50 protein-coding genes and 2 riboswitches are annotated in these 56,984 nt (G+C 71.3%); of the genes, 29 read left to right on the top strand and 21 right to left on the bottom strand.

Going from position 1 to position 56,984, the window contains the following annotated elements; all coding sequences use genetic code 11:
- Nucleotides 1-5: 5 nt before the first annotated feature.
- The 3 genes from ACFV9H_RS17925 to ACFV9H_RS17915 all read left to right on the top strand — a co-directional run bounded on the left by ACFV9H_RS17925 (nt 6) and on the right by ACFV9H_RS17915 (nt 2,868).
- Nucleotides 6-518 (top strand): ATP-binding protein, encoded by a 513-nt coding sequence (locus ACFV9H_RS17925; protein WP_385398905.1) that lies wholly within the window; start codon nt 6-8, stop codon nt 516-518.
- Between the two features lie 416 nt (nt 519-934).
- Nucleotides 935-1,684 (top strand): polysaccharide deacetylase family protein, encoded by a 750-nt coding sequence (locus ACFV9H_RS17920; protein WP_385398959.1) that lies wholly within the window; start codon nt 935-937, stop codon nt 1,682-1,684.
- Entirely contained in the window at nt 1,681-2,868 is a 1,188-nt protein-coding gene (locus tag ACFV9H_RS17915) for a YncE family protein (RefSeq protein ID WP_385398903.1), read from the top strand. Before ACFV9H_RS17920 ends, ACFV9H_RS17915 begins: the two co-directional genes overlap by 4 nt.
- Nucleotides 2,869-2,926: 58 nt before the next feature.
- Here the strand turns inward: ACFV9H_RS17915 and ACFV9H_RS17910 are convergent, their stop codons facing one another.
- The gene (locus tag ACFV9H_RS17910; RefSeq protein WP_385398900.1) at nt 2,927-4,186 is read right to left on the bottom strand and encodes a cytochrome P450; all 1,260 of its coding nucleotides are present in this window, start codon (nt 4,184-4,186) and stop codon (nt 2,927-2,929) included.
- Nucleotides 4,167-4,922 (bottom strand): tRNA-dependent cyclodipeptide synthase, encoded by a 756-nt coding sequence (locus ACFV9H_RS17905; RefSeq protein ID WP_385398897.1) that lies wholly within the window; start codon nt 4,920-4,922, stop codon nt 4,167-4,169. The genes ACFV9H_RS17910 and ACFV9H_RS17905 overlap by 20 nt, the downstream gene beginning before the upstream one ends.
- Nucleotides 4,923-5,170: 248 nt before the next feature.
- Here ACFV9H_RS17905 and ACFV9H_RS17900 point away from each other — a divergent pair, with 248 nt between their 5' ends.
- The gene (locus ACFV9H_RS17900) at nt 5,171-5,383 is read left to right on the top strand and encodes an EF-hand domain-containing protein (protein ID WP_365166016.1); all 213 of its coding nucleotides are present in this window, start codon (nt 5,171-5,173) and stop codon (nt 5,381-5,383) included.
- 17 nt (nt 5,384-5,400) lie between these two features.
- Here ACFV9H_RS17900 and ACFV9H_RS17895 read toward each other — a convergent pair whose 3' ends face one another.
- From ACFV9H_RS17895 to ACFV9H_RS17875, 5 genes are read right to left on the bottom strand one after another with little or no spacing between them, the layout of a single operon-like run.
- On the bottom strand, nt 5,401-5,958 hold the full coding sequence (locus tag ACFV9H_RS17895; protein ID WP_385398894.1) for a PadR family transcriptional regulator: 558 nt from the start codon (nt 5,956-5,958) through the stop codon (nt 5,401-5,403).
- Between the two features lie 59 nt (nt 5,959-6,017).
- Nucleotides 6,018-6,848: an ATP-binding cassette domain-containing protein gene (locus tag ACFV9H_RS17890; protein ID WP_385398892.1), complete on the bottom strand. Its 831-nt coding sequence runs from the start codon at nt 6,846-6,848 to the stop codon at nt 6,018-6,020.
- Nucleotides 6,845-7,594: a cobalt ECF transporter T component CbiQ gene (gene cbiQ / locus ACFV9H_RS17885; protein ID WP_385398889.1), complete on the bottom strand. Its 750-nt coding sequence runs from the start codon at nt 7,592-7,594 to the stop codon at nt 6,845-6,847. The genes ACFV9H_RS17890 and cbiQ overlap by 4 nt, the downstream gene beginning before the upstream one ends.
- Before the next feature lie 3 nt (nt 7,595-7,597).
- Entirely contained in the window at nt 7,598-7,933 is a 336-nt protein-coding gene (locus ACFV9H_RS17880; protein WP_385398886.1) for an energy-coupling factor ABC transporter substrate-binding protein, read from the bottom strand.
- Nucleotides 7,933-8,628, bottom strand: a complete 696-nt coding sequence (locus ACFV9H_RS17875) for an energy-coupling factor ABC transporter permease (protein WP_385398884.1) — start codon at nt 8,626-8,628, stop codon at nt 7,933-7,935. Before ACFV9H_RS17875 ends, ACFV9H_RS17880 begins: the two co-directional genes overlap by 1 nt.
- Nucleotides 8,629-8,657: 29 nt before the next feature.
- A riboswitch (cobalamin riboswitch) is annotated at nt 8,658-8,910 on the bottom strand.
- Between the two features lie 55 nt (nt 8,911-8,965).
- Here ACFV9H_RS17875 and ACFV9H_RS17870 point away from each other — a divergent pair.
- A complete protein-coding gene (locus tag ACFV9H_RS17870; protein WP_385398882.1) occupies nt 8,966-9,697 on the top strand; it encodes a flavodoxin family protein in 732 nt (243 codons plus the stop codon).
- Between the two features lie 19 nt (nt 9,698-9,716).
- Here ACFV9H_RS17870 and ACFV9H_RS17865 read toward each other — a convergent pair whose 3' ends face one another.
- From ACFV9H_RS17865 to gcvT, 6 genes are all read right to left on the bottom strand, one after another.
- Nucleotides 9,717-10,226 (bottom strand): hypothetical protein, encoded by a 510-nt coding sequence (locus ACFV9H_RS17865; protein WP_385398880.1) that lies wholly within the window; start codon nt 10,224-10,226, stop codon nt 9,717-9,719.
- Nucleotides 10,227-10,387: 161 nt separating this feature from the next.
- Complete coding sequence (locus ACFV9H_RS17860; RefSeq protein ID WP_385398877.1) at nt 10,388-11,770, bottom strand: L-serine ammonia-lyase; 1,383 nt, start codon at nt 11,768-11,770, stop codon at nt 10,388-10,390.
- A 138-nt stretch (nt 11,771-11,908) separates the two neighbouring features.
- Nucleotides 11,909-13,579 (bottom strand): APC family permease, encoded by a 1,671-nt coding sequence (locus tag ACFV9H_RS17855; protein WP_385398874.1) that lies wholly within the window; start codon nt 13,577-13,579, stop codon nt 11,909-11,911.
- 166 nt (nt 13,580-13,745) lie between these two features.
- Nucleotides 13,746-15,002 (bottom strand): serine hydroxymethyltransferase, encoded by a 1,257-nt coding sequence (gene glyA / locus ACFV9H_RS17850; RefSeq protein WP_385398872.1) that lies wholly within the window; start codon nt 15,000-15,002, stop codon nt 13,746-13,748.
- Between the two features lie 15 nt (nt 15,003-15,017).
- On the bottom strand, nt 15,018-15,398 hold the full coding sequence (gcvH, locus tag ACFV9H_RS17845; protein ID WP_385398869.1) for a glycine cleavage system protein GcvH: 381 nt from the start codon (nt 15,396-15,398) through the stop codon (nt 15,018-15,020).
- Between the two features lie 102 nt (nt 15,399-15,500).
- On the bottom strand, nt 15,501-16,616 hold the full coding sequence (gene gcvT, locus ACFV9H_RS17840) for a glycine cleavage system aminomethyltransferase GcvT (RefSeq protein WP_328927773.1): 1,116 nt from the start codon (nt 16,614-16,616) through the stop codon (nt 15,501-15,503).
- Nucleotides 16,617-16,774: 158 nt separating this feature from the next.
- Nucleotides 16,775-16,878, bottom strand: a riboswitch (glycine riboswitch).
- Between the two features lie 209 nt (nt 16,879-17,087).
- Between gcvT and ACFV9H_RS17835 the strand changes: the two genes are divergently transcribed.
- The 11 genes from ACFV9H_RS17835 to ACFV9H_RS17785 all read left to right on the top strand — a co-directional run bounded on the left by ACFV9H_RS17835 (nt 17,088) and on the right by ACFV9H_RS17785 (nt 29,553).
- Nucleotides 17,088-17,765, top strand: a complete 678-nt coding sequence (locus tag ACFV9H_RS17835; protein WP_385398866.1) for an AAA family ATPase — start codon at nt 17,088-17,090, stop codon at nt 17,763-17,765.
- 358 nt (nt 17,766-18,123) lie between these two features.
- Nucleotides 18,124-18,870 carry an enhanced serine sensitivity protein SseB gene (locus ACFV9H_RS17830; RefSeq protein WP_385398864.1) on the top strand — a complete coding sequence of 249 codons (747 nt, stop codon included), beginning with the start codon at nt 18,124-18,126 and terminating at the stop codon, nt 18,868-18,870.
- Between the two features lie 61 nt (nt 18,871-18,931).
- Nucleotides 18,932-19,672, top strand: a complete 741-nt coding sequence (locus ACFV9H_RS17825) for an enhanced serine sensitivity protein SseB C-terminal domain-containing protein (RefSeq protein ID WP_385398861.1) — start codon at nt 18,932-18,934, stop codon at nt 19,670-19,672.
- Between the two features lie 492 nt (nt 19,673-20,164).
- Entirely contained in the window at nt 20,165-21,157 is a 993-nt protein-coding gene (locus ACFV9H_RS17820) for an ABC transporter permease (protein WP_385398859.1), read from the top strand.
- 40 nt (nt 21,158-21,197) lie between these two features.
- Nucleotides 21,198-22,961 (top strand): ABC transporter substrate-binding protein, encoded by a 1,764-nt coding sequence (locus ACFV9H_RS17815; protein ID WP_385398857.1) that lies wholly within the window; start codon nt 21,198-21,200, stop codon nt 22,959-22,961.
- A gap of 136 nt (nt 22,962-23,097) precedes the next feature.
- On the top strand, nt 23,098-24,099 hold the full coding sequence (locus tag ACFV9H_RS17810) for an ABC transporter permease (protein WP_385398855.1): 1,002 nt from the start codon (nt 23,098-23,100) through the stop codon (nt 24,097-24,099).
- Nucleotides 24,096-25,208, top strand: a complete 1,113-nt coding sequence (locus tag ACFV9H_RS17805; protein ID WP_385398853.1) for an ABC transporter ATP-binding protein — start codon at nt 24,096-24,098, stop codon at nt 25,206-25,208. The genes ACFV9H_RS17810 and ACFV9H_RS17805 overlap by 4 nt, the downstream gene beginning before the upstream one ends.
- Entirely contained in the window at nt 25,205-26,332 is a 1,128-nt protein-coding gene (locus tag ACFV9H_RS17800; RefSeq protein WP_385398850.1) for an ABC transporter ATP-binding protein, read from the top strand. Before ACFV9H_RS17805 ends, ACFV9H_RS17800 begins: the two co-directional genes overlap by 4 nt.
- Nucleotides 26,333-26,650: 318 nt before the next feature.
- Nucleotides 26,651-27,307 carry a trimeric intracellular cation channel family protein gene (locus ACFV9H_RS17795; RefSeq protein ID WP_385398849.1) on the top strand — a complete coding sequence of 219 codons (657 nt, stop codon included), beginning with the start codon at nt 26,651-26,653 and terminating at the stop codon, nt 27,305-27,307.
- Between the two features lie 47 nt (nt 27,308-27,354).
- Nucleotides 27,355-28,212, top strand: a complete 858-nt coding sequence (locus tag ACFV9H_RS17790; protein ID WP_385398848.1) for a thioesterase family protein — start codon at nt 27,355-27,357, stop codon at nt 28,210-28,212.
- 177 nt (nt 28,213-28,389) lie between these two features.
- The gene (locus ACFV9H_RS17785; protein ID WP_385398845.1) at nt 28,390-29,553 is read left to right on the top strand and encodes a cysteine desulfurase family protein; all 1,164 of its coding nucleotides are present in this window, start codon (nt 28,390-28,392) and stop codon (nt 29,551-29,553) included.
- A gap of 26 nt (nt 29,554-29,579) precedes the next feature.
- Here the strand turns inward: ACFV9H_RS17785 and ACFV9H_RS17780 are convergent, their stop codons facing one another.
- A complete protein-coding gene (locus tag ACFV9H_RS17780) occupies nt 29,580-30,239 on the bottom strand; it encodes an N-acetylmuramoyl-L-alanine amidase (protein ID WP_385398842.1) in 660 nt (219 codons plus the stop codon).
- A 68-nt stretch (nt 30,240-30,307) separates the two neighbouring features.
- Between ACFV9H_RS17780 and mnmA the strand changes: the two genes are divergently transcribed.
- On the top strand, nt 30,308-31,444 hold the full coding sequence (mnmA, locus tag ACFV9H_RS17775) for a tRNA 2-thiouridine(34) synthase MnmA (RefSeq protein ID WP_385398840.1): 1,137 nt from the start codon (nt 30,308-30,310) through the stop codon (nt 31,442-31,444).
- A gap of 7 nt (nt 31,445-31,451) precedes the next feature.
- On the opposite strand, the gene ACFV9H_RS17770 is transcribed toward mnmA, so the two are convergent.
- Nucleotides 31,452-32,375 (bottom strand): NADP-dependent oxidoreductase, encoded by a 924-nt coding sequence (locus ACFV9H_RS17770; RefSeq protein WP_385398837.1) that lies wholly within the window; start codon nt 32,373-32,375, stop codon nt 31,452-31,454.
- Between the two features lie 126 nt (nt 32,376-32,501).
- Here ACFV9H_RS17770 and ACFV9H_RS17765 point away from each other — a divergent pair, with 126 nt between their 5' ends.
- The 10 genes from ACFV9H_RS17765 to gatB all read left to right on the top strand — a co-directional run bounded on the left by ACFV9H_RS17765 (nt 32,502) and on the right by gatB (nt 47,455).
- Nucleotides 32,502-33,533, top strand: coding sequence for a GlxA family transcriptional regulator (locus ACFV9H_RS17765; protein ID WP_385398834.1), 1,032 nt, complete (start codon nt 32,502-32,504; stop codon nt 33,531-33,533).
- Nucleotides 33,534-33,620: 87 nt separating this feature from the next.
- Nucleotides 33,621-36,998 (top strand): S8 family serine peptidase, encoded by a 3,378-nt coding sequence (locus tag ACFV9H_RS17760; protein WP_385398831.1) that lies wholly within the window; start codon nt 33,621-33,623, stop codon nt 36,996-36,998.
- Between the two features lie 93 nt (nt 36,999-37,091).
- On the top strand, nt 37,092-37,781 hold the full coding sequence (locus ACFV9H_RS17755; RefSeq protein WP_385398828.1) for an SDR family oxidoreductase: 690 nt from the start codon (nt 37,092-37,094) through the stop codon (nt 37,779-37,781).
- Nucleotides 37,778-38,761 (top strand): methionine synthase, encoded by a 984-nt coding sequence (locus ACFV9H_RS17750; protein WP_385398825.1) that lies wholly within the window; start codon nt 37,778-37,780, stop codon nt 38,759-38,761. The genes ACFV9H_RS17755 and ACFV9H_RS17750 overlap by 4 nt, the downstream gene beginning before the upstream one ends.
- Before the next feature lie 30 nt (nt 38,762-38,791).
- Nucleotides 38,792-40,993 carry an NAD-dependent DNA ligase LigA gene (gene ligA, locus ACFV9H_RS17745; protein ID WP_385398823.1) on the top strand — a complete coding sequence of 734 codons (2,202 nt, stop codon included), beginning with the start codon at nt 38,792-38,794 and terminating at the stop codon, nt 40,991-40,993.
- 379 nt (nt 40,994-41,372) lie between these two features.
- Entirely contained in the window at nt 41,373-43,553 is a 2,181-nt protein-coding gene (locus ACFV9H_RS17740) for a putative bifunctional diguanylate cyclase/phosphodiesterase (RefSeq protein WP_385398821.1), read from the top strand.
- Between the two features lie 333 nt (nt 43,554-43,886).
- Nucleotides 43,887-44,183 carry an Asp-tRNA(Asn)/Glu-tRNA(Gln) amidotransferase subunit GatC gene (gene gatC, locus ACFV9H_RS17735; RefSeq protein ID WP_376662368.1) on the top strand — a complete coding sequence of 99 codons (297 nt, stop codon included), beginning with the start codon at nt 43,887-43,889 and terminating at the stop codon, nt 44,181-44,183.
- Nucleotides 44,184-44,188: 5 nt separating this feature from the next.
- A complete protein-coding gene (gene gatA / locus ACFV9H_RS17730) occupies nt 44,189-45,685 on the top strand; it encodes an Asp-tRNA(Asn)/Glu-tRNA(Gln) amidotransferase subunit GatA (protein WP_385398818.1) in 1,497 nt (498 codons plus the stop codon).
- Nucleotides 45,686-45,747: 62 nt separating this feature from the next.
- On the top strand, nt 45,748-45,927 hold the full coding sequence (locus ACFV9H_RS17725) for a hypothetical protein (RefSeq protein WP_385398957.1): 180 nt from the start codon (nt 45,748-45,750) through the stop codon (nt 45,925-45,927).
- A gap of 16 nt (nt 45,928-45,943) precedes the next feature.
- Entirely contained in the window at nt 45,944-47,455 is a 1,512-nt protein-coding gene (gatB, locus tag ACFV9H_RS17720; protein WP_385398816.1) for an Asp-tRNA(Asn)/Glu-tRNA(Gln) amidotransferase subunit GatB, read from the top strand.
- Nucleotides 47,456-47,540: 85 nt separating this feature from the next.
- Here gatB and ACFV9H_RS17715 read toward each other — a convergent pair whose 3' ends face one another.
- From ACFV9H_RS17715 to ACFV9H_RS17705, 3 genes are all read right to left on the bottom strand, one after another.
- On the bottom strand, nt 47,541-49,367 hold the full coding sequence (locus ACFV9H_RS17715; RefSeq protein ID WP_385398814.1) for a protein kinase: 1,827 nt from the start codon (nt 49,365-49,367) through the stop codon (nt 47,541-47,543).
- A 93-nt stretch (nt 49,368-49,460) separates the two neighbouring features.
- Nucleotides 49,461-50,954 carry a protein kinase gene (locus ACFV9H_RS17710; RefSeq protein ID WP_385398811.1) on the bottom strand — a complete coding sequence of 498 codons (1,494 nt, stop codon included), beginning with the start codon at nt 50,952-50,954 and terminating at the stop codon, nt 49,461-49,463.
- A 117-nt stretch (nt 50,955-51,071) separates the two neighbouring features.
- Nucleotides 51,072-51,830 (bottom strand): Scr1 family TA system antitoxin-like transcriptional regulator, encoded by a 759-nt coding sequence (locus ACFV9H_RS17705; protein WP_385398808.1) that lies wholly within the window; start codon nt 51,828-51,830, stop codon nt 51,072-51,074.
- Between the two features lie 156 nt (nt 51,831-51,986).
- Between ACFV9H_RS17705 and ACFV9H_RS17700 the strand changes: the two genes are divergently transcribed.
- Complete coding sequence (locus tag ACFV9H_RS17700) at nt 51,987-52,781, top strand: alpha/beta fold hydrolase (RefSeq protein ID WP_385398806.1); 795 nt, start codon at nt 51,987-51,989, stop codon at nt 52,779-52,781.
- On the opposite strand, the gene ACFV9H_RS17695 is transcribed toward ACFV9H_RS17700, so the two are convergent.
- On the bottom strand, nt 52,759-53,349 hold the full coding sequence (locus ACFV9H_RS17695; RefSeq protein WP_385398804.1) for a GNAT family N-acetyltransferase: 591 nt from the start codon (nt 53,347-53,349) through the stop codon (nt 52,759-52,761). The genes ACFV9H_RS17700 and ACFV9H_RS17695 overlap by 23 nt on opposite strands.
- Nucleotides 53,346-55,502 (bottom strand): penicillin acylase family protein, encoded by a 2,157-nt coding sequence (locus ACFV9H_RS17690; RefSeq protein ID WP_385398802.1) that lies wholly within the window; start codon nt 55,500-55,502, stop codon nt 53,346-53,348. The genes ACFV9H_RS17695 and ACFV9H_RS17690 overlap by 4 nt, the downstream gene beginning before the upstream one ends.
- Before the next feature lie 75 nt (nt 55,503-55,577).
- On the opposite strand from ACFV9H_RS17690, the gene ACFV9H_RS17685 reads away from it, so the two are divergent.
- Nucleotides 55,578-56,306 (top strand): siderophore-interacting protein, encoded by a 729-nt coding sequence (locus tag ACFV9H_RS17685; protein WP_385398800.1) that lies wholly within the window; start codon nt 55,578-55,580, stop codon nt 56,304-56,306.
- Here the strand turns inward: ACFV9H_RS17685 and ACFV9H_RS17680 are convergent.
- Complete coding sequence (locus tag ACFV9H_RS17680) at nt 56,303-56,803, bottom strand: DinB family protein (RefSeq protein WP_385398797.1); 501 nt, start codon at nt 56,801-56,803, stop codon at nt 56,303-56,305. The two genes, ACFV9H_RS17685 and ACFV9H_RS17680, sit on opposite strands and share 4 nt — an antisense overlap.
- Nucleotides 56,804-56,984: the final 181 nt, after the last annotated feature.

Here is a 56,984-nt window from a genome sequence, read left to right as displayed (position 1 = left end):
GGTCCATGGCGGGCCTGGAGGGTGTGGAACAGCCGCGGCAGCGCAGTGGCGCTTCGGCCGTGCGGCTCACGGCGGCTCTTGAGGACGAACAGGGCCTCAAGGCGCTGGAGTCGTACGGGAATCCGGCCGAGGCCGAAGTGACGCTGCCGTCCATGCCGGAGTCGGCGAGCACGGCTCGCCGACTCACCCAGTGCGTGGTGATCCGCCTCTGGGGACTCTCGCCGCAGACCGCCGAGCACGCCGTCCTGCTGGTCTCGGAGCTCGTCGGCAACGCGGTCCGGCACACCGGAGCCCGCTCCTTCGGCTTACGCATGCTGCGCCGGCGCGGCTGGATCCGCGTGGAGGTGCGCGATCCCTCGCGAGGGCTGCCCTGTCTGATGCCGGTCCACGAGTTGGACACCACCGGCCGGGGGCTCTTCCTCGTCGACAAGCTCTCCGACCGCTGGGGCGCCGACCTGTTGCCCCGCGGCAAGATCACCTGGTTCGAGATGCGGGTCGCCGACCGCCAGAACGCCTGAAGCCCCCGGGGCGCCGTGGTGGGGCGGTGCGGGGGCTTCATGAAGGTGCCGAGGATCGAAGGGGGTGTGATCCTCGGCGTGGCGACTTCGCTCGGGTCAATGGGAAGTCGTGGCTCCGACTATGGCAGACGAGGGCTCAAACGCCAAAAGTCCTTACTCGGACATAAGTGTGCAAATCAGAAGACTTTCAGGTTAAATCCTAGGTGAGGTGGGCCACTCGCCTGTCATTCGATGAATAAATATCGAACGGTACGTGTGAATCGTTGCCCGGATAGCGGACGGGACCCCTTCGGGAGCCCTTCCGGCGAACGTCCCGAATTGGGTCAATCATTACCTTCCGGGTCATCCACCCCTTAAATGGGCAGGTGCTCTCACATCCAGGCCGTCGCGCGGCCCTGCGCGCGGCCACTCTCGGCATGGCCGGCGCGGCGGCGGCCGGCCTCACCGCCGGCTGCGGATCGGGCCGCTCCGCCACAGCTCCCTCCGCCCCGCCCCCGGGGCAGCCGGCCAGACCGGCCCTGCCGGCTCGGGTCGCCGCGGCCTCCCCGCGCCGGTTCGCCGGGCAGCCCGTCGAGATCGGGCACGGTCCGCGCGACCGCCCCCGCGTCGCCCTCACCTTCCACGGCAACGGGGACCCCGCCATCGCCCGGGCGGTCCTGGCCGAGGCCGAGAAGGCGGGCGCGCGGGTGACCGTACTGGCGATCGGGAGCTGGCTCGACGCCCACCCGGACATGGCCCGCCGGGTCCTCGACGGCGGCCACGAGCTCGGCAACCACACCCAGCGCCACCTCGCGATCAACGAGCTGCCGGAGGCGGAGGCCTACGCCGAGATCACCGGCTGCGCCCAGCGGCTCAAGCGCCTCACGGGCTCCATCGGCACCTGGTTCAGGCCCTCGCAGACGCAGTACGCGACCCCGCTCGTCCGCAAACTGGCCCAGCGGGCCGGGTACCCGCACGTCCTCTCGTACGACGTGGACTCCCTCGACTTCACCTCGCCCGGCGCCGCGGCCGTCATCCGCACCGTCACCGGGACGATCCACGGCGGATCGGTGGTGAGCCTGCACTTCGGCTACGCGGACACGGTCGACGCGATGCCTCCCCTCCTCGAAGAACTCGCGCGCCGCAAGCTGCGCGCGGTGACCACCACGGAGCTGCTGACCCCATGACGACCATCCGCCTTCCCCGGAAGGCCACCGTGCTGCTCGCCGGTCTGGTCCTCGCCGCCCTGGCCGGCTGCGGATCAGCCGACAAGGGGCCCGCCGAGGCCATGGGCACGAAGGGCCCGGCCAAGCCCGTCAAGGCCGTACCCGCCGCCCCGCCCGGCCTCGCCGGCATGCCGCCCGTCCTCGACCCCAACGACGTCTACGCGGCGGACCGGCCGAACAAGCTCTCCCCGGTGGTCAAGGACTTCCCGTCCCGCGTCTACGTGCCGAACACCAACTCCAACACGGTGTCCGTCATCGACCCGGCGACCTACCAGGTCATCGACACCATCCCGGTCGGCGTCCAGCCCCAGCACGTGGTCCCGTCCTGGGACATGAAGACCCTGTGGGTCAACAACAACCGGGGCCACACGCTCACTCCGATCAACCCGGCCACCGGCGAGGCCGGCAAGCCGGTCGAGGTGCACGACCCGTACAACCTGTACTTCACGCCCAACGGCAAGTACGCGATCGTCATGGCCTCGATGGACAAGGAACTGGTCTTCCGCGACCCGCACACGATGGACCGCGTGAAGACCGTCCCGGTGAGCTGCTACGGCGTCAACCACGCCGACTTCTCCGCCGACGGCCGCTACTTCATCGTGAGCTGCGAGTTCTCCGGCGAGCTCCTCAAGGTCGACACCGAGAAGATGGAGGTCATCGGGCAGCAGAAACTGCCCTTCGAGGGCGCCATGCCGCAGGACGTCAAGGTCTCGCCGGACGGCAAGACCTTCTACGTCGCCGACATGATGGCGCACGGCATGTGGGTGCTCAGCGGCGACAAGTTCGAGACCCCCAAGCTGCTGCCCACGGGCCAGGGCTGCCACGGCCTGTACGTGAGCCGCGACTCCAAGGAGATGTACGTCTCCAACCGGGGTGAAGGCACCATCTCGGTCTTCAACTTCCCGCAGAACAAGCTCACCAAGAAGTGGACGCTGCCCGACGGCGGCAGCCCCGACATGGGCGGGGTCTCCGCCGACGGTCAGGTGCTGTGGCTGTCGGGCCGCTACAACTCCGAGGTCTACGCCATCGACACCGTGACCGGGAAGCAGCTCGCCCGGATCCCGGTGGGCGGCGGCCCGCACGGCCTGGCCGTGTACCCGCAGCCCGGCCGCTACTCGCTCGGCCACACCGGCATCTTCCGGTAGCCGACGCGGAAAACGATGGGGCCCGGGAGCTCGCACGGCTCCCGGGACCCAGTCCGTGCTACCAGGCGACGGGCAGTCGCTCCGGTAGACGCTTGATGAAACCGGTACGCCAGACGAGGTTCTCCACCGGGACCGCCAGCCGAAGCGCGGGCAGCCGCTCGACGAGCACCTCCAGCGCGATCTCGGCGTGCGCCCGGCCCAGCGCGGAGGCCGGGCAGAAGTGCCGGCCGGCGCCGAAGGCGAGGTTCGCGTTCTTGCTCTCGCGCTCCAGGTCCAGCTCGTTCGGGTTCTCGAAGGCCGCGGGGTCGAAGTTCGCCCCCTCCAGGAGGACGAGCACCAGCTCGCCCTCCTTCACCAACACGTCGCCGACCCGGACGTCGGCCAGCGCGATGCGCGGCAGGCCGTCGCCGACCGACAGGTTCCAGCGCAGCAGCTCCTCGACGGCCCGGCCCATGCGCTCGGGATGCCGGCGCAGGTACCCGATGAGTTCGGGCTGCTGGAGCAGCGCGAGGACCGCGAGGGTCAGGAAGGCGGAGGTGGACACCGCGCCCGCCCCGAAGAGCGAGACGGCGACGGTGGCGAACATGTCGTCGGTCAGGTGCGCCGACTCCGGGTCCGCCTCCTTCAGCCCGGCGAACCTTCCGAGGAGCCCCGTACGCTCCTCGGCGGGCAGCGCGAGCTGTACGTTCAGCTGCTCGGCGAAGTAGCCGACGTCCTTGTACCAGTTGAGGGCCGAGTCGGGGAACGGCTCGCGTGCGGTCATGAACGCGATGTCCAGGCCCGACATCAGCCGGCGCCAGTCCTCGAAGGGCACCCCGAGCACCTGGCAGTGCATGGCCGCCGAGAAGGGGTCGGCGAAGCGGGCCCTGAGGTCGGCCGGGCCTCCCTCGGCGACGATCCGGTCGACGAGCTCGCCGGCCGTGGCGCGCAGCCGCTCCTGGAGCCCCTTCCGGCGCGGGTTGAGGGCCTTCATCACGGCGTCGCGCAGGCCCGCGCTGTTGATGTTGCCCATGTTGTTGACGACCTCGGGCGGGATCGTCAGTGCGTACTGGCGCGGGACCCCGGCGTTCGCCGTGTCCTTGAGGCTGAAGCGATCGTCCTCCAGTACCTGCTTGGCCAGCGCGTAACTGCTCACCAGCCAGGCCGGGTCCCCGGTGAGGGTGCGCACCTTGGCGACCGGAGCCTTCTCGCGCAGCCAGGCGCACTCCTCCGGCAGGACGTCCCCGCGCCGCGAGAGCGGGAAGTCGAGGAGCGGCCGCCCCTCCGGGGCATCCGGGCCGCCCGGCCCCGCCGGGCCGTCAAGCTGCTCGACGCTCATCGGCGTCCCCTTCCGGCGCTGCGTGCTGGTGGACGGTGGCGTTCTCGGGCCGGACGACGGCGTACGCCTGGTTGCGGGTCGCGCGCAGTCCCCCGCCGCGCGCGAAGAGGACGTCCGTCAGCGGCATCCTGACGTGGTACGCGGCCACGGAGGACGGCACGTCGAGGATGCTCGGGGTGTCCACGAAGAACGGCAGCTCGGCTGCCATGTAATCGAAACAGATCCGCAACTGCTCGTCGGTGATGGATTCACCTTCCGGCAACTTCGATCCGACAAAATGCAAGGCCATCTGCTCGCAGCCCTTGCGGAATTCGTCGTCGGTCTCCAGGAAATGCAGAACGCGGCGGTGCAGTAGCTGGTAAATAGGGTTCGACTGGAACTCGGAAAGCGCCCTCACGCGGATTTCGGCCTGCGGAGAAGTCAACTCCGCCACGCCTTTGAGGATCCTGCGACGGACCGCTTTGATCTCCTTCGTCGCGCGCTTCTCCGCATGCTCCCGGGTGTAGCCGAAGGCGGCGAACATCCGGTCCACGTGGAGGTCCGCGTAGACGAAGTCGACTTGCGCGAAGCGGTTGGCGGCCCACTGGGCGAGGCCGGCGATGCGCTCGGAGCTGAAGTAGCTGTTTCCCGGGCTCACTCCTATGAGCACATGGTCGCCGTCGTCCCAGATATGTCGGCAGGTGCGGGTGAAGGGCAGAACTTCGAATGATGCGTCGCTTGTGATCGCCATCGGCATGATCGCCCTTTATGCCACTAGTCCCTGGGAGCCCTGCGCTCCTGGTGTGGCGGCAATGCCGTTACGTTATGCGCTGATCCCGGAGCGTGACAAGAGGGTGCCGGATTTGTTGGGTGGAATTATAGATTCCGCATCATGCGGAGGAAATGGAATTTCTGTCTGCCGCTCGAACGGGACCCGAGGCGGGTGGGGATCCGGGCGGCCGCTACCCTGAGCCGGTCAACAAGCACCAAGAAGGGGTGGACCCAGTGGCGGACATCGAGAGCGCACGGACGACGTTCGGCAAGTTCGACGTGAACGGTGACGGCTTCGTCACGGCGGACGAGTTCAAGGCGGCCATGGCGGCCATGGGCGACCCGTTCGTCACCGGCCCGATAGCGGACGCCGTGATCGCGTCGAAGGACGCGAACGGCGACGGCCTGCTCAGCTTCGACGAGTTCTGGGCCTCCCTGAACAAGTAGGCGTCACGAGCGGCCGGTCACCCCTCGGGGGTGACCGGCCCCGTCATGTCCTCGACCTCGGCCAGCGCCTCCTCCAGCCAGTGCAGCCAGAAGGTCTCCAAGGCGATCCCGCCGTGCAGGACGAGCCGGCGCAGCCGGTCCTCCACGGCGTCGCGCCCGGGCGGGAAGTCCTTGTCCTCGATGGCCTCGTACTGGGCCAACTGCCGCTGGTGCAGCTCCAGATGGCGCCGCAGCTCGGTCCCGAGCCCCTGTGGCCCCACGACGCCCGCCGCGCGGATGCGCAGCAGCAGCGGATCGCGCATGGGCTTGGGGTCCTGGCTCTCGCCGACCCACCGCGCGAGCTCCGCGCTGCCGGCCGGCAGGACCTCGTACTCCTTCTTCTGCCCACGCAGCGGCACCTCGCTGGGCAGCTCCCGGATCAGCCCGGACTCCTCCAGCCGGCCCAGTTCCCGGTAGATCTGCTGGTGCGTCGCCGACCAGAAGAACCCGATCGACTTGTCGAACCGCCGGGTCAGCTCCAGCCCCGACGAGGGCTTTTCGAGCAGGGCGGTGAGGATGGCGTGCGGGAGGGACATGGCGCCATCCTAGGTTTGCCGGGCCCGCGACAGCTCCGGCACGATCCGAAAGAGGAGACCTACGGGGTTGCCGCGAGCCTGCCCAGGTCCTCCGGCGTGCGGGGGCCGGGTGTTCCGGCGGCCAGCAGCCCGTGGGCGCGCAGCACGGCCGTCACCGTCGGGGACCAGGCCTGGCGCAGGCCCGCCTCGGCGAGCAGGGCCGGGTCCGAGAGCAGGGTCCCGGCCGGGCCCACGCGGATGCCCGCAGGGGTGAGCACCGCCGCGTCGTCGGCCCAGCGCACCGCCAGGTCCACGTCGTGCGTGGCCATCACCACCGTCGTGCCGGCGGCCCGCAGGCCCGCCAGGACGTCGAGCAGCCGTTCCTGCCCGTCCGGGTCCAGCCCGGCCGTCGGCTCGTCCAGGATCAGCACCCGCGGAGCCATCGCCACCGCCCCCGCGATCGCCGCGCGCTTGCGCTGCCCGTACGAGAGGAGGTGCGTCGGGCGGTCCCGCAGCGCCGTGATGTCCAGCGCGGCCAGCGCCGACTCGACGCGCTCGCGGACCTGCGGAATCGGCAGCCCCAGGTTCATCGGCCCGAAGGACACGTCCTGTTCCACCGAGGCCGCGAACAGCTGGTCGTCCGGGTCCTGCACGACCAGCTGCACCGCCGTCCGCAGCCGGGTCAGGCCCGCGCGGTCGTACGTCACCTCCGCGCCGTCCAGGCGCAGCGCGCCCGGGCCCGGCCGCAGGCCGCCGCTCAGCAGCCGCATCAGCGTGGTCTTGCCGGAGCCGTTGCGGCCCAGCAACACCAGCGCCCGGCCTTCGACGATCCCGAAGTCCACCCCGGACAGCACGGCGGGCCCGTCCTCGTACGCGTAGCCCGCGCCCACCAGCTCCACCAACGGCCTCACAGGTACAGCTCCTTCAGTACGAGGGTCACGGCCACCAGGGCCACGAGCAGGGCGGCGGACCAGGCCAGGAACCGCCAGGACAGCGCCGCCTCCGGCACGAGCACCCGCAGCGCGCCGTCGTAGCCGCGGCCCGCCAGGCCCGACTGGAGCCGCCCCGCGCGGTCGAAGGCCCGTACGAACGAGGTCGCGGCGAGCCCGGCCACCGAACGCCAGGCCGCCGCCCGGCCGGTGTTGCCCAGGCGGGCCGCCTGCGCCTGGCGGATCCGGGTCAGGGAGTCGAGCAGCAGGAACGCGATCCGGTACATGACCAGGGCCACGTCCACCACCGGGGCCGGCACTCCCGCCCGGACCAGCCGGGGGAGCACGTCCGACACCGGAGTGGTGAAGGCGAACAGCAGCACGCCGAGCGAGGCCGCGGAGGTGCGCAGCAACAGCTCGACGGCGTGCCGGGGGCCGTCGGGGGCGAGTGCGACCCACCCCGCGGGCCCACCGACCGCGAACAGCAACGGCAGCGCCCCGGTGAAGCAGAAGCCGAGCGGGATCCGGAAGGCCCGCCACAGCTGCCGCCGGGGCACCCCGGCGGGGCCGAGCAGCACGGCGAGCGTGGCGGCGCCCACCAGCGGCCCCCCGGGCCAGGGCGGCAGGCACACCGCGGTCACCGTCAGCCCGATCCCCAGCAGGGCCTTCTCCAGCGGGTGGCGGCGCCGCCAGCGGCTGCCGTGCGCCGCCGCGTCGATCGGCAGCACCGCCTACGACTCCGTGGCGGACGGGGCCGCGGCGGCTGCCGCCGCCGCACCCTGGCGGCGGCCCTTGCGCACGCCGAAGTAGTACGCGAGCACGCCCGCGCCCAGCGCCGCCTGGAGGGCGAACAGCGCCGACTCGATCTCCGCCGACGGGGGTTCGTACAGCGGGGAGAACCAGGGCTCGTAGTCCGGGCGCAGCTCGGTGATGGCCGCCTCCGCCTGCGCGTCGGCGCCCGTGAACGGCTCTTCCTTGCCCTCGCCGAGCCCCAGCGCGAGCGGGAGCACGGCCAGCGCCGCCACCAGGAACAGCAGCAGCGTGTTGATCTTCGCGTTCCTGGTCATCAGGCCGTCGCCTCCTGCTTCGTCTTGCCGGAGGTGAGCTTCGCGACACCCAGACGGACCAGGTCCGAACGGCTCGACCGCATCAGCAGCCGCATCACGAGGACGGTCAGCAGCCCCTCGCTCACCGCGAGCGGGAGCTGGGTGACGGCGAAGATCCCGCCGAACTTCCCGAGCGAGCCGAGGAAGCCCGTACCCGGGTCCGGGAAGGCCAGCGCCAGCTGCACCGAGGTCACGCAGTAGGTGACCAGATCGGCGAAGAAGGCCCCGAAGAAGACGGTCACCATCAGCGGAACGTCGAGGCGGCGCAGCAGCCGGTAGACCCCGTAGCCCGCCCACGGTCCGGCGATGGCCATCGAGAAGACGTTGGCGCCGAGGGTGGTCAGCCCGCCGTGCGCCAGCAGCAGCGCCTGGAAGAGCAGGGTGATCGTGCCCAGCACCGCCATGATCGGCGGCCGGAAGAGGATGGCCCCGAGCCCGGTGCCGGTCGGGTGCGAGCAACTGCCCGTCACAGAAGGGATCTTCAGTGCGGACAGGACGAAAGTGAACGCTCCGGACGCCCCGAGCAGCAGCGTGCTCTCCGGATTCTCCTTCACCTCACGGGTGAGGGCGCGGACACCGTGTACGACAAAGGGGGCGGACGCGGCGCCCCAGGCGACCGCGTGCAAAGGGGGTAGGAACCCCTCGGCTATATGCATGAGTGGGGAAGACCTCTCCAGCACCTCGTGGATGGACAGCGCGCCCCGGCCGGTCTCCTGGCTCACGGGTGCCGACGTCCGGGCTCCGCCTTCCCGGGGCCGTGCGGTCTCCCGCGCGGGCCCAGTGGCTTCCCGCTGGGGGGAACTCCCCCAGCTACCGCTGGGGGTACCCCCACCCTGACGCAGTCTGGGGGAGAGTGGAGCCGGACTTCCCGATCACAGTGGCGAGGGCCGCACCGGTTTCCCACCGGTTTCCCGAACACCAAGGCCCACTGACCCTATCCCGGATGGGTGCGGCTCGGTGGCGGCGCCTCCCGGCCTTGGCCACGCTGGGGGAGTGGCTGCCGAAAACGACACAGCGAACCGTCCGAACTACGCGAACCTCTCCGCCGTCTACGTGAACTGCACGCTCAAGCGTTCGCCGGAGACCAGCAACACCGAGGGCCTGATCGCCAAGAGCCGGGCCGTCATGGAATCGGCCGGGGCCCGCACCTCGCTCATCCGCGCCGTCGACCACGACATCGCGACCGGCGTCTGGCCGGACATGACCGAGCACGGCTGGGAGAGCGACCAGTGGCCGGTGCTGTACAGCCAGATCATGGACGCCGACATCCTCGTGCTCTGCGGCCCGATCTGGCTCGGCGACAACAGCTCCGTCATGAAGCAGGTCATCGAACGGCTCTACGCCTGCTCCTCGCTCCTGAACGAGCAGGGCCAGTACGCCTACTACGGGCGGGTCGGCGGCGCGCTCATCACCGGCAACGAGGACGGCGTCAAGCACTGCGCCATGAACATCCTCTACAGCCTCCAGCACCTCGGCTACGTGATCCCGCCGCAGGCCGACGCCGGCTGGATCGGCGAGGCCGGACCCGGGCCGTCCTACCTCGACCCGGGCTCGGGCGGCCCCGAGAACGACTTCACCAACCGCAACACCGCCTTCATGTCGTGGAACCTCATGCACCTGGCCGCCCTGCTCAAGGGCGCGGGCGGCATCCCGGCGCACGGCAACCAGCGCTCCCTGTGGGACGCCGGCTGCCGCTTCGACTTCCCGAACCCCGAACACCGGTAGAGGGGTTCGGCGGGCCTGTTCAGCGGGCGATGTCCACGACGAACCGCTCCGGCGAGTGCAGGGTGAAGGCGCGGTAGTAGGGGAGCGTGTCGAAGGCGGCGCCGAAGGTCACGTACCCCTCGAAGTCGCCGGTCAGTGCGATGCCCTTGAGCTTGGGCAGGTTGATCTGCCGCAGCTTGGGCCCGAGGTAGACGTTCCCACCGGCGTCGTCGTGGGCGGCGGCGGGGTTGAGGCGGATCTCCAGGAAGTACCTGCCGGGCAGCGGCACGGGCTTGCCGGACCCGTCGTAGATCAGCCGCTGGACGGGAGTGACGGTCGCCGTGGGGACGTACCCCTGCAGGTCGATGACGATCCGGTCGAACGTGGGGTGCCCGGCCCAGCGGGCATTGACCACCAGCGGGGTCTGGGTCTGGGTCTGGGTGCGGAGGCCGGCCGGGGCGGCAGAGGCCGGAGCGGCGAAGGCGAGTGTTGCGGTGAGCAGGGCGCCGGAGGCCAGGGCCACGATCCGGCGGAAACGTCGGTGGATCATGACGTCCCCTCGATTCTCCTGAGACGGGGACTTGCGACACCGACTAGGACGCCCGTTGCGGATGCCCCGGTTCCGCAACGACGGCAAAGAAAACGGCGGCAAGGAAAAGGAGGGGCCCGGCGCGCACGCCGGGCCCCTCCTCCACACCTATCGCGACCGCGTCAGCACTCGATGACGTTGACCGCGAGGCCGCCGCGGGCCGTCTCCTTGTACTTGACCTTCATGTCGGCGCCGGTCTCCTTCATGGTCTTGATGACCTTGTCGAGGGAGACCTTGTGGCTGCCGTCGCCGCGCATCGCCATCTTCGCCGCGGTGACGGCCTTGACCGCCGCCATGCCGTTGCGCTCGATGCACGGGATCTGCACGAGCCCGCCGACCGGGTCGCAGGTCAGGCCCAGGTTGTGCTCCATGCCGATCTCGGCCGCGTTCTCGACCTGCTCCGGGGTGCCGCCCAGGACCTCCGCGAGGGCGCCGGCCGCCATCGAGCAGGCCGAGCCCACCTCGCCCTGGCAGCCGACCTCGGCGCCGGAGATGGAGGCGTTCTCCTTGAAGAGCATGCCGATCGCGCCCGCCGCGAGGAGGAAGCGGACGACGCCGTCCTCGTCCGCGCCCGGCACGAAGTTCGTGTAGTAGTGCAGGACCGCCGGCAGGACGCCCGCCGCGCCGTTGGTCGGGGCGGTCACGACCCGGCCGCCGGCCGCGTTCTCCTCGTTGACCGCCATCGCGTAGATCGTCGTCCACTCGCTGCGGTGCATCATCGGGTCGCCCTCGGTGCGCAGCTGGCGCGCCGTGGAGGCGGCCCGCCGCTTGACCCGCAGCCCGCCGGGGAGGATGCCCTCGCGGGACATGCCGCGCGCGACGCAGGACTGCATGACGCGCCAGATCTCCAGGAGGCCCTCGCGGATCTCCTCCTCCGTGCGCCAGGCCTTCTCGTTCTCCAGCATCAGCGAGGAGATCGACAGGCCGGTCTCGTTCGCGAGGCGCAGCATCTCGTCGCCGGAGCGGAAGGGGTACTTCAGCACGGTGTCGTCGAGCTTGATCCGGTCCTCGCCGACCGCGTCCTCGTCCACGACGAAACCGCCGCCGACCGAGTAGTACGTCTTCTCCAGCAGCGGGGCGCCGGCCTCGTCGTACGCGAAGAGCGTCATGCCGTTCGCGTGGTACGGCAGCGAGCGCCGACGGTGCAGGATCAGCTGGTTCGGCTCGTCGAAGGCGATCTCGTGGCCATCGCCTATCTCGGCGCCCAGCAGCCGCAGCCGGCCGCTCTTGCGGATCCGCTCCACCTCGTCGTCCGCCGTCTCCACGTTCACCGTGCGCGGGGAGTGGCCCTCCAGACCCAGCAGAACCGCCTTGGGGGTGCCGTGGCCGTGGCCGGTCGCACCCAGGGAGCCGAACAGCTCGGCGCGTACGGACGCGGTCTGGGCGAGGACACCGTCCTTCTTCAGCCGCGTCACGAACATGCGCGCCGCGCGCATCGGACCGACCGTGTGGGAGGAGGACGGGCCGATGCCGATGGAGAAGAGGTCGAAGACGGAGATGGCCACTGGCGGACTCCCTTGTCTGCTCGTGGGGTGGGAGGGGGCAGGAGAGGTGTAATGCGGATTTTGTCCGGCAGGCGAGCTTATCGCGGTGAGGTGAACGGCTCGTCTGCCGGACGACGTGGGAAGGATTACGTGGACGGGTCAGGCGGGTACCGGCTCACGCTCCGGAGCCGTTGCCTCGCCCCGCGCGGCCGTGTCGGTGTCGAGGACCGGGTCGGGGCCGGGCAGGCCCGCGTGGTGGGCCTTGACGCCCGCCCGCACGGCCCAGAAGTACGTACCGAGGGACATGGCCGCCACCAGGGCGATGTCCAGGCCGCCCGGGATGGCCCCGCGGCCGCCGAAGTCGGCGGAGCCGAGCCAGGAGAGCAGGGACAGGGCGCCGAGGAAGAACACGATCCACCAGGCGGGGGCGAACTGGCGCGCCAGGTTTGTGGATGTCCCGGCCTGCTCGCCCTTGCGGGAGAGCACGAGCGCCGCGATCGGGGCGGCCGGCAGGGTCAGGGCGGTGACGATGCCGGTGTTCGGCCACCTCGACCAGTACAGCGCGCAGGCCGCGAAGACGAAGGTCAGCGGGCACAGGACCTTCGCCGCCGGGAGGCGGAACGGGCGGGGCAGGTCGGGCTTCGTGCGGCGGAAGACGCCCACCGCGATCGGGCCGATCAGGTACGAGATCACCATGGCGGCCGAGATGATCGGAGCCAGGGTCTTCCAGCTGTGGCCGACGGTGACCAGCAGCAGCACCGAGAAGCCGAGGTTCATCCACATCGCCGGGCGCGCGGTTCCGTAGACGGGGTGGGTCCGGGCGAGCCTCTTCGGGAAGAAGCCGGTCTCGGAGAGGTTCCGGACCATGTAGGCGGCCGAGGCCACGTTGGCGATGTTGGAGCCGGCGGGGGATATGAACGCGCCGAACTGGAGCATCACCACGACCCAGTGGATCATCAGCAGCTTGGCGAGCTCGGCGAACGGCGAGTTGAAGTTCACGCCCGACCAGCCGCCGGCCTGCGCCAGGTGCTCCGGCGGTACGGAGCCCAGGAAGGCCGCCTGGAGGGCGAGGTAGATGACCAGGCCCAGGGAGAGCGCGCCGGCCAGGGCGATCGGGATGGCCCGGCCCGGGTTCTTGGCGGCGCCGCCGAGGTTCACGACGGCCTGGAAGCCGTTGAAGGCGAAGACCACGCCGGAGGTGGTGACGGCGGTCAGGACGGCGGCCGCGCCGTTCGGCGCGAAGCCTCCGTGGGCGGTGAAGTTGTCGGTGTGGAAGCCGGAGGCGATGAGCGCGACGACGGCCAGCACCGGGATCGCGAACTTGACCAGGGTGAGGAGGGAGTTGATCTTCGCCGGCAACTGGACCGACCAGTAGCAGGACAGCCACAGCAGGACGGTGAGGACCAGCGCCACGCACATGCCGAAGGCGGTCAGCTGGTGGGACCGGGCGTCCACCAGGTCCTCGGCCCAGCCGAAGCTCCAGGAGGACATGTACTGGGTGGCCGCGATCGACTCGATCGGGATCAGCGAGGCGACCGCGATCCACACCGCCCAGCCGGTGATGAAGCCGAGCACCGGCCCGTGCGAGATGGAGCCGTAGCGGGCCATGCCGCCGGGGATCGGGTAGGCCGCGCCGACCTCCGCGTACGACATGGCGATCATGCCGATGAAGACCGCGCCGATGACCCAGGCCACGAGCGCCGCCGGTCCGGCCACCTGGGCCGCCGTACCGGCGCCGAAGAGCCAGCCCGATCCGAAGATCGAACCTATGCCGATCATGACCAGCGCGAAGAGACTGAGTCCCTTCTTGTTCGCTGCGCTCATGTCCATGGGGTCGTTTCCGTCCTGCCAGGGGATGCGGTGAGTCTCTTATGCGGAGCCTATTTGCCAATTTTTGGTGGATTCAGTGGCAATGGGCCGCATCCGCCTGGGGCTTTGGTCATGAGAAGGGCCCGACCCTGTGCAAAACAAGGCCGGGCCCTTCTCAGGCCGTTGCCTAGAGCGACGGGTACAGCGGGAACTTCGCGGCGAGCGCGGAGACGCGCGCCTTCAGGCCCTCGCTGTCGTAGGCCGGCTTCAGCGCGGCCGCGATGATCTCGGCGACCTCGGTGAAGTCCTCGGCGCCGAAACCGCGCGTGGCCAGGGCCGGCGTACCGATCCGCAGACCCGAGGTGACCATCGGCGGCCGCGGGTCGTTCGGGATGGCGTTGCGGTTGACCGTGATGCCGATCTCGTGGAGCCGGTCCTCGGCCTGCTGGCCGTCCAGCTCGGAGTTGCGCAGGTCGACCAGGACCAGGTGCACGTCCGTGCCGCCGGAGAGGACGGAGACGCCGACCTCGGTGACGTCCGACTGCACCAGGCGCTCGGCGATGATCTTCGCGCCCTCAAGGGTGCGCACCTGGCGCTCCTTGAACTCCTCCGAGGCCGCGACCTTGAAGGAGACGGCCTTGGCCGCGATCACGTGCTCCAGCGGGCCGCCCTGCTGACCCGGGAAGACCGCGGAGTTGATCTTCTTGGCCAGCTCCTGCGTCGACAGGATGACACCGCCGCGCGGACCACCGAGGGTCTTGTGCGTGGTGGTGGTGACGACGTGGGCGTGCGGCACCGGGTTCGGGTGCAGACCCGCGGCGACCAGGCCGGCGAAGTGCGCCATGTCGACCATCAGGTACGCGCCGACCTCGTCCGCGATGCGGCGGAAGGCGGCGAAGTCCAGCTGGCGCGGGTAGGCGGACCAGCCGGCGACGATCAGCTGCGGCTTGGACTCCTTGGCGAGGCGCTCGACCTCGGCCATGTCCACCTGGCCGGTCTCGTCGACGTGGTACGGGACCACGTTGTAGAGCTTGCCGGAGAAGTTGATCTTCATGCCGTGGGTCAGGTGACCACCGTGGGCCAGGTTCAGGCCCATGATCGTGTCGCCCGGCTTCAGCAGCGCGAACATCGCCGCCGCGTTCGCCTGCGCACCCGAGTGCGGCTGCACGTTCGCGGCCTCGGCGCCGAACAGCGCCTTGATCCGGTCGATCGCGATCTGCTCGACGACGTCGACGTGCTCGCAGCCACCGTAGTAGCGGCGGCCCGGGTAGCCCTCGGCGTACTTGTTGGTCAGGACCGAGCCCTGGGCCTCCATGACGGCGACCGGAGCGAAGTTCTCCGACGCGATCATTTCCAGGGTCGACTGCTGGCGCACGAGCTCGGCGTCGACGGCTGCGGCGACATCGGGGTCGAGTTCGTGAAGAGGGGTGTTCAGTACGGACATCAGGATCCCCTGGGGTCAGTTACCGGCGGTGAGAGCGGTGTACTCGTCGAAGGAGAGCACGTCCTTGGGCTCCTCCGAGATGCGCACCTTGAACAGCCAGCCGCCCTCGAACGGAGCGGAGTTCACCAGCGACGGGTCGTCGACGACGTCCTGGTTGGCCTCGACGACCTCACCGGAGACGGGGGAGTACAGGTCGCTGACCGACTTCGTCGACTCCAGCTCGCCACAGGTCTCGCCCTCGGTGACGGTCTCGCCGACCTCGGGGAGCTGGGCGTAGACGACGTCACCGAGCGCGTTGGCCGCGAACTCCGTGATGCCGACCGTCGCGACGCCGTCCTCGACGTCCGACAGCCACTCGTGCTCCTTGGTGTAACGCAGCTGCTGGGGGGTGCTCATGGCCTGATTCTCCTGGATGCGGGGGAGTGGAAACGAACGGTGGTCTTGGGTACTGCGATGTCGCCGCACGGGGCACCCGGGCGGCAGGCCTGACTACAAGGACTACTTCTGCCGCTTGTAGAACGGCAGAGCGACGACCTCGTACGGCTCATGCGTACCGCGAATGTCGACGCCGACGCCGGAGGTGCCGGGCGCGGCGTGCGCCGCGTCGACGTACGCCATCGCGATCGGCTTGCCCAGCGTCGGGGACGGGGCGCCGGAGGTGACCTCGCCGATGACCTGGCCGTCGGCGACAACCGGGAAGCCGGCGCGCGGGACGCGGCGGCCCTCGGCGATCAGGCCGACCAGCTTGCGCGGCGGGTTGGTGGCGGCGCGCTCGGCGGCGGCCTCCAGGGCGGCGCGGCCGACGAAGTCCCCCTCCTTCTCGAACTTCACGACCCGGCCCAGCCCCGCGTCGAACGGGGTGAGGGAGGTGGTCAGCTCGTGCCCGTACAGCGGCATGCCCGCCTCCAGGCGCAGCGTGTCGCGGCAGGACAGGCCGGCCGGGACCAGGCCGACGCCCTCGCCGGCCTTGGTCAGCGCCTGCCACAGCTCCACGGCGTGCTCGGGGGAGACGAACAGCTCGAAGCCGTCCTCGCCCGTGTAGCCCGTACGCGCGATCAGCGCGGGCACGCCCGCGACGGTGCCCGGCAGGCCGGCGTAGTACTTCAGCCCGTCCAGGTCGGCGTCGGTGAGGGAGGCGAGGATGCCGGGGGACTCCGGGCCCTGCACCGCGATCAGCGCGTACGCGTCACGGTCGTCGCGGACCTCGGTGTCGAAACCGGCGGCGCGCTCGGTCAGGGCGTCGAGGACGACCTGGGCGTTGGAGGCGTTCGCGACGACCATGTACTCGGTCTCGCCGAGGCGGTAGACGATCAGGTCGTCGACGATGCCGCCGTCTTCCTGGCAGATGTGCGTGTAGCGGGCACGGCCGACGCCGACGGTGGAGATGTTCCCGACCAGCGCGTAGTCCAGGGCCTTGACGGCCTCCGGGCCGGTCAGGGTGATCTCACCCATGTGCGAGAGGTCGAAGAGACCGGCCTTGGTGCGGACGGCGTTGTGCTCGTCGCGCTCGCTGGCGTACCGCAGGGGCATGTCCCAGCCCGCGAAGTCGGTCATGGTCGCACCGAGGGAACGGTGCAGCGCATCGAGGGCGGTCAGGCGGGGGGCAGTGCTCATGGGTGTGGCTCCCGGGTCCCAGGGCATGACATGACGAGGAGAGGTCCTCCCCATCTGTCATCGGAACCTGAGAGGTTCGCCGAGAGTTCCTGAAGATTCAGGGATCTCCGGCTTGCACCTTGGGTGGAGCTGCCGAGCAGCTCGCTTTTCAGATCTGCCTCATCCACGCGGTACGGGGCCTGAGAGATTCAAGGGAGGTTCTTGCTCCTTCGGCGCCCAAGCACGGCCTTGCGGCGTGCCGGGACTCTCCCGCGCGGATTCAAGCGGCCGGTATGCAGTTGGTGATGCGGTTGGTCCAGATGGCGCACATCATTGCACGCCATGGTGGTGATCGGGCGGGCGGGCCCGAAAGATCGTGCGGGTGTCCAAGGGGCGGACCGGGGCGGACCGGAACCGGGACTGCCGGATTACCGTCTCTTTACACTCAGGGGGCAAGGGTCCTGGTGACCCGATTCGGGGGAGGCGAACACTGTGCGGAGATTCGTAGGTGTGGCGGCGGCCGCGGGCACCGTGGGTTCGGTACCGGCGCAGCGAGGCGGCGGTGGTGTGACGCGTGCGCGCGGGCACGAGGCCGGACCCGTACGCGACCTGCGCGGGCCCGGCGTACGGGGCCCGCAGCGGCTCCGCTTCGCCGAGGGCGACATCGTGGTCGTGTCCGGCCTGCCGGGCGGCGGCAAGAGCACGCTGATCAAGCGGGCCGCGGCCGAGGGCGGCGCCATCGACTCCCAGGACGCCCGCGAGCGCTGGGAACACCGGATGCCGGGGGCGCTGCCGTACGCGGTGTACCGGCCGCTGGTGCGGGCCGCGCACTACTGGGGGCTGTGGCGCACGCTGCGCTCCGGGCGCTCCGTCGTCGTCCACGACTGCGGTACGCAGAGCTGGGTCCGGGCGCTGCTCGCGGCGGCCGCGCGGCGGCGGGGGCGTTCGCTGCACCTGCTCCTCCTGGACAGCAGCCCCGAGGAGGCGCTGTCCGGCCAGGCGGCGCGGGGGCGGCGCGTGTCGGCGTACGCCTTCGCCCGACACCGGGGGGCGGTGACCCGCCTCCTCCGCGAAGCGGAATCCGGCCGGCCGCCTGCGGGGTGCGCGTCGGCCACCCTCCTGGACCGCCGCTCCGCTGCCGCGGTGGCCCGGATCGCGTTCCACCCGTAACCGCCGGGGGCCCTGCCCCCGCACCCCCGCGCCTCAAACGCCGGCGGGGCTGGATATGCCGCTTGCGCGGCATCCGGGGCGCCGCCCCGGCCCCCGCGCCTCAAACGCCGGCGAGGCTGGAATTGCCCTGCGGGCAATCCAAGCCCGCCTGGGCGCAGGGTTGCGCTGCGGCGCGCACTTGCAGGCCGACGCCGGCCAATTCCAGCCCCGCCGGCGTTTGAGGCGCGGGTCCGGGCAGAGCCCGGCAGCGGCGCCGCACGTGAGCGCGGACAGCAACCCGGCGGAGCCCCGGCGGCGGGGCCGGGCCCAGGGCCGATAGCCTCGGCACGACATCGGCGGGATCACGGAGGCACGGGACATGCACAGCGGCGGTGGTTGGCCGGGGAATGAGCTGGAGCAGGTGCTCGGGGCGGCGCTCGGGCAGCCGGACGCCGGCGGGCGGATCCTGGAGGTGCTCGGGCGGAGCCAGCTGTGGGTGCCGCTCCCCGCCGGCGCGGGCACCGAGCAGGGCGGAGCCGAGGGGCTGACCCTGCCCACCATGGACATCGGCGGAGCCGCGTACGTCCCGGTGTACAGCTCCGAGGCCCAGTTCCTCGCCTGCGTCGGCCCCGGCATGGACTTCGCGGTGGCCCCCGCCGTCGAGTTCGCCCGCGGCCTCCCCCCGCAGCTCGGCATCGCGCTCAACCCCGAGGGCGCCGTCGGCGTGCCCCTCCCCCCGCCCGCCGTCGCGGAGCTCTGCCGCACCGGCCGGACCCCCCTCGACGGCCCCGCCGCCGGCGGCCGTGTGCGGCTCTACGAGCCGGACTGGCAGGAGGACCCGGTGGACTTCCTGGCCGCAGCCGCCGAGGAGTTCCGCGGCACCGGTGTGGTCTCGGCCGCGTACCGTTGCCTCGCGAGCATCGAGGGCGGGGAGCCGCAGCTGTTCATCGGTGTCCGCCTGGTGGGATGGGAGCCCGAGACCCGCAACGCCCCGATGGACGCCCTCGGCCGGGCCCTGACCCGCGTACCGCCGCCCTGGCCGGTGCAGTTGATCCTGCTGGACGCCGCCGAAGACCCGGTCACGGACTGGATTCGTGAGCGCGTACGCCCCTTCTACCTCCCGTAGGGCCGCTTAAGCTGTTCACGCGTTGACGTCGGGCGGATGCAGAGACGAGGAGGGGTACCGGGTGAGTGCGTCAGGCACGGCCGCGGCCGGGCAGGTCGAGCACATGCTGCGCCAGGTGACTCCCGGGCGCTACGAGAGCTACGAGTCGCTTCTGCACGCCCTCTCCGAGGGCCGGCTGTGGATGCTGCTGTGGCAGGGGCAGCCGGGCTCCCCGGACGCCCAGTACGGCGGCATGGAGGTCGAGGGCCTCGGGTACGCGCCCTGTGTGACCTCCCCGCAGGAGCTGGCCGCCAGCGGCTGGAACCGGGGCTACGAGGTGGTCACCGGCCGGGACATCGCCCGGGCGCTCTACCCCGACCGCTGGGGCCTGTGGCTGAACCCGCACGCCCAGGGCGGCGGCCTCGGCGTGCCGTGGGCGGACCTGCGCCGGATCGCCACCGGCCTGGACCGGATGCCGGCCGGCCCGTTGCGGCTGTCCGAGCCCGCCATCGAGCTCCCGCAGTTCTACGGGCTGCTGACCCAGCACGCCCACCGGACGCCGGCCGTGCGCTCGCTCCGCCGCGCGTGGGTGCAGCCGGCGCTCGGGTCCCCGTACCTCGCGGTGGGGCTCGACCTGTACGACGCCTCCGCGCCCGCGCTGGAGTCCGTACGGGAGATGATGCGCCAGTCGGTCGGCGTCGTCCCCGAGGGCGTACCGGTGTGCACGGTGGCGCTCGCCGACGAGCACGACCCCGTCGCGATGTGGCTGCGCGCGCAGACCCGCCCCTTCTACGACCGCGAGGGCCAGGCACCCGCGTACTGACCGGACGGCTGCCTACCGGCGCGTAGGACCTCGATTTCCGGACATCCACATATTGAGACATCCGTCTCGAAGGCCGCACCGAACCCATCGGTGCGGCCTTCGTCATATCCACCGAATCCACCCAAGTTCCTTGCCTGAAATGGCAGTTGGGTGGGATGTCCGTTCCGCGACGAACGGGCGGTGTTTCACCGCTCAACAGGGCCTGTCGTTCGGATAACGGAAGGTGTCGACGCAGATCACGGTTGCGCATCACATCCCCGGCAGGTCTGGCGGCCGATTGAGTGACCGATGAAGACTCCCCACCCAAGAGCCGGGTCAGTCCTGAAAGACCGGCTGGGCACGTGCACTTCGCTTGTCGTTCCACATGGCACTTCCTGCACTTCACACGCGTCCTGTGTATCCCACGCACTCCGAGCGCCACTCCGCACCAACGCCGCCACAGCGGCGGGCATGGGCCGGCAAACCCGTCGGCCGAGAGGGGTCCCCACCACGATGACGGCACCACTGCACGACACGAGCGCGGAAACACCCGCTCCCGTGTCCGTAGCCGACGTCCCTGCCAAGGCCATCGAAGGCCGCTCGCCCGGCCGCATCGCCTGGATGCGGCTCAAGCGCGACAAAGTCGCGCTGACCGGCGGCGTGGTCGTGATCCTCCTGATCCTGGTGGCGGTTTTCGCGCCGCAGATCGTGAGCCTGCTGGGCCACCCGCCCAACGAGTTCCACGAGGACCTGATCGACCCGGACCTCGGCACGCCGATCGGCTCCTTCGGCGGCATGAGCTCCGACTTCCTGCTGGGCGTCGAACCCACCAACGGGCGCGACGTGTTCAGCCGGATCGTCTACGGGGCCCGGATCTCCCTGGTCGTCGCCTTCCTGGCGGCCTTCGTGTCGGTCATCATCGGCAGCCTGCTCGGAGCCCTCGCCGGGTTCCTCGGCGGCTGGGTCGACGGCGTCATCAGCCGCACGATGGACCTGCTGCTGGCCTTCCCGCAGCTGCTGTTCACCATCGCCCTGGTCTCTGTGGTTCCCAACTCCCTCTGGGGGTTCGAGGGTTCAGGTGTCCGCATGGGCGTACTGATCATCGTGATCGGCTTCTTCGGGTGGCCGTACATCGGCCGCATCGTCCGGGGCCAGACGATCTCCCTGCGGGAACGCGAGTACGTCGAGGCCGCTCGCAGCCTCGGCGCCGGGCGCGGCTACATCCTGATCAAGGAGCTGCTGCCCAACCTGGTCGCCCCGATCCTCGTCTACTCGACGCTGATCATCCCGACCAACATCCTGACGGAGGCGGCCCTCAGCTTCCTCGGAGCCGGCGTCAAGCCGCCGACGGCCTCCTGGGGAAAGATGCTGTCCGACGCCATCCCCATCTACCAGGACGACCCCGCGTACATGGTGGTCCCCGGTATCACGATCTTCATCACCGTCCTGGCGTTCAACCTCTTCGGGGACGGGCTGCGTGACGCACTCGACCCCAAGGGCAGCTGAACCGCTCAACGATTCACCCACCTATGGAGGTTGGACAACCGTGATCCGCAGAAAGCAGGCACTCGCGATCACCGCCGTGATCGCCGCCCTGTCGCTGACCGCCGCGTGCGGTGGCGATGACGGCAAGAAGACCGAGGGGAAGGGCGGCGCGGGCGCCGCCGCGTTCAACGCCGCCACCACCGGCGTCGTGAACCCGTCGACCACCAAGGGCGGCGAGCTCAAGCTCTGGTCGCCGCAGGACGTCGACTACCTCGACCCGGCGCGTGCCTACTACGGCTTCGTGTGGAACATGCAGCGCCTCTACATCCGCCAGCTGCTCGCGTACGACAGCAAGCCGGGCGAGGCGGGCACCAAGCTGGTCCCGGACCTCGCCGAGGCCCTGCCGGTCCTGAGCAACGACGGCAAGACGTACACCGTCAAGATCAAGGACGGCGTGAAGTTCGAGGACGGTACGCCGATCACCTCGAAGGACTTCAAGTACGGCATCGAGCGCGTCTTCGCGCAGGACGTGCTGTCCGGCGGTCCCACGTACCTGATCGACCTGCTCGACCAGGGCCAGAAGTACCCCGGCCCGTACAAGGACACCGACCCCAACAAGATGGGTCTGAAGTCCGTCGAGACGCCGGACGACAAGACGATCGTCTTCAACCTGGCGAGCGCGAACTCCGACTTCAGCTACCTGCTGGCCATGCCGTCCTCCTCGCCGGTCCCGGCGAGCAAGGACGAGGGCGCCACGTACACCAACAAGCCGGTCTCCACCGGTCCGTACAAGGTCGAGAGCTTCACCGCGGGCAAGGGCGCGACCTTCGTCCGCAACGAGAACTGGGACCCGAAGACGGACACGATCCGCACGGGTCTGCCGGACAAGGTCTCCTTCACGGTGACGACCAACCCGGACGACATGGACCAGCGCCTGCTGTCGGGCGACATCGACCTCGCGGTCGACGGCACCGGCATGCAGCAGGCCGGCAAGAACAAGGTCCTCAAGGACGAGGAGCTCAAGAAGAACGCGGACAACCCGTTCACGGGCTACATCCGCTACTTCGCCTTCCCGCAGACGGTCGCGCCGTTCGACAACATCGAGTGCCGCAAGGCCGTCATCTACGCGGCCGACCCGAAGTCCCTGCAGACCGCCCGCGGCGGCCCGACCAGCGGTGACCTCGGCGCCAACATGCTGCCGCCCGGCATCCCCGGCTCCGACAAGTCGTACGACCCCTACGGTCTGACGAAGGGCGAGCCGCAGGAGGCCAAGGCCAAGGAGGCCCTCAAGGCCTGTGGCAAGCCCGACGGCTTCGAGACCACCATCGCCGTGCGCAACAACCGCGCCCCCGAGGTGAAGTCCGCCGAGTCCCTGCAGGCGGCCCTCGCCAAGGTCGGCATCAAGGCGACGATCGACCAGTACGACGGCAAGCTCTCCTCCTCCACGATCGGCTCGCCCGAGAACGTGAAGAAGAAGAACTACGGCATCATCGTCATGGGCTGGGGTGCCGACTACAACTCCGGCGCCGGCTTCCTGCAGCCGCTGGTCGACGGATCGTTCATCCTGCCGAACGGCAACAACAACTACACGATGCTCGACGACCCCGAGGTCAACGGGCTCTTCGACAAGGCCGCTGCCGCCGCCACGCCCGAGGCCGCAGCCCCGTTCTACACGGACATCAACAAGAAGATCATGGAGAAGGCTCTCTACCTCCCGATCAACTTCGACAAGGCCTTCGTGTACCACAACCCCCGCCTGACCAACGTCTACTTCAACGACTCGTTGGGCAAGATCGACCTCGCGGTCGTCGGCGTCACCAAGTAACCGCAGGCCCAGCAAAAGCACCTAAGTAAGTGCCTTCACCGCACATGCGCTAGTCCGAAGGGCAGGTGAAGGCCGCAGGCGGTGGCCGCCGTCCCCACAAGGGACGGCGGCCACCCGCCCCGGGCGGCCGACTGCAGTGCTCGTCTACCTCATACGGCGGCTGTTCAATGTCGTCGCAACGCTGCTGGTGGTCTCCGTGGTCACCTTCGGCATCTTCTTCGCGGTCCCGAAGCTGACCGGCAGCGATCCCGCACTGATGTACGCGGGACGCGAGACCAACGAGACCGCCCTGGCGGGCATCCGCGTGAAGATGGGCTTCGACAAGCCCATCTCCGAGCAGTACCTGCTCTTCCTCAAGGGCATCTTCGCCGGCCGCGACTACGACGGCGGCACGGATGTCACGCACTGCGCGGCGCCTTGCTTCGGCTACTCCTTCAAGACCGAGGCGCCCGTCTGGGAGACCATGCTCGACCGGATGCCGGTCACCCTCTCGCTCGCCCTCGGGGCGGCCGTGATCTGGGTGATCGCCGGTGTGGCCACCGGCGTGGTCTCGGCGCTCAAGCGCCGCACCGCCATCGACCGCACCGTCATGGTCGGCGCGCTCGCCGGCGTCTCCCTGCCGATCTTCTTCACCGGCATGGTGGCCCCCGCGATCTTCGTCTACGGCCTCGGCTGGTTGGAGGTCTCCAACTACAAACCTCTGACCGAGGATCCGGTGGCCTGGCTCAACAGCATGATCCTCCCCTGGGTCACGCTCGCCTTCCTCTTCGCCGCCACCTACGCCCGCATCACCCGCGCCACGATGCTGGAGGTCCTCGGCGAGGACTACATCCGTACGGCCCGTGCCAAGGGGCTCAAGGAGGGTGTGGTCATCCGCAAGCACGCCCTGCGCTCCACCCTGACCCCGATCGTCACCATGTTCGGCCTCGACCTGGGCGGACTGCTCGGCGGCGCGGTGCTCACCGAGACGACCTTCAACTTCCAGGGCCTGGGAACGGCCGCCGTGGCGGCGATCAGCGCCGGCGACCTCCCGGTGATCATGGGAGTCACCCTGCTCGCCGCGCTCTTCGTGGTGATGGCCAACCTGATCGTGGACCTGCTGTACGCCGTCATCGACCCGCGCGTGAGGCTGACGTGACCGAGACCCCCGCCTCTTCCTCCGGCACCTCCGGCAAGCCGGCCTTCGTTCCCGAGCAGGCCGGGCCGCGGGACGGAGCGTTCCTCTCCGTACGCGACCTCAAGGTGCACTTCCCGACCGACGACGGACTGGTCAAGTCCGTCGACGGGCTCACCTTCGACCTGGAGCGCGGCAAGACGCTCGGGATCGTCGGCGAGTCCGGATCCGGGAAGTCGGTGACCTCCCTGGCCATCATGGGCCTGCACCGCACCGGCAACGCGCGCAGCCGCCCGCACATCTCGGGCGAGGTGATCCTCGACGGCGAGGAACTCGTCAGCGCCGACGCCGACCGCGTGCGCACGCTCCGCGGCCGCAAGATGGCCATGGTCTTCCAGGACCCGCTCTCCGCGATGCACCCGTACTACTCGGTCGGCGCGCAGATCATCGAGGCCTACCGGACCCACCACGACGTCGACAAGAAGACGGCCCGCAAGCGGGCCGTCGAGATGCTCGACCGCGTGGGCATCCCGGAGCCCCACCGGCGCGTGGACGCGTACCCGCACGAGTTCTCCGGCGGCATGCGCCAGCGCGCGATGATCGCCATGGCGCTGGTCAACAACCCCGAACTGCTCATCGCGGACGAGCCGACCACGGCCCTGGACGTCACCGTCCAGGCGCAGATCCTCGACCTCATCCGGGACCTGCAGAAGGAGTTCGGCTCCGCGGTCATCATGATCACGCACGACCTCGGCGTGGTCGCCGAGATGGCCGACGACCTCCTCGTGATGTACGGCGGCCGCTGCGTCGAGCGGGGCACCGCCGAGAAGGTCTTCTACGAGCCCCGCCACCCGTACACCTGGGGCCTGCTGGGTTCGATGCCGCGCATCGACCGCGAGCAGACCGAGCGCCTCATCCCGGTCAAGGGCTCGCCGCCCAGCCTCATCAACATCCCCAGCGGCTGTGCCTTCAACCCGCGCTGCCCGTACGCCGACGTACCCAAGGGCAACGTGACCCGCACGGTACGGCCGGAGCTCGTCGAGGAGGACGGCAGCCGCCACTGGTCCGCCTGCCACATGTCGCAGGACGAGCGGACCCGGATCTGGACCGAAGAGATTGCGCCGAAGCTGTGACCGAGACGCCCGAAACCAAGAAGACGGACGCGGCCGCCGTCCCCGCACAGGCCACGGACTCGGCCGCCGCTCCCGCTCCCGAGCTGCTGCTCAAGGTCTCCGGCCTGACCAAGCACTTCCCCATCACCAAGGGGCTGTTGCGGCGGCAGGTGGGCGCCGTCAAGGCCGTCGACGGCATCGACTTCGACGTCCGGCGCGGTGAGACCCTCGGCGTGGTCGGCGAGTCCGGCTGCGGCAAGTCCACCATGGGCCGGCTGATCACGCGGCTGCTCGAACCGACCGGCGGAACCGTCGAGTTCGAGGGCAAGGACATCACGCACCTCGGGGTGGCGGGCATGCGCCCGCTGCGCCGCGACGTGCAGATGATCTTCCAGGACCCGTACGGCTCGCTGAACCCGCGCCACACGGTGGGCGCCATCGTCAGCGCGCCGTTCAAGCTCCAGAACGTCACCCCTGAGGGCGGCCTCAAGGCGGAGGTCCAGCGGCTGCTGTCGCTCGTGGGCCTCAACCCCGAGCACTACAACCGCTACCCGCACGAGTTCTCCGGCGGCCAGCGCCAGCGCATCGGCATCGCACGGGCCCTGGCGCTCAACCCGAAGCTCGTGGTGGCCGACGAGCCCGTCTCGGCGCTCGACGTCTCCATCCAGGCCCAGGTGGTCAACCTGCTGGACGACCTCCAGCAGGAGCTCGGCCTCACGTACGTGATCATCGCGCACGACCTGTCGGTCATCCGGCACGTCTCGGACCGCATCGCGGTGATGTACCTCGGCAAGATCGTCGAGCTGGCGGACAACAAGTCGCTGTACGAGGCGCCGATGCACCCGTACACGAATGCCCTGATGTCGGCGGTCCCGGTCCCGGACCCGCGCCGGCGCGGTGCGAAGAGCGGCCGCATCCTGCTCAAGGGCGACGTGCCGTCGCCGATCTCGCCGCCGAGCGGCTGCCGCTTCCACACGCGGTGCTGGAAGGCCACGCAGATCTGCACCACGCAGGAGCCGCCGCTGGTGGCCCTGAAGACGGGCCACCAGGTCGCCTGCCACCACCCGGAGAACGCCCCCGACCAGGCCCCGGGCGACAAGCCCCTCCCGGGCGCGGCCGACGCGGTGGCCAAGATTTCGGAGTAGCGGCCGAAAGGACCGGCGGGGTCGGGGATGCCGTTGGGCAACCCCGACCCCGCCGGGCAGACTCCAGCCCCGCCGGGGGCAACACCAGCCCCGCCGGGCCAAACTCCCGCCTCGGGCCAGGGCAACTCCAGCCCTGCCGGGCCGGCTCCAGCCTCGGCGGGGGGCAAGTTCAGCCTCGCCGGCGTTTGAGGCGCGGGGTCTGGGGCGGAGCCCCAGGGGCCGGGCGCAGCCCGGTCCTCAGGCGGAGCCGCGGCCGACGCGGCCAGGCGTGCCCCCGGCCCGGCATCAGGCGGCCCCCCGTCGGGCGACAATGGCTCGGTGCTCCACGATCTCTTCCCGCCCGGGATCCAGCATGCCCTGGACCTCGCCGGCATCTTCGTCTTCGCCACCGCGGGCGCGCTGCTCGCCGTCCGCAAGAACTTCGACGTCTTCGGCATCGCCGTCCTGGCCCTGGTCACGGCCCTCGGCGGCGGCCTCTTCCGCGACCTCGTCATCGGTGCGACCCCCGCGGCCGCCTTCGGCGAGCTCAGCTTCTTCGTGACCCCGCTGATCGCCGCCGCGATCGTCTTCTTCCTGCACCCCGAGGTCCAGCGGATCAACCGCGCCATCAACGTCTTCGACGCCGCCGGCCTCGCGCTGTTCTGTGTGACGGGCACCACCAAGGCCTACGAGTACGGCCTCGGCCTCACCGCCTCCGCCGCGCTCGGCGTGGCCACCGCCGTCGGCGGCGGCGTCCTGCGCGACGTGCTCGTCAACGAGGTGCCGTCGCTCCTGCGCGACCGGGAGATGTACGCCGTCCCCGCCGTCGTCGGGGCCTCGACCGTGGCGCTCTCCATCGCCTTCGACTCCCTCAACGCCTTCACCACGGGCCTGGCGATCGTCACCACCTTCGTGCTGCGCATCCTGGCCATGCGCTACCACTGGCGGGCCCCGTTGGCCTGGAACCGTCGCTCGTCGGTGGCCGAAGAGCCGTAACCAAACAAAGCTACCGCTTAGTAGCGAGCGGGTGTACCGTCGTTTACATGTCACACGCAGCTGCCAAGGCGTCCATCGGCGACAGCGAGTTCGACCGCGACACCACCGTCACCGCCCGCCCGGGCGAGCCCGGGGTGTACGACGCGGAACTCTCCGCCGGCTGGACGATCATCACCGCCGTGAACGGCGGCTACCTGCTGGCCCTGGTCGGCCGGGCCCTGTCGGCGGCCCTCCCGCACCCGGACCCGTTCACCGTCTCCGCGCACTACCTGACCTCCTCGGTGCCCGGCCCCGCCGTGATCCGCACGCAGGTCGTCCGCGTCGGCCGCACCCTCTCCACCGGCCAGGCCTCGTTGTTCCAGTACGACGAGAGCGGCGCCGAGGTCGAGCGCATCCGCGTCCTCGCCTCCTTCGGCGACCTCGCCTCGCTCCCGGACGACGTCCGCACCACCGCCGTGCCGCCCGTCATGCCGGCGTACGAGGACTGCCTCGGCGCGGAGGCCGGTCCGGCCCCGATCCCCGGCAGCTCGGCGATCGTCGACCGGCTCCGGCTGCGCCTGGACCCGGCGACCGCGGGCTGGGCCGTCGGCGCGCCCTCGGGCAAGGGGGAGATGCGGGCCTGGTTCGAGCTGGCCGACGGCCGCGACGCCGACCCGCTGTCCATGCTCCTCGCGGTGGACGCGCTGCCGCCCACCGTCTTCGACCTGGGCCTGATCGGCTGGGCCCCGACGGTGGAACTCACCACCCACATCCGCCGCCGCCCCGCCCCCGGCCCGCTCCGGGTCTCCATCACCACCCGCAACCTGGCCGGCGGCTTCCTGGAGGAAGACGCCGAGGTCTGGGACTCCGCGAACCAGCTGGTGGCCCAGTCCCGCCAACTGGCCCGCGCCCCGCGCCAGAACTGACCGAGCTGCGCTCGAAAGCGCCGCTGCGCGGCACCTTCGAGCGCAGCTCAGCCAAATCCAGCCCCGCCGGCGTTCGAGGCGCGGGCCCCTGGGGCTCAGCCCCAGGGGCCCGCCCGCCGGGGCCAGGCTTCCGCCGGGGCGTAACGGGGCCGGCGGGACTCGTAGAATCGGGGGATCATGGCCTACCTCGACCACGCCGCCACCACCCCGATGCTGCCGGAGGCCGCCGCGGCGATGACCGCGCAGTTCTCCGCCACGGGGAACGCGTCCTCCCTGCACGCCGCCGGCCGCCGGGCCCGCCGTACCGTCGAGGAGGCCCGCGAGGCCTTCGCCGAGGCGATCGGCGCGCGCCCGAGCGAGGTGGTCTTCACCGCCGGCGGTACCGAGGCCGACAACCTCGCCGTCAAGGGCCTGTACTGGGCCCGGCGCGACGCCGACCCCGCCCGGACCAGGGTCCTCGCCAGCCCCGTCGAGCACCACGCCGTGCTCGACGCCGTCCACTGGCTCGCCGAGCACGAGGGCGCGCGGGTCGAGTACCTGCCGGTGGACCACTACGGCCGAGTGCACCCGGATGCCTTCCGCGAGGCCGTCGAGCGCAACCCCGACGACGTGGCCCTGGCCACCGTCATGTGGGCCAACAACGAGATCGGCACCGTCTTGCCGGTCCGTGAACTGGCCGCCATCGCCGGTGAGTACGGGATCCCGCTGCACTCCGACGCCGTCCAGGCCTTCGGACAGCTCGACGTCCACTTCGGCGACAGCGGCCTCGCCGCCATGACCGTCAGCGGCCACAAGGTCGGCGGCCCCTACGGCATCGGCGCCCTGCTCCTCGGCCGCGACCAGACCCCCGTACCCGTCCTGCACGGCGGCGGTCAGGAGCGGCACGTCCGCTCCGGGACCCTCGACGTGCCGGCCATCGCCTCCTTCGCGGTGGCGTCCGTACTCGCCGCCGAGCGGCAGGAGCAGTTCGCCACGGAGATCGGCGCGCTGCGCGACGAACTCGTCGCCGCCGTCCGCGCGGCCGTACCGGACGCCGTCCTCGGGGGAGACCCCGACGACCGGCTCCCGGCCAACGCCCACTTCAGCTTCCCCGGCTGCGAGGGCGACTCCCTGCTGCTCCTGCTCGACGCCCAGGGCATCGAATGCTCCACCGGCTCCGCCTGCACCGCCGGCGTGGCCCAGCCCAGCCACGTCCTGCTGGCCACCGGTACCGACCCGAAGCTGGCCCGGGGCACCCTGCGCTTCTCCCTGGGCCACACCTCCACCAAGGAGGACGTGGCGGCCCTTGCGGCAGCCATCGGCCCGGCCGTCGAACGCGCCCGCACGGCCGGCCTCAGCTAGTGCTGTGACCGGCAAGGTTCACCGGGTCACGACACCAGGGCCTGCTGCACGAGGGTCATGTACCGGTTCCAGTCCCAATGGGGCCCGGGATCCGTGTGGTCGGCGCCCGGGACCTCGGAGTGGCCCAGGATGTGTTTGCGGTCGGGGGGTATGCCGTAGCGGCGGCAGATGTCGGCCGCCAGCCGGGCCGAGGTCGCGTACATCGTGTCCGTGAAGTCCTTCGGCCGGTCCACGTAGCCCACGTGCTCGATGCCGATGCTGCGCTCGTTCATCGAGCGGCTCCCGGAGTGGAAGGCCACGTCCAGCTCGCGCACCATCTGCTCCACATGGCCGTCCCCACGCACTATGTAGTGCGCCGACGCCTTGTGCCACGGGTTCCTGAAGGCGTCCACCGAGGACTCGAAGCCGCCCTGCGTGACGTGCACGACGATCCGGTCCACCCGGTAGTCGTCCGGCCGGTCCGCCAGCCGCCAGTTCGCCGGCGAGGCCGCGGTCCAGCTCGCGCCCGCGTGGTCGATCTCGCCTTCCTTGCGCGGCTTGTCCACCCCCGGCACCAGCCACCAGGCCCGGCCGATCTCCTCCCGGCCGACGATCGCCGCCACCGTGAAGATCCCGAGCCCGCCGAACAGCACCGCCCTGCGGGTCCTGCCCGGCGGCTTCTTCCCCTCGTCGCCCTGCTTCGCCATGTGATCCACCCCCCACAGCCGATAACGCGCTGTGACCCCTTGCGGTTCCCCGTACCCTGGACGGTGCTATGACTGAGAACCTGCCGCGCACCTCCCGCCCCCTTCGCGTCCTGGCCGCCATGTCCGGTGGCGTGGACTCCGCCGTCGCCGCCGCCCGCGCGGTCGAAGCCGGGCACGACGTGACCGGCGTCCACCTGGCGCTCTCCGCGAACCCGCAGTCCTTCCGGACCGGCGCCCGAGGCTGCTGCACCATCGAAGACTCCCGCGACGCCCGCCGCGCCGCCGACGTCATCGGCATCCCCTTCTACGTCTGGGACCTCGCCGAGCGCTTCCGCGAGGACGTGGTCGAGGACTTCATCTCCGAGTACGAGGCGGGGCGGACCCCGAACCCCTGCCTGCGCTGCAACGAGAAGATCAAGTTCGCGGCGCTGCTCGACAAGGCCCTCGCCCTCGGCTTCGACGCCGTCTGCACCGGCCACTACGCCACCGTCGTCCTCAACGAGGACGGCTCCCGCGAGCTGCACCGCGCCTCCGACATGGCCAAGGACCAGTCGTACGTCCTCGGCGTCCTCGACGAGAAGCAGCTCGCCCACGCGCTCTTCCCCCTCGGCGACACCCTCACCACCAAGGACGAGATCCGCGCCGAGGCGGAGCGCCGCGGACTGGCCGTCGCGAAGAAGCCCGACAGCCACGACATCTGCTTCATCGCCGACGGCGACACCCAGGGCTTCCTCGCGAACCGCCTCGGCAAGGCGGAGGGCGACATCGTCGACGAGGCGACCGGCGAGAAGGTCGGCACCCACGACGGCGCGTTCGGCTTCACCATCGGCCAGCGCAAGGGCCTGCGGATCGGCCACCCGGCCCCCGACGGCAAGCCGCGCTACGTCCTCGACATCTCCCCGGTGAACAACACCGTCACCGTCGGCCCCGCGGAAGCCCTGGACGTCACCGCCCTGACCGCGATCCGCCCCCGCTGGTGCGGTTCCACCGCCGCCGCGCCGGGCACCTACACCGCGCAGCTGCGCGCCCACGGCGGCGAGACCGAGGTCTTCGCCGAGCTCGTGGACGGCGAGCTGCGCGTCTCCTTCAGCGAGCCGGTCCGCGGCGTGGCCCCCGGCCAGGCGATCGTGCTCTACGACGGCACGCGCGTGGTCGGCTCCGCCACCATCGCCACGACCACCCGGGCCACGGCCGCCTCCGTGTAGCGAGGAGTCAGACCACCGTCAGGACGATCTTGCCGGTGGTCCGGCCCTGCTCGCCGAGCTCGTGGGCCTTCGCGGCCTGTGCCAGCGGCAGCACCGTGTCGATGACAGGGCGCAGCCGCCCCTCCTCGACCAGGGCCGCGATCTGCACCAGGCCCCGGTAGTCGGGCTCCACCAGCGTCCAGCCGGTGTGCACGCCGTCCGCCCCGTCCGGCACGCCGTCCGGGGAGGGCAGGGTCACCAGGTGTCCGCCGGGCTTGAGCACCTTCAGCGAGTGCTGCCCGTTGTCCCCGCCGAGCGAGTCGATCACCACGTCCACGTCGGACACCGCTTCGGTGAAGTCCGTGGTGCGGTAGTCGATCACCTCGTCGGCGCCCAGCTCGCGCAGCAGCTCGTGCTTGCCCGCGCTCGCGGTGCCGATCACGTACGCGCCCCGGGCCTTGGCGATCTGCACGGCCAGGTGGCCGACCCCGCCGGCCGCGGCGTGCACCAGCACGCGCTGCCCGGCGGTGACGCCGGCCGTGTCCACCAGCGCCTGCCAGGCGGTCAGCGCCGCCAGCGGCAGCGCGGCAGCCTGCACGTGGTCCAGGGAGGCGGGCTTGCGGGCGAAGTGCCGGGCCGGGCCCACCACGTACTCGGCGTAGCCGCCGGCCTGGCGCGGGAAGTGCGGCATCCCGTACACCTCGTCGCCCGGCGCGTACAGGGTCACGCCGGGGCCGACCGCCTCGACGGTGCCCGAGACGTCCCAGCCGACGATCGGGGTCTCGCCCCAGGCGATCAGGGCGCCACTGGCCCGCGTCTTCCAGTCGACCGGGTTCACGCCGGCAGCGTGGACGCGCACCAGGATCTCGTTCAGGCCCGGCTCGGGCCGCTCGATCTCCCGCTCGACCAGGGTCTCGGGGCCGCCCCACTCGCTCACGACGACAGCACGCATTTCTTCTTCTCCTCGAACGGTTTCCGCAGCTCCCGGTCGGTTCCGACCGCTGATGTGCCTCCAGCATCGGCCGGGCGCGGCGGTCGTGGTGTTGGCCGGATGGCCACTATGTGACAGGATCTGGCCATGGGTGAAATGAGCACGGCAGGGACGACGGCGACCGACGCGAAGGGCCGGCACCGGATCGCGGTGCTCGCCCTGCCCGGCTTCCCGCCGTTCGAGCTGGGGATCCCCTCCCGGGTCTTCGGCAGCGCCGTGGACGAGGACGGCGCGGACCTGTACGAGGTCGTCGTCTGCACCGCCGACGGCGGCCCGGTGCTGAGCGACTCCGGGTTCACCCTCCAGCCCGCCGCCGGGCCCGAGGCCCTCGCCGCCGCCGACACCGTGATCATCCCGCCCACCCACGCCATGCCCGAGCTGGCCCGCGGGGGGCCGCTGCCGCCCGAGGTCGCGGCGGCCATCGCCGGCATCCGGCCCGGCACCCGCCTGGTCTCGATCTGCACCGGCTCCTACGTCCTCGCCGCCGCAGGACTCCTCGACGACCGCCCCGCGACGACCCACTGGAACCTCGCCCCCGAGTTCCGCAGGGCCTACCCGCGGGTCCTCCTCGACGAAGAGGTCCTCTTCGTCGACGACGGCGACATCCTGACCTCCGCCGGGGTCTCCGCCGGCGTCGACCTCTGCCTGCACCTGATCCGCCGCGACCACGGAGCCGCCGTCACCAACCGCGCCGCCCGCATGTGCGTCGTACCGCCCTGGCGCGACGGCGGGCAGGCCCAGTACATCGACCGGCCCGTCCCGGAGCCCACCGTCGCCACCACCACGACCACCCGCGCCTGGGCCCTGGAGCACCTCGCCGAACCGCTGACCCTCGCCGAGCTCGCCGCCCACGCGCGGATGAGCCTGCGCACCTTCACCCGCCGCTTCCGCGACGAGGTAGGCGTGACCCCGGTCCAGTGGCTGACCGCCCAACGCCTGGAGATCGCTCGGAACCTGCTGGAATCCAGCGACCTCCCCGTCGACCTGGTGGCCCACCGCTCCGGCTTCGGCTCCGCCAACTCCCTTCGAGCCCACATGCGTTCGACGATCGGTATCTCGCCAATCGCCTACCGTCGTACCTTCAACCGCCCCAACAGCACTGTCCTGACGCACAATTGAGTGTTCGTCACCTCTGAGTGATACTTCGTGATCCGCCGGGCGGGCTGCGCCCCGCGGGCGATCACCGTTGACCCAGGGGGAATCGACGTGCGAATACATCGCAAACGGCGGACGGGGGCGGCCGCGACGGCCGCCGTCGCCACCATCGCGCTCGCGGCGGGCCTGACCGTACCCGCCTCGGCCGCGCCCACACCCGGCCCGTCCGGCGCCGGGCAGCGCAACCAGACCGCCCGGCAGGGCCTGACCCACCTCACCCTCATCACCGGCGACCGGGTCACCGTCGACGCCGCGGGCCGCCCCGTCGGCTTCCGGCCCGCCCCGGGACGCGAGAAGACGCCCGTCTCGGTGGAGCGCAGCGGCGACCGGACCAGCCTCGTCCCGGCGGACGCCCAACGTCTGATCGACACCGGCCGGCTCGACCCGCGCCTCTTCGACATCACCGAGCTCGGCAGGGCCGCGTCCCGCGGGGCCCGCGGGGACCGGCTCAAGCTGATCGTCCGCTACGAGGCAGGCGCGGCCCCCGCGGCCAAGTCCGCTCTGCGCGCGGCGGGCGGCCTCCAGGTGGACCGTACGTACGCCTTCCTCGACGCCGAGGCCGTCAGCGCGAGCCCCGACCGGGCGGCGGCCGTCTGGACCGCCCTCACCGGCGCCCAGGCCCGCGGCGCCGCCCCCACCACCACCCCCGGCATCGCCACCGTCTGGCTGGACGGCGTACGCACCGCCGACCTCGACAAGAGCACCCGGCAGATCGGCGCCGACCAGGCCTGGAACGCCGGCTACGACGGCACCGGAGTCAAGATCGCCGTCCTCGACACCGGCGTCGACGCCGGCCACCCCGACCTCGCCGGGCAGATCGTCTCCGAACAGAACTTCTCCTCCGCCGCCGACGCGAAGGACCGGCACGGGCACGGCACCCACGTCGCCTCCATCGCCGCCGGCACGGGCGCCAAGTCGGGCGGCGCGTTCAAGGGCGTCGCACCCGGCGCCAAGGTGCTGAGCGGCAAGGTCCTCGACGACCACGGCTCCGGCGACGACTCCGGCATCCTCGCCGGCATCGAATGGGCCGCCGCTCAGGGCGCCCACGTCGTCAACCTCAGCCTCGGCGGCGCCGACACCCCCGGCATCGACCCGCTCGAAGCGGCCGTGAACAAGCTGAGCGCCGACCGGGGCGTGCTGTTCGCCATCGCGGCGGGCAACAGCGGCCGCTCCGGCCGCGGCAGCATCAGCTCCCCGGGCAGCGCGGACGCCGCGCTCACCGTCGGCGCGGTCAACGACGACGACGCCATCGCCGACTTCTCCAGCGTCGGCCCCCGCATCGGCGACGGCGCGATCAAGCCGGACGTCACCGCCCCGGGCGTGGACATCACGGCGGCCGCCGCCGACGGCAGCGCCCTCGGAGGCCAAGGCCAGAACCCGGACGGCTACATCACCCTCTCCGGCACCTCGATGGCCGCCCCGCACGCCGCGGGCGCCGCCGCGCTGCTCAAGCAGCAGCACCCGCAGTGGACCGGAACCGAGCTCAAGGGTGTCCTCGCGGGGTCCGCGAAGCCCCGCCGGGGCGGGGCGTACGAGCAGGGCGGCGGCCGGATCGCCGTCGACAACGCGCTGCGCCTGGAGCTCGTCGCCGAACCGGGCTCGCTGGTCTTCGCCGGCCGGCAGTGGCCGCACGACGACGACACCCCGGAGAAGAAGCAGCTCGCCTACCGCAACCTGGGCACCGCCCCGGTCACCCTCGAACTGGCCGCGACCGTCACCGACCCCGACGACAAGCCCGCCCCGGCCGGCATGGTCACCTTCGACGCGCCCCGGGTGACCGTCCCGGCGGGCGGCACCGCCTCCGTCGGCGTCATCGTCGACACCCGACTGGGCACCCAGGTGGACGGCACCTACACCGCGTACGTGGTGGCCACCGGCCCGGCCGGGCAGAGCGTCCGCACCGCCGTGGCCATCGAGCGCGAGGCCGAGTCGTACAACCTGACCCTCAAGCACCTCGGGCGGGACGGAAAGCCCGCCACGGCCTACGGCTCCGCCCTCCGGGGCCTGACGGCCGGCGCCGCGGGCAGGCGCTTCGCGTGGAGCCCGGCCTCCGGTCAGGACACCCTGCGGGTGCCCGTGGGCGGCTACCTGCTCAACACGAACATCCTCGTCGACCCGAACGACTTCACCCGGGGGATCGACTGGATCGCCCAACCCTGGCTGGAGGTCACCGGTGACGGCACGGTGACCCTCGACGCGCGCACCACCAAGCCGGTGGACATCACCGTGCCGTCGCGGACGGCCTCCATGCAGTTCGCCATGCCCCTCTACACCGTGGTCACGGAGGACTCGGGGCACGGCTTCGGCTGGTGGCTCGACTCCTACACCGGCCTGCGCACCCGACAGCAGGGCCCGGACGTACCCGCGGGCACCACCCTGTTCCAGCAGTGGGACGCGCACTGGACGGACGGCGAGACGGAGGAATACCACGCCACCCTCGGAGGCCCCGTCACGCGCCTGGCCACCGGATACAAGCGGCAGCTGAAGGCGGCCCAACTGGCCACGGTCGTGGTGGAGCAGGGCGCTTCGGTGCCCGGCAAGACGGGCATGGTCCTGGCGATCGGCTCCCTGCCGGGCGCGACCGGCGGCAGCTCGCTGTCCCGCAACAGGGCCCTGCCGGGCACGACGAAGCTCCACCTGTCGGCGGTGGACGGGGCGAAGTGGGCGATCAGCACCTCACAGTCCGGCGACGTGGACGAGAACGGCTTCCCGCGCGACGAGACGCAGTACGACACCGGCGCCCCGCGCACCTTCCAGGCCGGCCGCACCTACCGGGAACGCTTCAACGCCGGGGTCTTCGGTCCGCGCGTCGACACCGCGGCGGGGCTCGGCCTCTACCGCCAGGGCGACGAGCTGTGGGGGACGCTGCCGCTGCTCGCGGACGGCGCCGGACACGAAGGCTCCGACTACTTCACCAAGGGCCGGACGGTCCTCTACCGCAACGGCGTGCAGGTAGGCAGCGACGACGCGGAACTCGCCCTGGCGTCGCGCTTCACCGTCCCGGCGGCCACGGGCTCGTACAAGCTGGTCACCTCCACCACCCGGTCGGACACGGTCTCCCGCATCTCCTCGAAGGTGACCGCCACCTGGTGGTTCCGCTCGAAGACCACGCCCGCCGACCCCGAGGCACCGACGTCGATCCCGCTGTCCGCCGTCCGCTTCACCCCCGACCTGTCCCTGGCCGGCACCTCCCCGGCGGGCCGGACCGTCCGCGTCCCGGTCACCGTCCAGGGCGCGGCCGCGAAGACCCTCACGGTCCAGGTCTCGTACGACGACGGCTACACCTGGAGCACCGTCCCGGTCCGGTCCGGTGCGGTGACGGTCAAGAACCCCGCGAAGGGCGGGAACGTCTCCCTCCGCGGCACGACGACCGACGGCTCGGGCAACAAGTCCGAGATCACGATCATCCGGGCCTGGCTCGCGGACTGACACCCGCGAGCGTCCAGGCCCCGTACGGCGCGGCCCCCCGGGCGACCACCCGGGGGGCCGCGCCCCCGCGCGGCGGAATGCGAGCATGGGCCCATGGCTACTCACCTGATCACCGGTGCCGGATCCGGCATCGGCGCCGCCGTCGCGGCCCGACTGCACGCCCGCGGCGACGACCTCGTACTCCTCGCCCGGGACGCCGCCCGGGGCAAGCAGCTCGTCGAGCGCTACCCCGGCGCGCGGGCGCTCGTGGGCGATCTCGCCGATCCGGACCGGCTCTCCTGGGCCTTCTCCAAGCAGCCGATCCCCGAGCGCATCGACTCCCTCCTCCACATCGCCGGGATCGTCGACCTCGGCCCCGTCGGTGACCTGCGGCCCAAGACCTGGCACCAGCAGCTCAACGTCAACCTGATCGCCCCCGCCGAGGTCACCCGGCTCCTGCTGCCGACCCTGCGCGCCTCCAAGGCCACCATCGTCTTCGTGAACTCCGGCGCCGGCCTCACCGCCCACGCCGACTGGAGCGCGTACGCCGCCTCCAAGCACGGGCTGAAGGCCCTCGCCGACTCGCTGCGCGCGGAGGAGAAGGCCAACGGCATCCGCGTCACCTCCGTGTACCCGGGCCGGACCGCCAGCCCCATGCAGGCCAAGGTGCACTCCCAGGAGGGCAAGGAATACGACCCCACCGCCTGGATCGACCCCGAGTCGGTGGCGACCACCATCGTCATGGCCGTCGACCTGCCCCGCGACGCCGAGGTCAACGACCTGACCGTCAGGCCCGGACGATGAGCGCGAGCGCCACCGGCGTCGGTTCGCTGCCCGGCGGCGACGCCCGAGAGGCGGCCAAGACCGTCACCGGTTCCTTCGAGGAGTTCCCGTACCTCCCCGAGCTGCCCGCCCGCGGGCCGGGCGCGGACATGATCGGCCGGTCCCTCGGACTGCTCGTCGAGATGTACGCGCACGTCGAGCCCAGCGGCTGGCGGATCAGCGACCGCCCGGGCCGGGACACGCGGCGGGCCCGGTCCTGGCTCGGGGAGGACCTGGACGCGCTGGAGGAGTTCACCCAGGGATACACCGGCAAGCTCAAGGTCCAGGCCGTCGGGCCCTGGACGCTGGCCGCCGCCCTGGAGCTGCACGGCGGCGAGGCCATGCTCCAGGACGCCGGCGCCTGCCGTGACCTGGCCGGATCGCTGGCCGAGGGGCTGCGCGAGCACCTGGCCGACGTACGCAAGCGGATCCCCGGCGCCGACATCGTGCTGCAGTTCGACGAGCCCTCGCTGACCGCAGTACTGCTCGGGCGGGTGCGGTCGGCGAGCGGGTACCGGACGTACCGAGCCGTCGACCGGCAGGTCGTCGAGGGCACCCTGCGCGACCTGTTCGCCGTCCACGACGGGGACGTGATCGTGCACTCCTGCGCGCCCGAGGTGCCGTTCGGACTGCTGCGGCGAGCGGGCGCCACGGGCGTGTCGTTCGATTTCTCCCTGCTCACCGAGCGCGAGGATGACGCCATCGGGGAGGCCGTCGAAGGCGGTGCGAAACTCTTCGCCGGAGTGGTGCCGGGCACCGACGGTCCGTTGTCAGACCCTGCCGGTAGCGTCATGGGTGTCAGGAAGCTTTGGCGCAGGCTGGGGCTGGCCCCGGGGACTCTGGCGGAGTCGGTCGTGGTCACCCCGTCGTGCGGTCTGGCGGGCGCTTCACCCGCCTACGCCCGCGCGGTGCAGGCGCATTGCGTCAGGGCGGCGAGGTCGCTCGCCGACAACCCTGAGTGACGGTCGAGACGGGGCACGGGAGGACACGGCATGGCAGCCGAACAGCAGGACACGGCAGTACCGACGGCGGTGCGTGAGCAGCACCAGCTGCTGGCCGAGCAGGTCGAGGAGCACCGCTTCCGGTACTACGTGAACGACCAGCCGGTCGTCAGCGACGCCGAGTTCGACAAGCTGCTGCGCTCGCTGGAGGCGCTGGAGGAGCAGTACCCCGAGCTGCGCACGCCCGACTCGCCCACCCAGAAGGTGGCCGGGGCGTACCAGACCGACTTCGCCTCGGTCGAGCACCGGGAGCGAATGCTCTCCCTCGACAACGCCTTCGACGAGGAGGAACTGTCCGCCTGGGCCGAGCGGGTGGCCCGGGACGTGAACACCCCGGACTTCCACTACCTGTGCGAGCTGAAGGTGGACGGCCTCGCCGTCAACCTCACCTACGAGAACGGCCGCCTCACCCGCGCCGCCACCCGCGGCGACGGCCGCACCGGCGAGGACATCACGCCCAACGTCCGTACCATCGCCGAGATCCCCGACCGGTTGAAGGGCGACCGCATCCCGGCCCTGGTGGAGATCCGCGGCGAGGTCTACTTCCCGATGGAGAAGTTCGAGGAGCTCAACGCCCGGCTCGTCGAGACCGAGGGCAAGCCCTTCGCCAACCCGCGCAACGCCGCGGCCGGTTCGCTCCGCCAGAAGGACCCCAAGGTCACCGCGAGCCGCCCGCTGCACATGGTGGTCCACGGCATCGGCGCCCGCGAGGGCTTCGAGATCGAGCGCCAGTCGCAGGCGTACGAACTGCTCCACGAGTGGGGCCTGCCCACGGCCCAGCACAACAAGGTGGTCTCCTCGCTCGCCGAAGTCCGCGAGTTCATCGCGTACTTCGGGGAGAACCGGCACTCGGTGGAGCACGAGATCGACGGCGTGGTCGTCAAGCTCGACGAGGTCGCCCTCCAGGGCAGGCTCGGCTCCACGGCGCGCGCCCCGCGCTGGGCGATCGCCTGGAAGTACGCCCCCGAGGAGGTCAACACCAAGCTGATCAACATCAGGGTCGGTGTCGGCCGCACCGGGCGCGTGACCCCGTACGCGCAGGTGGAGCCGGTGACGGTGGCCGGTTCGGAGGTCGAGTTCGCGACCCTGCACAACCAGGAGGTCGTCAAGGCCAAGGGCGTGCTCATCGGGGACACCGTCGTCCTGCGCAAGGCGGGCGACGTCATCCCCGAGATCCTCGGGCCCGTGGTGGACCTGCGGGACGGCAGCGAGCGGGAGTTCGTGATGCCGGCCGAATGCCCCGAGTGCGGGACGGAACTGCGTCCGATGAAGGAGGGGGACATCGACGTCCGGTGTCCCAACGGGCAGACCTGCCCGGCCCAGTTGCGCGAGCGGCTCTTCTACCTCGGTGGTCGGCAGAGCCTGGACATCGAGAACTTCGGCATGGTCGCGGCGGCCGCGCTGACCGGCCCGCTGGAGCCGGCCGAGCCCCCGATGCTGGACGAGGGAGACCTGTTCGGCCTCACGATCGAGGACCTCCTGCCCATCAAGGCGTACGTGCTGGACCCGGACAGCGGACTGCCCAAGCGGGACCCGAAGACGGGCGCGGAGAAGATCGTCACGGTTTTCGCAAACCAGAAGGGCGAGCCCAAGAAGAACGCCCTGGCGATGCTGGAGAACATCGCGGCCGCCAAGGACCGCCCGCTCGCCCGGATCATCAACGGCCTGTCGATCCGTCACGTCGGTCCGGTCGCGGCCGAGGCGCTCGCCCGCGAGTTCCGGTCGATCGAGCGCATCGAACAGGCCACCGAGGAGGAGCTGACCGCCACCGACGGGGTCGGCGCGATCATCGCGGCCTCCCTCAAGGAATGGTTCGCCGTCGACTGGCACCAGGAAATCCTGCGCAAGTGGCGGGAGGCCGGGGTCCGGATGGAGGAGGAAGGTTCCGCCGAGGAGACCGGTCCGCGCCCGCTGGAGGGACTGACCGTCGTCGTCACGGGCACTTTGCAGAGCCACACCAGGGACGGCGCCAAGGAGGCGCTGCAGAGCCGCGGCGCGAAGGTGACCGGATCCGTGTCGAAGAAGACCTCCTTCGTCGTCGTCGGAGACAATCCCGGCTCCAAGTACGACAAGGCCGTGCAGTTGAAGCTTTCCATCCTCGACGACGCCGGGTTCGCGGTACTGCTGGAGCAGGGGCCGGACGCGGCGCGCGAGGCGGCCCTCCCGGTGGACGGCGCGGCCGCGACGGAGTAGTCGCGGGGCGGCCGCGGAGTAGCGAAGGCGAACGGATGCGTGGCGTGCGGCCGCCCGGGCGGGCGCACGCCAGGCGCGACCGACGGTGGTGAACGGCCGGTACAAGGCTGGTCGCAGGGCGGTGACCTGTCGGATCATCGGATGGGTGACCAGGGGGGTCCTGGTCCAAACTCACCCGTTCGGCGGATACCGTACTGATGAGGATGGCTGGGTCGCATTCGGGCAACCACTGCCGACGGCTGCCCCTGGGAGCCTCCCGCGTCCTACTGTTGAGGGGTGCGCCTGTCGTGCACGGCAGCGGGATGCGATTCCGGCCGTGATGGCATGACATCGGGGCCATCGCGTGACATCGGCATCGCCGGCTGTGAGAGGGACGGGCATGAAACCCACCGAAAGCGCCGACCCGTCACCTGAATTCGGCGGGGCACTCCCGTCCATGCGGGCGGGCCGGCTCGGTGTCCTGGGTGCCAGGACACCGGAGACCCGACCGCTCGACACGGGTGCGGGCGGACCGGGGCGGGGCAACGTGCTGCCCTTCCTCGTCGTGGGACTCTCCGCAGTGGTCCTCGTCGCGGGCATCGTCTCCGCGCTGAGCAGCAGTCAGGCGCTGTTCCCCGGCGGCTCGGTCGGCTGGGCGCTCGCCCTGCTCACCGGCATCATCGTCGGCCACCTCGTCGCACTCGGCCGTGACCGCTGGTGGGGCGGCACCGGGTCCGGCGCCGCGCTCACCCTCGGCGTCCTCATCCTCTACGGGTGGGTTCCGGCCGGACTGGTCTCCCTCGCCGTGGTCACTCTGGTCGGGGCCGCCCGCCGGCACCGGTGGCGGCAGGGGCTGCTGCACGGCTCCGTGGACGTCCTCGGCATCGGCGCGGGAGCCCTCGTGCTCTCCGCCTTCGGCGAGCAGCCGTCCGTCGAGACCCCCTGGAAGCCCACCAGCTGGGGGCTGGAGGCGGTGCCCGAGGTGGTCCTCGTCGCCCTCGCCTACCTGCTCGTCACCCGGGTCCTGCTGTGGATCGCGCTCGCCCCGCGCGGCGGCGGCCTGCCCACCGTCGCCCGCACCGCCCTGCTGCGCCAGGCCCTGGTCGCCGTGGCGCTGCTCGGCATCGCGCCCCTGATCTGCGCCGTCGCCGTCACGCAGCCGGTGCTGCTGCCGCTGTTCGCCGTACCGCTGATCGCATTGGACTCCACCCTGTGGATCGCCCGGGCGCGCGCCGAGGAGCAGCTGCGGGACCCGCTGACCGGGCTGCCGAACCGGCAGTGGCTGCTGGAGCGGGCCTGGACCGCCCTGGACGAGGCTGAACGTTTGGGCACCCGGGCAGCTCTTGTGTTGATCGACCTGGACCGCTTCCGCGCCGTCAACGACACCCTGGGCCACCTCGCGGGCGACCGGCTGCTCCTCCAGATCGCCGAGCGGCTGCGCCAGGCGCTGCCCGAGGACGCCGAGGCGGCCCGGCTCGGCGGCGACGAGTTCGCCGTCCTGCTGCCCGTCGCCGACTCCACCACCAGCGCCCAGCGCATCGCCCGCCACCTGGTGGCCGAGCTCAGCTCCCCCCTCGACCTGGACGGCCTCACGCTCGTCCTGGAGGCCAGCGCCGGCCTCGCCGTCTTCCCCGACCACGCGCTGGACGCGGAGGGGCTGCTGCGGCGTGCGGACGTCGCGATGTACCAGGCGAAGCGCGACCGCACGGGTGTGGAGGTGTACGAGTCCAAGCGGGACAGCAACACGCCCGACCGCCTCGGCCTCCTCGGCGATCTGCGGCGGGCGCTCGACGCGGGCGAGGTGGAACTCCACTACCAGCCGAAGGTCCGCTTCGACGGTCAGGTGGCCGGGCTCGAAGCCCTGGTCCGCTGGGTCCACCCGGAACGCGGCCGCGTACCCCCCGACGAGTTCATCGCCATTGCCGAGACCTCCGGGCTGATGCCGCACCTGACGGAGTACGTCCTGGAGACGGCCCTGGCACAGGTCGCGAGGTGGCGGGCGCAGGGCCTGAAGGTGCCGGTCGCCGTCAACGTCTCGCCGCGCGACGTCCACACTCCGGGCTTCGCGGGCGCGGTGGCCGCGCGGCTGGCCCGGCACGGGGTCCCGGCGAGCGGGCTCCAGCTCGAAATAACGGAACACGTCCTGCTGGAGGACCCCCAGCGGGCGGCCGACACCATGGCGGGCCTGACCGGCCACGGCGTGAAGATGTCCCTGGACGACTTCGGCACCGGCTACTCCTCCCTGGTCCACCTGCGGCGCCTGCCGGTCAGCGAGCTGAAGATCGACCGCTCCTTCGTGGGCCGGCTCGCGGTGGACGCGCAGGACGCGGAGATCGTCCGCTGCACGGTGGACCTGGCCCACTCCCTAGGGCTGCTGGTCGTCGCCGAGGGCGTGGAGGACGACGAGACCTGGGAACGCCTTCGTGACCTGGGCTGCGACGCGGTGCAGGGGTGGCTGGTCGCCGCCGCGATGCCGCCGCAGGAAGCCACGGCGTGGCTGCTCGCCCGCGGCGAGCGCGGCTGGCGCCGCCCGGCCGACATCACGGCCGAACTGGCCGCCGCCGAAGCCGAAGCCGGCTGAGCCGGCCGGGCGCGCGGGCGCGGCGCCGCTGCCGGGGCGCTGCCCCAGACCCCGCGCCTCAAACGCCGGCGGGGCTGGATTTTGGCTGAGCACCGCTCGTACGTGCCGGTCTTCGGGTGGCCACGAGCACGCAGCTCCGCCACATCCAGCCCCGCCGGCGTTTGAGGCGCGGGTCCGGGCGGAGCCCGGAAGGCCCCGCGCAGCGGTCCCTCGCCCGGCCCCCGTACCGGCATCCGCGCGCCGGGCACGGCTAACCGTTTAGCGGGTCAGGGGGCGGGCCCCATAGGATTGGGCCCGAAACCTACACACTCACCACCCCCAGAGGATCGCTGCATGCCTGGCATCACGCGCGAGGAGGTCGCCCACCTCGCTCGGCTGGCACGTCTGGAGCTCAAGGCCGAAGAGCTGGACCACTTCGCCGGACAGCTCGACGACATCATCGGCGCGGTCGCCCGCGTTTCCGAGGTCGCCGACCGAGACGTACCGCCGACCTCCCACCCGCTGCCGCTGACGAACGTCATGCGCGCGGACGAGGTCCGTCCTTCGCTCACCCCCGAGCAGGCGCTCTCCGGCGCTCCCGCCCAGGAGCAGCAGCGTTTCAAGGTGCCGCAGATCCTGGGGGAGGACTAACAACCATGACCGACCACATCATCAAGCTCACGGCCGCCCAGACCGCCGAGAAGATCGCCTCCGGCGAGCTCACGGCCGTCGAGGTCACCGAGGCCCACCTGGCCCGCATCGACGCGACCGACGAGAAGGTCCACGCCTTCCTGCACGTCGACCGCGAAGGCGCCCTCGCCCAGGCGGCGGCCGTCGACGCCAAGCGCGAGCGCGGCGAGAAGCTCGGCCCGCTGGCCGGCGTACCGCTCGCCCTCAAGGACATCTTCACCACCGTCGGGGTCCCGACCACCGTCGGTTCGAAGATCCTCGAAGGCTGGATCCCGCCCTACGACGCCACCCTGACGCGCAAGCTGAAGGAAGCCGACGTCGTCATCCTCGGCAAGACCAACATGGACGAGTTCGCCATGGGGTCGTCGACGGAGAACAGCGCGTACGGCCCGACCGGCAACCCGTGGGACCTCACCCGGATCCCCGGCGGCTCCGGCGGCGGCTCCGCGGCCGCGCTGGCCGCCTTCCAGGCCCCGCTCGCCATCGGCACGGACACCGGCGGCTCCATCCGCCAGCCCGCCGCCGTCACCGGCACCGTCGGCGTCAAGCCCACGTACGGCGGCGTCTCCCGCTACGGCATGGTCGCGTTCTCGTCGTCGCTCGACCAGGGCGGCCCCTGCGCCCGTACGGTCCTGGACGCCGCGCTGCTCCACGAGGTCATCGCCGGCCACGACCCGATGGACTCCACGTCCATCGACGCCCCGGTCCCGCCGGTCGTCGACGCGGCCCGCAACGGCTCCGTCGCCGGCATGCGCGTCGGCGTGGTCAAGCAGTTCGCGGGCGAGGGCTACCAGGCCGGTGTCGTCCAGCGCTTCAACGAGTCGGTGGAGCTCCTCAAGGAGCTCGGCGCCGAGATCGTCGAGCTGGACTGCCCGTCCTTCGACCTCGCGATGGCCGCGTACTACCTGATCGCGCCGTCCGAGTGCTCCTCGAACCTGGCCCGCTTCGACGCCATGCGCTACGGCCTGCGCGTCGGCGACGACGGCAGCAAGTCCGCCGAGGACGTCACCGCGCTGACCCGCGAAGCCGGTTTCGGCGACGAGGTCAAGCGCCGCATCATCCTCGGCACGTACGCGCTCAGCTCCGGCTACTACGACGCGTACTACGGCTCCGCCCAGAAGGTCCGCACCCTCATCTCGCAGGACTTCGAGAAGTCCTTCGAGCAGGTCGACGTGATCGTCTCCCCGACGACCCCGACCACCGCCTTCCCCATCGGCGAGCGCACCGACGACCCGCTCGCCATGTACCTCGCGGACCTGTGCACCATCCCGACCAACCTGGCCGGGAACTCCGCCATGTCGCTCCCGTGCGGCCTGGCGCCCGAGGACGGCCTGCCGGTCGGCCTGCAGATCATTGCCCCGGCGATGAAGGACGACCGCCTCTACAAGGTGGGCGCGGCCGTCGAGGCCGCCTTCGTCGAGCGCTGGGGGCACCCGCTGCTTGAGGAGGCACCGTCGCTGTGAGCACCAGTGCACTGTCCAAGGCCAAGGGCTTCAAGAAGTCCAAGACCGGCACGTACCTGTCGATGGGCACCACCGCCTTCGGCGCCCTGAGCGTGATCAAGCAGGTCAAGAAGGCCCGCGTCGAGCACGACACGCTGAAGCTGGTCGACGCCGTCGTGTCCGCCGCCGCCATCGTCACCGGTCTCGCGATCCTGTACCGCGAGCTGAAGCGCCTGGGCGACGACGACGTCCTGCTGGGCTGAGAGGGAAAGTTTCACCGTGACCACCTTCACCGAACTGCTGTCGTACGACGCGGCCCTCGCGACGTACGACCCCGTCATGGGCCTTGAGGTCCATGTCGAGCTCGGCACCAGGACCAAGATGTTCTGCGGCTGCTCGACCGAGCTCGGCGCCGACCCCAACTCGCAGACCTGCCCGGTCTGCCTGGGCCTGCCCGGCGCGCTCCCGGTCGTCAACGCGATCGGCATCGAGTCCGCCATCAAGATCGGTCTCGCGCTGAACTGCGAGATCGCCGAGTGGTGCCGCTTCGCCCGGAAGAACTACTTCTATCCGGACATGCCGAAGAACTTCCAGACCTCCCAGTACGACGAGCCGATCGCCTACAACGGCTACCTGGACGTCCAGCTGGAGGACGGCGAGATCTTCCGCGTGGAGATCGAGCGCGCCCACATGGAGGAGGACACCGGCAAGTCGCTGCACGTCGGCGGCGCCACCGGCCGTATCCACGGCGCGTCCCACTCCCTGCTGGACTACAACCGCGCCGGCATCCCGCTCATCGAGATCGTCACCAAGCCGATCGAGGGCGCCGGCGTCCGCGCCCCCGAGGTCGCCAAGGCGTACGTGGCCGAGCTGCGCGAGGTCATCAAGGCGCTCGGCGTCTCCGAGGCCCGCATGGACAAGGGCCAGATGCGCTGCGACGTGAACCTGTCGCTGCGGCCCCACGGCCGCGAGGCGTTCGGCACGCGCTCGGAGACGAAGAACGTCAACTCGCTGCGCTCCGTCGAGCGCGCGGCGCGCTTCGAGATCCAGCGCCACGCGGCAGTCCTGGAGTCCGGCGGCTCGATCGTGCAGGAGACCCGGCACTTCCACGAGGAAGACGGCTCCACCACGGCCGGCCGCATCAAGGACAACGCCGAGGACTACCGCTACTTTCCGGAGCCCGACCTGGTCCCCGTGGCCCCGGCCCGTGAGTGGGTCGAGGAGCTGCGCGCCGGTCTGCCCGAGATGCCGCGCGTGCGCCGCAACCGGCTCCGCGAGGAGTGGGGCGTGGGCGAGCACGACATGCAGTCGATCCTCAACGCGGGCGCGGTGGACTCCATCGTCGCCACGATCGAGGCGGGTGCCGACTCGGCCGCCGCGCGCAAGTGGTGGATGGGCGAGCTGGCCCGCAACGCCAACGAGCAGGGCGTCGTCGTCGACGAGCTGCCGATCACCCCGGCCCAGGTGGCCCGGGTGGCGGCCCTGGTCGCGGCCGGCGACCTGAACGACAAGCTGGCCCGCCAGGTCATCGAGGGCGTCCTCGCCGGCGAGGGCACCCCGGACGAGGTCGTCGAGAAGCGCGGCCTGAAGGTCGTCTCGGACGAGGGCGCGCTCGGCGCGGCCGTGGACGAGGCCATCGCGGGCAACGCGGCCATCGCGGACAAGATCCGCGGCGGCAAGGTCGCCGCCGTCGGCGCCCTGGTCGGCGCGGTCATGAAGACCACCCGCGGCCAGGCCGACGCGGCGCGCGTCAAGGAGCTCATCCTGGAGCGCCTGGGCGTCTCCGAGTAGTCGACGGAGTCGCTCCGCACGTACGACGGCGGCCCCGCACCGGATTCCGGTGCGGGGCCGCCTGCCGTTGCGGCGGACCGCCGGGTCAGCGCCTGAGGGTCGGGGTGGCGATGACCGTCTTGTTGCCGGTGGCGCAGTCGCTGCTCTTGATCTGCACGCGGAGCCGCAGGACGTCCTTGACGCTGACCGTCTTGGTGACCGTTTTGCCCAGCTCCACCGTCTCGTTGAAGAGCTCGGTCTGGCCGTCCGCGGTGATGCTGATCTGGCCGGTCTTGGAGCGCGAGGCGTCGTCCACCCCGGCGGTGAACTCCAGCGTGAGCCACTCCCGGTTGAGGTCGTACTCGGCGCTGTTGCTGCAATCCTCCACGAAGGCCACGCCGTAGCGCTTGGTGTTGAGCTTCGCCGCCTCGGACGGCAGGCTGCCCTGCACCGGCCGCAGTGCGAGCAGGCTGGCCTCCTTGCTGCCCGGACCGGGCGGCGGCGGCGTACCGCTGCCCGAGCTCTCCGGGGTGGCCGAGCCGTCCCCGGAGGACGGCGTGGAAGAGGGGGTGCCGCTCGGCGTCGGCGTCGGGGACGGCTCCCGGCTCGGCGACGCGGACTGGCTGGACGCACTCGCCCCCGGCAGGCCGCTGCCGGCCTGGGAGCCCTTGTCCTTGTGGTTGTCCTTGAGCAGCTGTACGCCGATCACCGCGAGCGCGGCCAGTACGAGGACCGCGGCCGCCGAGCCGAGGATCAGGCCGGTGCGCCGCTTCTTCTTCGGCGCATCAGGCGCCGGGTTCAGGTTGTACGTCGGCCCGTACCCGGCGGGAACCGCAGGCTCCGGGGCCTGGACCTGGGCCTGGACCGGTGGAGCGGGCTCGGCCGCCGGCGCGGTCGGGGTGTACGCGGGCGGCGCGGTCGCGGCCACCGGCGGCGGGGTCGCGGGCTGCGGCGGGACCACCGGCGCGACCACCGGCAGCGGTGGCAGGGCCGGCTTCGCCGGGGGCGTGTCCTGGACGGCCCGCTGCGAGGTGGAGGTCGTCGTGGACACCACCGCGTGCCGGACGTCCTTCATCCAGCCGGCCAGGTTCACCGGTCGCTGCCCGGGATCCGCCGAGTAGATGGAGGTGATCCGCGCCCGCTGCTCCGCGTCCAGCACGGCGATCTGCGGCAGGGCGGCCAGTGCCTGGGCCAACTGCTCCGGGGTGGCCGGCGGGGACTGCCCGCTCAGCAGGAAGTACGCGATGGCCCCGAAGGCGTACCGGTCCGTACCCGGCGTCCGCTTGCCGTCGAAGACCTCGGGGGCCGCGTAACCCGGGGTGAACCACACCTCCGCCGTCTGGTGGTCGGCCGTCAGCTTGCTGAGGCCGAAGTCCACCAGCGTCGCCTGCCCGTGGGCATCGACCATCACATTGCCGGGGGAGAGGTCGCCGTGGATCACCTGGCGCCCGGAGGGCGTGGCCTTACCCGAGTGCAGCCAGTCCAGTACGTCGGCCAGTTGCTCCAGCGTCCGCATCACCTCGCGCCGCTCGGCGGCCGTGGCGAGGGTCCGCTCGGCCCGCCAGTCCCGCAGGTCGAGCCCGTCGACGTGGTTCATGACGAGGACGAGCGCCCGCCCGGTCAGGGTCGAGGACTCCCCGGGCCGGTGGATCGGCGGGCCCTCGAAGTGCTCCCGTACGCCCACCACACCGGGCCGGTGCACGAACCGCAGCAGCTCCGCCTGCTCGTTCCACTTCTGGCTGATCCGGTCGAAGACGTCGGGCGTGATGGTCGTCTTGGAGTCGAGCACCTTGACGACCACGGGCTCCGACCCCCCGGCCAGCTCGATCTCCGCGAGATAGAGCACGGCCTCCCCGCCGCGCCCGATGGAGCGGAGCAACCGGTAGCGGTCGGCTGCCGCGTCCGGCCCGATGTGCAAATTCTGGCTGGTCAATTTCCCCCCAGCGCCAATGGTTTGAGTGGGGATCAGCTTCCAACCGCCGGGCGCGCAGGGTCAATGGGAATCGGCATCCCGTTAGGGTGACGATCACTTCCTCAGGGTGGGGGCGCCCAGAGTGAGCGGGCCCAAACCGCATTTGTTGCCCGGGTCTTCGTAGGAGATCTCCAGGCGCCGGCCGTTCGCGACGTCGAGCGACAGGGGCTTCGGCGACATGATCCGGAGCTCGCCGGCCCAGACGGACGAGCCGTCCACCGTCACCTTCATCCGCGCTGTCGGATACGTGGAGGAGTCGTCGACGCCCGCGACCATGCTCAGGGTCTTCCAGCCACCACCCAGGTCGTAGGCGGCCGAGCCGTCGCAGATCTTGTAGGGGCCGGCAGACACCAGGGCGGTGTCGTACCGCTGGTTGTTCAACGTCCCCTTGCCCACGTCGAACCACGCGTACTCGCTCTTGGCGGCCGGGGCCAGGGTGGTGAGCGAGACCTCGTCGGAGCCGGGCGAGGCCGAGCCCGAGCCCGAATCCGAGGGCTGCGCCGCAGGCCGGTCACCGCCCGCCTGCTTCGAGTCGTCCCCGTCCTTGTCGCCGAGGAGTTGCACCCCGATCACCGCGAGCGTCGCCAGGACCAGCACCCCGGCCACCGCGCCCATCACCGGGCCGAGACGCCGCTTCCGCGGCGGAGGGGCAGGGGCAGGGGGCGGGGTCGACGGCATAGGCGGGGCGTCCCGGACGTCCCGGACGTCCCGGGGTACGGAGACCACGGCCTCGCGGACGTCCTGCACCCAGGCGGTCAGGCTGAGCGGCCGCTGCTCCGGGTCGGCCGAACAGAGCGCGGCGATCCGCGCCCGGCGCTCCCCGTCCAGTACCGCGATCTGCGGCAGCGCGGCGATCGCGTCGGCCAGCAGGCCCGGTACGGCGGGCGGCGACTGCCCGCTCAGCAGGAAGTACGCGATGGCCCCGAAGGCGTACCGGTCCGTGCCCGGCGTGCGCTTGCCGTCGAAGACCTCGGGGGCGGCGTAGCCGGGGGTGAACCAGATCTCGGCGGTCTGGTGGTCGGCGGTCAGTTTGCTGAGGCCGAAGTCCACCAGCGTGGCCTGCCCGTGGGCGTCGACCATGACGTTGCCGGGGGAGAGGTCGCCGTGGATCACCTGGCGTCCGGAGGGGGTGGCCTTCCCCGAGTGCAGCCAGTCCAGTACGTCGGCGAGTTGCTCCAGGGTCCGCATGATCTCGCGCCGATCGGCGGGCAGGGAGAGGTCCCGCTCGGCTCGCCAGTCGCGCAGGTCGAGCCCGTCCACGTGGTTCATGACGAGCACCAGGGACCGCCCGGTGACGTCGGCCGACTCACCGGGCCGGTGGATCGGAGCGCCCTCGAAGTGTTCCCGTACGCCCACGACACCGGGTCGGTGCACGAAGCGCAGCAGCTCAGCCTGCTCGTTCCACTTCTGGCTGATCCGGCGGAACTCCTCGGCGGTGATCGTCTGCCGGGAGTCCAGCACCTTGACGACGACGGGCTCGACCCCGCCGGCCAGATCGATCTCCGCGAGGTGGATCACGGCCTCCCCGCCGCGTCCGATGGACCGCACCAGCCGGTACCGGTCGGGCGCCGAGTCAGGTCCGATACACAGCCTCTGGCTGCTCAACATGCCCCCAAGCCGCAAGAGTTGAATGGAGATCAGCTTCGCTGGCCGTGGCGGGTGGGGTCAATGGGAGACGGTGCCGTCGAGGAAGGCGGTCCAGGTGACGGGCGTCACGGTCAGGACGGGTCCGTCGCCGACCTTGGAGTCACGGACGTGGACGGCGGCGGCGTGGGTGGCGATCTCTACACAGTTTCCGCCCGCGTGCGTCTCGCGGTCCGTGCGGATGATCTGGATGCCCACGCAAGGCGGTTCGGCCATCGCGCGCAGATGGCGTAGCTGCCGGCGTAGTACCTCAGGGCCGCCGATGGGGCGCTCCAACACGGACTGCTCGATGACGAAGTGCGTCACCGGCGACTGGGGCTTGCGCTGGAAGATCTTTTGGCGGGCCAGGCGGTCCTCGGTCTGCTGCGCGATCTGGTCGGCGGGTAGTGGCGGGTAGAAGTTTGCGAAGACCGCCGCCGCGTACTCCGGGGTCTGGAGCAAGCCGGGGATGGCTGCGTTCTCGTACGAGAGCAGGCTGAGCGCCTCCTCTTCGTGCTCCATGTAGTCACGGGCGAAAGCCGGGTACCGCTCGCGGCGCGGGATCGCCTCCGCCGCCTCGCGCAGCGCTCCCTTCGATTCGAGGTGGGTGTCGAAGACCTCGGCCATCTTCGCGGAGAGGGGCCTGCGGCCCTGCTCCGCCGAGGCGATGGACTCGACGTCGCAGTGGGCCAGTTCGGCCAACTGCTCCTGGGTGGGCAGGGCGCGCTTGCGCTGATGGGCCAGCAGGACGCCGACGACCTTCCAAGAGGCGTTGCTCTGGGGCCTGTTGCTGTGGGGCATGGCGGTGACTTCCCCACGGCGGGCCCGCCGACGCGCGAACCGCACGTACGGCACCCGTACAAAACCCGTGTACGGGTTGGGTTCTGTAGCGATCGTTAGTGAATATGTGTACTGTTGAATCCGTAACGACCGCTACAGAAATGATGAGGTCCTGCCATGTCCGTTTCCGTCACCACGAAGACCGCCCCCTACGCCCGCACCGTCCGCAAGGAGAGCGGTGGGCCCGGGCTTCTGATCGCTCACGGCGGCGGGGGGTCCGTCGAGTCCAACTTCGGGGCGATCCTCGACGAACTCGCCGCCACCCACAGCGTCGTCGGCGTCGACTACCCCGGCACCGGGGGTACTCCGAAGGCCCAGGAGCCGCTGGAACTCGACGAGCTGGCCGATCAGCTGGTGGCCGCCGCCGACGCGGAGGGGCTGGAGCGGTTCGCCGTCCTCGGGTACTCGCTCGGCGGGAACGTCGCCGTCCGGGTCGCCACCCGCTACCCCGAGCGGGTCACCGCGCTCGTGCTCACCGCCACCTTCGCCCGGGCGGGCAACCGGCTGAAGCTGGTCGGAGACCTGTGGTCCGGGCTGGCCGCGCGGGGCGAGGGCGAGCTGCTGGCCCGGCTGCTGGTGTCCCTCGCGTTCAGCCCGGCGGCGCTGGAGGGGCTGACCCCGGAGCAGCTGGAGCAGGTCGTGCTGGAGACCGCCGGATCGATTCCGTCCGGGTCCGGTGACCACGTGGACCTGATCAGGGGGGCGGATCTGCGCGCGGAGGTCGCGCGGATCGGCGTACCGGCCCTGGTCGTGGCGACCACGCGGGACCCGCTCGTCCCGCTCGCCCTCCAGCGGGAGCTGGCCGACACCCTGCCCGGCGCCCGGTACGCGGAACTGCCCACCGGGCACCTCCCGTTCGCCGAGCGCCCGGCCGAATGGGCGGCTCTGGTCAGTGAGTTCCTGGCGCGCTGAGGAAGCAGAGGCGGGCCTGCTTCGCCGGGAGGTGGACCTCGGGCAGGTCGATCTCCGGGAGTTCGATCTCCGGGCCGAGCGTGAAACCGGTCCGCTCCAGGCGGGCGATGGCCTTGTCGTTGCGGGCGTCCGGCTCGGCGACCACGCGCTTGGTGGCGGGGTCGGAGAAGACGAAGGCGAAGAAGGCCGTCATCAGGGCCGCGCTGAAACCGCGCTCGGGGGCGCCGTCACCGGGGCCGATCAGCAAGTGCACGCCCGTGTCCCCGGGCTGGACCTCGTAGCACTCGCCGACCCGGTCCTCGGCGCACTCGTACGTCTGGAACAGCGCGACCGGCACCCCCTCGCGGGACACGATGAACGCGTGGTGCGTCGTACGGCGGTCGATGTCCTCGTAGATCTCCTGGACCAGCTCGCGGCCGGCCTCGCCCATGCCCCAGAAGCGGGCCCGCTCCTCCGTGACCCAGCCGTGGATCAGGGCCGAGTCGGCGGCCGGGTCGACGGGGGTGATGGTGACCGTGCCGAAGCCCTCGACGAGGTGCGTGTACACGGGCTGTCGGGTCGAGCTCATATCGATTCCTTGCTGAGGCGGGTCCAGTCGGTGACGACGGGGACGAGTTCGCACCGCGCCCACAGCGGCAGCTGGTCGCGGTGGTGGGGCGAGCCGGTGACGCCGTCCGCGCCGAGCGGGACCGCCCAGAGGCTGTCCTCGCGGCGGGCGAGGTCCCAGACGTAACGGGCCGCCGACGCACGGGCGGTGAGGTCGGTGAAACCGGGGACGGAGGAGGTCGCGTTCACGCAGTCGTGGTCCCCGCCGAGGCCGGGCCACTGCGCCTCGGTGTCCGGGAGCGCCGACCAGGGGGTGAGGCGGTGGACCTCGGACCACGGGGTGTCGGGGCCGCCGGCCGCCGCCGTCTCCTCCAGGGCGGCGCGAACGTGCGCGGCCCGGTCCAGACCGGGCAGCAGGGGGCTCGCGAGCAGGCCTTCGAGGGCGTAGCCGATCCGGGGGACCAGGTACAGCCAGGGGTGGAACACCTCCGGGCCGGTCGGCGCGCCCCACAGGTCCGCGAACACGGGATCGGCGGCGAGCCGGCGGACGGTCGCCGTCCGGAAGGCCGCGAAGACGGTGGCGTCGGCGCTGTCGGCCGCCATGTGCCGGTCCCAGGCCAGCAGTCGGGCGCGCAGTGCCGCTCCGGCCGGGGTCAGTTCCTCGAAGGCGGGCAGCAGGGCGAGCAGCGGCTCGGCGGAGGCCAGGTGCGTGTCCGCGTGTACGTCGGCCATCGCCTTCGGGCACCACTCCGCCTGCCCGCTGAGCAGCTCGCGGATGCGGTTGGCGCGGTGCGGGGGCGCGAACTCCACGCCGAGCGGCGAGGCGATGCCCCGCGCGTTCGCCATGACGGCGAAGCCCTGCACCGGCTCGGCGGGGGTCACGGCCCAGCCCCGCCAGGCGTGCCGAGGGTCCCAGGCGGGCACGGGGCGCAGCCGGTTCGCGGGGTCGCGCAGCGGTACGGCGCCCGCGACGCGGTGCAGCAGGCCGCCCTCGGAGTCGGCGGCGTGGACGACGTTGACGGGCTCGGCCCAACCGTCGAGCGCGCGGTCGATGTCGGCGACGGTGCGGGCGCGCAGCAGGGCGGGGAGGGCGGCGAAGCCGAGGTCCTCCCGGACGCGGGGCGGGTAGCGGAGGGAGAGTGTCTGCTCGTTGGAGACGGCTCCGGCTCCGGCCCGGGCTCCGGCAGGGTCGGTGGCTCCGGCTCCGGCAGTGGCGTCTCCCGCTTCGCCTCCGGCTTGCGCGGCTCCCGTCTCGCTCCGGACGATCACCGGGCCTCGGGCCGTCTCCAGGACCTCCACCTCGACGTCGTCGCCGCCGGCCACGGAGATGGTCTCCGTGTGGCGGTGCACCGGCTCCCACCCGCCGTCCGGGCCCAACGCCTCCACGGCGGAGCCGGACCCGCGCAGCTTCTCGACGTACAGATCCTGGTAGTCGGCCATCGCGTTGGTGATCGCCCAGGCGGCGGTGCCGGTGTGCCCGAAGTGGGCGAGGCCGGGGACACCGGGGACGGCGAGGCCGAGGACGTCGTATTCCGGGCAGGAGATGCGTATCTGCTGGTAGACGCCCGGGTCCTCGATGAACCGGTGCGGGTCGCCCGCGATGATCGCGCAGCCGGTGGCGGTCCGATCGCCCGGCACCAGCCAGCCGTTGCTCCCGGCGGTGCCGGGGCCGTCGGTGGCGAAGAGGGTGGCCGCCTCGTCGCCCAGGGCGCGGGCCGCGCGCTCGCGCCACAGCTTGGTGGCGAAACCGGCGAACAGCACGTGCGTGGCGGCCCAGATCGCCAGTGGAACCCACGGCTCCCACGGGGTGGGGGTGAGGCCGGTACGGGCGAAGCGTTCGTCGCGGGCGGCGCCGGCGGCGAGGCCGTCGTTGACCCCGTCCACGTAGGCGCCGACCCAGGCGGCGGTGTCCTCATCAAGCGCCTCGTGGCAGCGGCGGGCGGTGTCGGCGAGACGGCACTGGCGGGCGAAGCGGTCCCAGGCGACGGATTCGGCGCCGAGGAAGGCGGCGCTCGATCCCTGGGCGCGGTGCCGCTCGACCTCCAGCTGCCAGGCGCGGTCGAAGGCGGTGGCGCGGCCCTGTGCGTAGGCGAGCCGGAGGTGGTCGGCCGCGCGGAGGTGGGGAATGCCCCAGGGGTCGCGGAAGACCTCGTACGCACCGCTGTCGTTGCTCACACTGCTCACACTCTTCCCCAAGGTGAATTAGGTTAGGCTGGCCTAACTATAGAGGCGTCAGGGGAGGGGTCGGACATGGCCGGCGGCAAGGGCTGGGAGGGCGTGGTCCTCAAGCTCATGAAGGGCAAGGACTTCACGTTCACGGTGACGGGGGTGGAAGACGTCACGGCGGACTACCGCCGCGTCTCCTTCACGGACGGCGGGCTGCTGGCCGCCGCCGGGGAGGCGCCGCACCCGACGATGTGGGTACGGGTCTGGTTCGAGGGCGCGGGCAGGCCGCACCAGCGGGCCTACACGCTCGTGGACCCGGATCCCGTGGCGGGCACGTTCAGCTTCGAGTTCGCCCTGCACGACGGGGTCGCCAGCGCCTGGGCGCGCGCGGCCAAGCCCGGGGACACCATCGACGCCACCGTGCAGGGCACCGGATTCACCGCCCCGCAACCGGCACCGCAGCGCCTGCTGGTCATCGGCGACCCGGCGTCCCTCCCGGCGATCAACTCCCTGCTGGACGCCTACCCGGGGACCCCGGCGACGATCTGGTTCGAGACGCAGCACGCCTCGGACGCCGACCTGCCGCTGCGCGTGGACCCGGCCCGGCACGAGATCCGGCGCGTGGCGCGGGACCGCACCGCGCTGGTCGACCGGGTCAAGGCCGAGCTTCCGGAACTGGCCGGGGAGCCGGCGTCGGCCTACGTCTGGCTGGCCTGCGACACGGCGACGACGCGCACCCTGACGGCGTACCTGCGCAAGGACCTCGGGCTGCCGAAGCAGAGGGTCAACGCACTCGGCTACTGGCGCGCCTAAGCCCCCGTCGCTCCGTCGATCGCCTCCCGCAGGAAATCGGCGTGTCCGTTGTGGCGGGCGTACTCGTGGATGAGGTGGAGCATCAGCAGCCGCAGGGAGGCCTCCTCCTTCCAACTCGGGACGTACGCCGCCACGTCGAGGGAGTCGGCCTCGGCCTCGATGCGGCGCGCATGGGCCACCTCGGCCTCCCAGGCGGCGAACGCCTCGGCGCGGGTGGAGCCGGAGGCGTCGTAGGCGGCCTGGAAATCGTGCGTGTCCGACCACAGGTGCGGGAGCTCCTCACCGCCCAGCACCCGACGGAACCAGTGCCGCTCGACCTCGGCCATGTGCCGGACCAGCCCCAGCAGCGACAGGCTGGACGGCGGCATCGAGGCGCGCCGCAACTGCTCGTCGGTCAGGCCCTCGCACTTCCAGGCGAGGGTGGCCCGGTGGTAGTCGAGATAGGCCCGCAGCGTCTCGCGCTCGCCGCCGACCAGGGGCGGGCTGATTCGTTCCATGGAGTGATCTTGCCCGCCGCCCCCGCCGGGGGGAACCCTCCTGCGGGGCCGGGGTGTCCCCGCCTGGCCCCGGGCCGGCGCCCCCGCCGCAGGACCCGGCCCGCACCGCCGGGGTCGGGTGTGCGTCGGGGCGTCCCCGCAGGGCGTCGAACGCAACCACCCTCGGCCCTCCGACCCCTGG

Source organism: Streptomyces sp. NPDC059874, assembly GCF_042731135.1.
Taxonomy (GTDB): domain Bacteria; phylum Actinomycetota; class Actinomycetes; order Streptomycetales; family Streptomycetaceae; genus Streptomyces.
The sequence above is the reverse complement of the archived record's forward strand: the minus strand, read 5'-3'. Positions and strand labels throughout refer to the sequence as shown.

What these genes read in the sequence shown, in the direction of transcription:
- ACFV9H_RS17750 (WP_385398825.1), top strand. Translation starts at nt 37,778, where the DNA reads ATGAGCGCGAGCGCCACCGGCGTCGGTTCGCTGCCCGGCGGCGACGCC.
- gcvH (WP_385398869.1), bottom strand. Translation starts at nt 15,398, where the DNA reads ATGAGCACCCCCCAGCAGCTGCGTTACACCAAGGAGCACGAGTGGCTG.
- ACFV9H_RS17820 (WP_385398859.1), top strand. Translation starts at nt 20,165, where the DNA reads ATGACGGCACCACTGCACGACACGAGCGCGGAAACACCCGCTCCCGTG.
- gcvT (WP_328927773.1), bottom strand. Translation starts at nt 16,616, where the DNA reads ATGAGCACTGCCCCCCGCCTGACCGCCCTCGATGCGCTGCACCGTTCC.
- gatA (WP_385398818.1), top strand. Translation starts at nt 44,189, where the DNA reads ATGACCGACCACATCATCAAGCTCACGGCCGCCCAGACCGCCGAGAAG.
- ACFV9H_RS17705 (WP_385398808.1), bottom strand. Translation starts at nt 51,830, where the DNA reads ATGCCCCACAGCAACAGGCCCCAGAGCAACGCCTCTTGGAAGGTCGTC.
- ACFV9H_RS17915 (WP_385398903.1), top strand. Translation starts at nt 1,681, where the DNA reads ATGACGACCATCCGCCTTCCCCGGAAGGCCACCGTGCTGCTCGCCGGT.
- ACFV9H_RS17755 (WP_385398828.1), top strand. Translation starts at nt 37,092, where the DNA reads ATGGCTACTCACCTGATCACCGGTGCCGGATCCGGCATCGGCGCCGCC.
- ACFV9H_RS17740 (WP_385398821.1), top strand. Translation starts at nt 41,373, where the DNA reads ATGAAACCCACCGAAAGCGCCGACCCGTCACCTGAATTCGGCGGGGCA.
- ACFV9H_RS17695 (WP_385398804.1), bottom strand. Translation starts at nt 53,349, where the DNA reads ATGAGCTCGACCCGACAGCCCGTGTACACGCACCTCGTCGAGGGCTTC.
- ACFV9H_RS17905 (WP_385398897.1), bottom strand. Translation starts at nt 4,922, where the DNA reads ATGCCGATGGCGATCACAAGCGACGCATCATTCGAAGTTCTGCCCTTC.
- ACFV9H_RS17685 (WP_385398800.1), top strand. Translation starts at nt 55,578, where the DNA reads ATGGCCGGCGGCAAGGGCTGGGAGGGCGTGGTCCTCAAGCTCATGAAG.
- ACFV9H_RS17925 (WP_385398905.1), top strand. Translation starts at nt 6, where the DNA reads ATGGCGGGCCTGGAGGGTGTGGAACAGCCGCGGCAGCGCAGTGGCGCT.
- ACFV9H_RS17770 (WP_385398837.1), bottom strand. Translation starts at nt 32,375, where the DNA reads ATGCGTGCTGTCGTCGTGAGCGAGTGGGGCGGCCCCGAGACCCTGGTC.
- ACFV9H_RS17855 (WP_385398874.1), bottom strand. Translation starts at nt 13,579, where the DNA reads ATGGACATGAGCGCAGCGAACAAGAAGGGACTCAGTCTCTTCGCGCTG.
- gatC (WP_376662368.1), top strand. Translation starts at nt 43,887, where the DNA reads ATGCCTGGCATCACGCGCGAGGAGGTCGCCCACCTCGCTCGGCTGGCA.
- ACFV9H_RS17880 (WP_385398886.1), bottom strand. Translation starts at nt 7,933, where the DNA reads ATGACCAGGAACGCGAAGATCAACACGCTGCTGCTGTTCCTGGTGGCG.
- ACFV9H_RS17700 (WP_385398806.1), top strand. Translation starts at nt 51,987, where the DNA reads ATGTCCGTTTCCGTCACCACGAAGACCGCCCCCTACGCCCGCACCGTC.
- ACFV9H_RS17910 (WP_385398900.1), bottom strand. Translation starts at nt 4,186, where the DNA reads ATGAGCGTCGAGCAGCTTGACGGCCCGGCGGGGCCGGGCGGCCCGGAT.
- ACFV9H_RS17765 (WP_385398834.1), top strand. Translation starts at nt 32,502, where the DNA reads ATGGGTGAAATGAGCACGGCAGGGACGACGGCGACCGACGCGAAGGGC.
- ACFV9H_RS17920 (WP_385398959.1), top strand. Translation starts at nt 935, where the DNA reads ATGGCCGGCGCGGCGGCGGCCGGCCTCACCGCCGGCTGCGGATCGGGC.
- ACFV9H_RS17875 (WP_385398884.1), bottom strand. Translation starts at nt 8,628, where the DNA reads ATGCATATAGCCGAGGGGTTCCTACCCCCTTTGCACGCGGTCGCCTGG.
- ACFV9H_RS17865 (WP_385398880.1), bottom strand. Translation starts at nt 10,226, where the DNA reads ATGATCCACCGACGTTTCCGCCGGATCGTGGCCCTGGCCTCCGGCGCC.
- ACFV9H_RS17830 (WP_385398864.1), top strand. Translation starts at nt 18,124, where the DNA reads ATGCACAGCGGCGGTGGTTGGCCGGGGAATGAGCTGGAGCAGGTGCTC.
- ACFV9H_RS17680 (WP_385398797.1), bottom strand. Translation starts at nt 56,803, where the DNA reads ATGGAACGAATCAGCCCGCCCCTGGTCGGCGGCGAGCGCGAGACGCTG.
- mnmA (WP_385398840.1), top strand. Translation starts at nt 30,308, where the DNA reads ATGACTGAGAACCTGCCGCGCACCTCCCGCCCCCTTCGCGTCCTGGCC.
- ACFV9H_RS17725 (WP_385398957.1), top strand. Translation starts at nt 45,748, where the DNA reads ATGGGCACCACCGCCTTCGGCGCCCTGAGCGTGATCAAGCAGGTCAAG.
- ACFV9H_RS17785 (WP_385398845.1), top strand. Translation starts at nt 28,390, where the DNA reads ATGGCCTACCTCGACCACGCCGCCACCACCCCGATGCTGCCGGAGGCC.
- ACFV9H_RS17895 (WP_385398894.1), bottom strand. Translation starts at nt 5,958, where the DNA reads ATGTCCCTCCCGCACGCCATCCTCACCGCCCTGCTCGAAAAGCCCTCG.
- ACFV9H_RS17780 (WP_385398842.1), bottom strand. Translation starts at nt 30,239, where the DNA reads ATGGCGAAGCAGGGCGACGAGGGGAAGAAGCCGCCGGGCAGGACCCGC.
- glyA (WP_385398872.1), bottom strand. Translation starts at nt 15,002, where the DNA reads ATGTCCGTACTGAACACCCCTCTTCACGAACTCGACCCCGATGTCGCC.
- ligA (WP_385398823.1), top strand. Translation starts at nt 38,792, where the DNA reads ATGGCAGCCGAACAGCAGGACACGGCAGTACCGACGGCGGTGCGTGAG.
- ACFV9H_RS17790 (WP_385398848.1), top strand. Translation starts at nt 27,355, where the DNA reads ATGTCACACGCAGCTGCCAAGGCGTCCATCGGCGACAGCGAGTTCGAC.